This is a genomic window from Streptomyces corchorusii (assembly GCF_001514055.1).
Classification (GTDB): Bacteria; Actinomycetota; Actinomycetes; order Streptomycetales; family Streptomycetaceae; genus Streptomyces; species Streptomyces olivaceoviridis.
The window spans coordinates 57,672-114,177 of record NZ_KQ948351.1 but is presented as its reverse complement, the minus strand read 5'-3'; the positions used below and the strand labels follow the sequence as shown (position 1 = coordinate 114,177).

Annotated in this window: 49 protein-coding genes, 1 tRNA gene and 1 other RNA gene (1 of these 51 running past the window's edge); 12 read left to right on the top strand and 39 right to left on the bottom strand. The window is 72.5% G+C overall.

Annotated elements, in window-relative coordinates; genetic code table 11:
* The first annotated feature begins 83 nt into the window (after window positions 1-83).
* A complete protein-coding gene (locus tag AQJ11_RS00440; RefSeq protein ID WP_014672996.1) occupies window positions 84-677 on the top strand; it encodes an isochorismatase family protein in 594 nt (197 codons plus the stop codon).
* 15 nt (window positions 678-692) lie between these two features.
* Here AQJ11_RS00440 and AQJ11_RS00435 read toward each other — a convergent pair whose 3' ends face one another.
* Both AQJ11_RS00435 and AQJ11_RS00430 read right to left on the bottom strand, forming a co-directional pair.
* Complete coding sequence (locus AQJ11_RS00435; protein WP_014672998.1) at window positions 693-1,013, bottom strand: hypothetical protein; 321 nt, start codon at window positions 1,011-1,013, stop codon at window positions 693-695.
* Between the two features lie 121 nt (window positions 1,014-1,134).
* Window positions 1,135-3,492 carry an immune inhibitor A domain-containing protein gene (locus AQJ11_RS00430; RefSeq protein WP_059261445.1) on the bottom strand — a complete coding sequence of 786 codons (2,358 nt, stop codon included), beginning with the start codon at window positions 3,490-3,492 and terminating at the stop codon, window positions 1,135-1,137.
* 361 nt (window positions 3,493-3,853) lie between these two features.
* Between AQJ11_RS00430 and AQJ11_RS00425 the strand changes: the two genes are divergently transcribed.
* Window positions 3,854-4,090, top strand: coding sequence for a hypothetical protein (locus AQJ11_RS00425; RefSeq protein ID WP_059261444.1), 237 nt, complete (start codon window positions 3,854-3,856; stop codon window positions 4,088-4,090).
* Window positions 4,091-4,184: 94 nt separating this feature from the next.
* On the opposite strand, the gene AQJ11_RS00420 is transcribed toward AQJ11_RS00425, so the two are convergent.
* Both AQJ11_RS00420 and AQJ11_RS00415 read right to left on the bottom strand, forming a co-directional pair.
* Complete coding sequence (locus AQJ11_RS00420) at window positions 4,185-4,892, bottom strand: RDD family protein (RefSeq protein WP_041665220.1); 708 nt, start codon at window positions 4,890-4,892, stop codon at window positions 4,185-4,187.
* Window positions 4,893-4,957: 65 nt separating this feature from the next.
* Window positions 4,958-6,442: an RDD family protein gene (locus tag AQJ11_RS00415; protein WP_059261443.1), complete on the bottom strand. Its 1,485-nt coding sequence runs from the start codon at window positions 6,440-6,442 to the stop codon at window positions 4,958-4,960.
* Between the two features lie 233 nt (window positions 6,443-6,675).
* On the opposite strand from AQJ11_RS00415, the gene AQJ11_RS00410 reads away from it, so the two are divergent.
* Entirely contained in the window at window positions 6,676-7,089 is a 414-nt protein-coding gene (locus AQJ11_RS00410) for an SsgA family sporulation/cell division regulator (protein ID WP_059261442.1), read from the top strand.
* Window positions 7,090-7,105: 16 nt separating this feature from the next.
* On the opposite strand, the gene AQJ11_RS00405 is transcribed toward AQJ11_RS00410, so the two are convergent.
* On the bottom strand, window positions 7,106-8,512 hold the full coding sequence (locus AQJ11_RS00405) for an FAD-binding oxidoreductase (protein ID WP_014673004.1): 1,407 nt from the start codon (window positions 8,510-8,512) through the stop codon (window positions 7,106-7,108).
* A gap of 92 nt (window positions 8,513-8,604) precedes the next feature.
* Here AQJ11_RS00405 and AQJ11_RS00400 point away from each other — a divergent pair, with 92 nt between their 5' ends.
* Window positions 8,605-10,071, top strand: coding sequence for a tetratricopeptide repeat protein (locus AQJ11_RS00400; protein ID WP_244218062.1), 1,467 nt, complete (start codon window positions 8,605-8,607; stop codon window positions 10,069-10,071).
* Window positions 10,072-10,080: 9 nt separating this feature from the next.
* Here the strand turns inward: AQJ11_RS00400 and hppD are convergent, their stop codons facing one another.
* Complete coding sequence (gene hppD / locus AQJ11_RS00395; RefSeq protein WP_059261441.1) at window positions 10,081-11,229, bottom strand: 4-hydroxyphenylpyruvate dioxygenase; 1,149 nt, start codon at window positions 11,227-11,229, stop codon at window positions 10,081-10,083.
* 122 nt (window positions 11,230-11,351) lie between these two features.
* Between hppD and AQJ11_RS00390 the strand changes: the two genes are divergently transcribed.
* The gene (locus AQJ11_RS00390; protein ID WP_059261440.1) at window positions 11,352-11,831 is read left to right on the top strand and encodes an Lrp/AsnC family transcriptional regulator; all 480 of its coding nucleotides are present in this window, start codon (window positions 11,352-11,354) and stop codon (window positions 11,829-11,831) included.
* Between the two features lie 39 nt (window positions 11,832-11,870).
* On the opposite strand, the gene AQJ11_RS00385 is transcribed toward AQJ11_RS00390, so the two are convergent.
* The 4 genes from AQJ11_RS00385 to AQJ11_RS00370 all read right to left on the bottom strand — a co-directional run bounded on the left by AQJ11_RS00385 (window position 11,871) and on the right by AQJ11_RS00370 (window position 17,140).
* Window positions 11,871-12,662 carry a S16 family serine protease gene (locus tag AQJ11_RS00385; protein ID WP_058080719.1) on the bottom strand — a complete coding sequence of 264 codons (792 nt, stop codon included), beginning with the start codon at window positions 12,660-12,662 and terminating at the stop codon, window positions 11,871-11,873.
* Window positions 12,663-12,750: 88 nt separating this feature from the next.
* Window positions 12,751-13,392, bottom strand: coding sequence for an IclR family transcriptional regulator (locus AQJ11_RS00380; protein WP_014673009.1), 642 nt, complete (start codon window positions 13,390-13,392; stop codon window positions 12,751-12,753).
* Between the two features lie 363 nt (window positions 13,393-13,755).
* The gene (locus AQJ11_RS00375) at window positions 13,756-15,555 is read right to left on the bottom strand and encodes a DEAD/DEAH box helicase (RefSeq protein WP_041665222.1); all 1,800 of its coding nucleotides are present in this window, start codon (window positions 15,553-15,555) and stop codon (window positions 13,756-13,758) included.
* A gap of 139 nt (window positions 15,556-15,694) precedes the next feature.
* Entirely contained in the window at window positions 15,695-17,140 is a 1,446-nt protein-coding gene (locus AQJ11_RS00370; protein ID WP_014673011.1) for an MFS transporter, read from the bottom strand.
* A 177-nt stretch (window positions 17,141-17,317) separates the two neighbouring features.
* On the opposite strand from AQJ11_RS00370, the gene AQJ11_RS00365 reads away from it, so the two are divergent.
* Window positions 17,318-17,389: transfer RNA gene (locus AQJ11_RS00365), tRNA-Cys, on the top strand.
* Between the two features lie 68 nt (window positions 17,390-17,457).
* On the opposite strand, the gene AQJ11_RS00360 is transcribed toward AQJ11_RS00365, so the two are convergent.
* From AQJ11_RS00360 to AQJ11_RS00315, 11 genes are all read right to left on the bottom strand, one after another.
* Window positions 17,458-17,667 carry a DUF397 domain-containing protein gene (locus tag AQJ11_RS00360; RefSeq protein ID WP_059261439.1) on the bottom strand — a complete coding sequence of 70 codons (210 nt, stop codon included), beginning with the start codon at window positions 17,665-17,667 and terminating at the stop codon, window positions 17,458-17,460.
* Window positions 17,664-18,539 carry a helix-turn-helix domain-containing protein gene (locus AQJ11_RS00355; RefSeq protein ID WP_059261438.1) on the bottom strand — a complete coding sequence of 292 codons (876 nt, stop codon included), beginning with the start codon at window positions 18,537-18,539 and terminating at the stop codon, window positions 17,664-17,666. Before AQJ11_RS00355 ends, AQJ11_RS00360 begins: the two co-directional genes overlap by 4 nt.
* 103 nt (window positions 18,540-18,642) lie before the next feature.
* On the bottom strand, window positions 18,643-19,800 hold the full coding sequence (locus tag AQJ11_RS00350) for an SUKH-4 family immunity protein (RefSeq protein ID WP_014673014.1): 1,158 nt from the start codon (window positions 19,798-19,800) through the stop codon (window positions 18,643-18,645).
* A gap of 128 nt (window positions 19,801-19,928) precedes the next feature.
* Window positions 19,929-20,459, bottom strand: a complete 531-nt coding sequence (locus AQJ11_RS00345; protein WP_059261437.1) for an AAA family ATPase — start codon at window positions 20,457-20,459, stop codon at window positions 19,929-19,931.
* A gap of 14 nt (window positions 20,460-20,473) precedes the next feature.
* Entirely contained in the window at window positions 20,474-20,602 is a 129-nt protein-coding gene (locus AQJ11_RS52065; RefSeq protein WP_014673016.1) for a hypothetical protein, read from the bottom strand.
* Window positions 20,599-22,908: a xanthine dehydrogenase family protein molybdopterin-binding subunit gene (locus AQJ11_RS00340; RefSeq protein ID WP_014673017.1), complete on the bottom strand. Its 2,310-nt coding sequence runs from the start codon at window positions 22,906-22,908 to the stop codon at window positions 20,599-20,601. The genes AQJ11_RS52065 and AQJ11_RS00340 overlap by 4 nt, the downstream gene beginning before the upstream one ends.
* Window positions 22,905-24,959: a 2Fe-2S iron-sulfur cluster-binding protein gene (locus tag AQJ11_RS00335; protein WP_059261436.1), complete on the bottom strand. Its 2,055-nt coding sequence runs from the start codon at window positions 24,957-24,959 to the stop codon at window positions 22,905-22,907. The genes AQJ11_RS00340 and AQJ11_RS00335 overlap by 4 nt, the downstream gene beginning before the upstream one ends.
* Window positions 24,956-25,849, bottom strand: a complete 894-nt coding sequence (locus AQJ11_RS00330) for an FAD binding domain-containing protein (RefSeq protein WP_014673019.1) — start codon at window positions 25,847-25,849, stop codon at window positions 24,956-24,958. Before AQJ11_RS00330 ends, AQJ11_RS00335 begins: the two co-directional genes overlap by 4 nt.
* A gap of 251 nt (window positions 25,850-26,100) precedes the next feature.
* Window positions 26,101-27,738, bottom strand: a complete 1,638-nt coding sequence (locus AQJ11_RS00325) for a beta-N-acetylhexosaminidase (RefSeq protein ID WP_058080733.1) — start codon at window positions 27,736-27,738, stop codon at window positions 26,101-26,103.
* Window positions 27,739-27,943: 205 nt separating this feature from the next.
* Entirely contained in the window at window positions 27,944-28,225 is a 282-nt protein-coding gene (locus tag AQJ11_RS00320; protein WP_030651613.1) for a DUF3039 domain-containing protein, read from the bottom strand.
* Window positions 28,226-28,254: 29 nt separating this feature from the next.
* Window positions 28,255-28,827: a YqgE/AlgH family protein gene (locus AQJ11_RS00315; RefSeq protein ID WP_041665224.1), complete on the bottom strand. Its 573-nt coding sequence runs from the start codon at window positions 28,825-28,827 to the stop codon at window positions 28,255-28,257.
* 280 nt (window positions 28,828-29,107) lie between these two features.
* On the opposite strand from AQJ11_RS00315, the gene murA reads away from it, so the two are divergent.
* A complete protein-coding gene (gene murA / locus AQJ11_RS00310; protein WP_014673023.1) occupies window positions 29,108-30,448 on the top strand; it encodes a UDP-N-acetylglucosamine 1-carboxyvinyltransferase in 1,341 nt (446 codons plus the stop codon).
* Window positions 30,449-30,636: 188 nt separating this feature from the next.
* Here murA and AQJ11_RS00305 read toward each other — a convergent pair whose 3' ends face one another.
* From AQJ11_RS00305 to AQJ11_RS00280, 6 genes are all read right to left on the bottom strand, one after another.
* Window positions 30,637-30,918 carry an HU family DNA-binding protein gene (locus tag AQJ11_RS00305; protein WP_014673024.1) on the bottom strand — a complete coding sequence of 94 codons (282 nt, stop codon included), beginning with the start codon at window positions 30,916-30,918 and terminating at the stop codon, window positions 30,637-30,639.
* Between the two features lie 322 nt (window positions 30,919-31,240).
* Window positions 31,241-32,656, bottom strand: a complete 1,416-nt coding sequence (locus AQJ11_RS00300; protein ID WP_014673025.1) for an NAD-dependent malic enzyme — start codon at window positions 32,654-32,656, stop codon at window positions 31,241-31,243.
* 376 nt (window positions 32,657-33,032) lie between these two features.
* Window positions 33,033-35,378: a HelD family protein gene (locus AQJ11_RS00295; RefSeq protein WP_059261435.1), complete on the bottom strand. Its 2,346-nt coding sequence runs from the start codon at window positions 35,376-35,378 to the stop codon at window positions 33,033-33,035.
* A gap of 69 nt (window positions 35,379-35,447) precedes the next feature.
* The gene (locus tag AQJ11_RS00290; RefSeq protein ID WP_269465635.1) at window positions 35,448-36,227 is read right to left on the bottom strand and encodes an anti-sigma factor family protein; all 780 of its coding nucleotides are present in this window, start codon (window positions 36,225-36,227) and stop codon (window positions 35,448-35,450) included.
* Window positions 36,228-36,277: 50 nt separating this feature from the next.
* Complete coding sequence (locus tag AQJ11_RS00285; protein WP_009188888.1) at window positions 36,278-36,862, bottom strand: sigma-70 family RNA polymerase sigma factor; 585 nt, start codon at window positions 36,860-36,862, stop codon at window positions 36,278-36,280.
* A gap of 228 nt (window positions 36,863-37,090) precedes the next feature.
* Window positions 37,091-37,684, bottom strand: a complete 594-nt coding sequence (locus AQJ11_RS00280; RefSeq protein WP_059261434.1) for a CGNR zinc finger domain-containing protein — start codon at window positions 37,682-37,684, stop codon at window positions 37,091-37,093.
* Between the two features lie 259 nt (window positions 37,685-37,943).
* Between AQJ11_RS00280 and AQJ11_RS00275 the strand changes: the two genes are divergently transcribed.
* From AQJ11_RS00275 to AQJ11_RS00265, 3 genes are all read left to right on the top strand, one after another.
* Window positions 37,944-39,317: a nitrate/nitrite transporter gene (locus tag AQJ11_RS00275; protein ID WP_059261433.1), complete on the top strand. Its 1,374-nt coding sequence runs from the start codon at window positions 37,944-37,946 to the stop codon at window positions 39,315-39,317.
* Between the two features lie 86 nt (window positions 39,318-39,403).
* Entirely contained in the window at window positions 39,404-40,555 is a 1,152-nt protein-coding gene (locus AQJ11_RS00270) for a uroporphyrinogen-III synthase (RefSeq protein WP_014673030.1), read from the top strand.
* Window positions 40,556-40,727: 172 nt separating this feature from the next.
* On the top strand, window positions 40,728-41,063 hold the full coding sequence (locus AQJ11_RS00265) for a hypothetical protein (RefSeq protein ID WP_014673031.1): 336 nt from the start codon (window positions 40,728-40,730) through the stop codon (window positions 41,061-41,063).
* A gap of 4 nt (window positions 41,064-41,067) precedes the next feature.
* On the opposite strand, the gene AQJ11_RS00260 is transcribed toward AQJ11_RS00265, so the two are convergent.
* From AQJ11_RS00260 to AQJ11_RS00250, 3 genes are all read right to left on the bottom strand, one after another.
* Window positions 41,068-43,218, bottom strand: coding sequence for a bifunctional polysaccharide deacetylase/glycosyltransferase family 2 protein (locus AQJ11_RS00260; RefSeq protein WP_059261432.1), 2,151 nt, complete (start codon window positions 43,216-43,218; stop codon window positions 41,068-41,070).
* Between the two features lie 22 nt (window positions 43,219-43,240).
* Window positions 43,241-44,008, bottom strand: coding sequence for a hypothetical protein (locus AQJ11_RS00255; protein ID WP_244218061.1), 768 nt, complete (start codon window positions 44,006-44,008; stop codon window positions 43,241-43,243).
* Between the two features lie 573 nt (window positions 44,009-44,581).
* On the bottom strand, window positions 44,582-45,559 hold the full coding sequence (locus AQJ11_RS00250) for a LysR family transcriptional regulator (RefSeq protein WP_059261430.1): 978 nt from the start codon (window positions 45,557-45,559) through the stop codon (window positions 44,582-44,584).
* 84 nt (window positions 45,560-45,643) lie between these two features.
* Between AQJ11_RS00250 and AQJ11_RS00245 the strand changes: the two genes are divergently transcribed.
* Window positions 45,644-46,876, top strand: coding sequence for an MFS transporter (locus AQJ11_RS00245; protein ID WP_398779972.1), 1,233 nt, complete (start codon window positions 45,644-45,646; stop codon window positions 46,874-46,876).
* Window positions 46,877-46,942: 66 nt separating this feature from the next.
* Here AQJ11_RS00245 and ssrA read toward each other — a convergent pair.
* The 5 genes from ssrA to ftsE all read right to left on the bottom strand — a co-directional run bounded on the left by ssrA (window position 46,943) and on the right by ftsE (window position 50,951).
* Window positions 46,943-47,312, bottom strand: a transfer-messenger RNA (tmRNA) gene (ssrA, locus tag AQJ11_RS00240).
* A 122-nt stretch (window positions 47,313-47,434) separates the two neighbouring features.
* Window positions 47,435-47,977, bottom strand: coding sequence for an SsrA-binding protein SmpB (gene smpB / locus AQJ11_RS00235; protein ID WP_014673036.1), 543 nt, complete (start codon window positions 47,975-47,977; stop codon window positions 47,435-47,437).
* Between the two features lie 68 nt (window positions 47,978-48,045).
* On the bottom strand, window positions 48,046-49,233 hold the full coding sequence (locus tag AQJ11_RS00230; RefSeq protein WP_175252161.1) for a S41 family peptidase: 1,188 nt from the start codon (window positions 49,231-49,233) through the stop codon (window positions 48,046-48,048).
* 68 nt (window positions 49,234-49,301) lie between these two features.
* Window positions 49,302-50,219 carry a permease-like cell division protein FtsX gene (ftsX, locus tag AQJ11_RS00225; RefSeq protein ID WP_014673038.1) on the bottom strand — a complete coding sequence of 306 codons (918 nt, stop codon included), beginning with the start codon at window positions 50,217-50,219 and terminating at the stop codon, window positions 49,302-49,304.
* A gap of 42 nt (window positions 50,220-50,261) precedes the next feature.
* Window positions 50,262-50,951, bottom strand: coding sequence for a cell division ATP-binding protein FtsE (gene ftsE / locus AQJ11_RS00220; protein ID WP_014673039.1), 690 nt, complete (start codon window positions 50,949-50,951; stop codon window positions 50,262-50,264).
* 262 nt (window positions 50,952-51,213) lie between these two features.
* On the opposite strand from ftsE, the gene AQJ11_RS00215 reads away from it, so the two are divergent.
* Window positions 51,214-51,414 (top strand): hypothetical protein, encoded by a 201-nt coding sequence (locus AQJ11_RS00215; RefSeq protein WP_014673040.1) that lies wholly within the window; start codon window positions 51,214-51,216, stop codon window positions 51,412-51,414.
* 76 nt (window positions 51,415-51,490) lie between these two features.
* Here the strand turns inward: AQJ11_RS00215 and AQJ11_RS00210 are convergent, their stop codons facing one another.
* The 4 genes from AQJ11_RS00210 to AQJ11_RS00195 form a co-directional block, all read right to left on the bottom strand.
* Entirely contained in the window at window positions 51,491-52,489 is a 999-nt protein-coding gene (locus AQJ11_RS00210; RefSeq protein ID WP_059261428.1) for a hypothetical protein, read from the bottom strand.
* 295 nt (window positions 52,490-52,784) lie between these two features.
* Complete coding sequence (gene prfB / locus AQJ11_RS00205) at window positions 52,785-53,891, bottom strand: peptide chain release factor 2 (protein ID WP_059261427.1); 1,107 nt, start codon at window positions 53,889-53,891, stop codon at window positions 52,785-52,787.
* Between the two features lie 84 nt (window positions 53,892-53,975).
* Window positions 53,976-55,202: a serine/threonine-protein kinase gene (locus AQJ11_RS00200; protein ID WP_059261426.1), complete on the bottom strand. Its 1,227-nt coding sequence runs from the start codon at window positions 55,200-55,202 to the stop codon at window positions 53,976-53,978.
* A 111-nt stretch (window positions 55,203-55,313) separates the two neighbouring features.
* Window positions 55,314-56,506: the 3' portion of a serine/threonine-protein kinase gene (locus AQJ11_RS00195; RefSeq protein ID WP_059261425.1), read on the bottom strand. Its footprint extends 571 nt past the window's final position; the window shows 1,193 of its 1,764 coding nt (coding positions 572-1,764); its start codon lies off the right edge, out of view; the stop codon is at window positions 55,314-55,316.

The following is a 56,506-nucleotide window of genomic DNA, read 5'->3' as shown; positions in this document are numbered from 1 at the left end:
GTCCGCCCCTCGACGCCCCCTCCCGCAGGAGCCCGGAATTCTCTAGGCTCAGTTACTTCACTCTCAGTCGAAGGACACCCACCATGCGCCGCGCCTTGATCGTCGTAGACGTGCAGAACGACTTCTGCGAGGGGGGCAGCCTCGCGGTGGCCGGCGGTGCCGACGTGGCCGCCGCCATCACCGAGCTGATCGGCCAGGCGGCGGGCACCGGATACCGGCATGTGGTGGCCACCCGCGACCACCACATCGCGCCCGGCGGCCACTTCGCGGACAACCCCGACTACGTCCGCTCCTGGCCCGCGCACTGCGTCGCGGGCACGGAGGGGGTGGGCTTCCACCCGAACTTCGCCCCGGCCGTCGCCTCCGGCGCGGTGGACGCCGTCTTCGACAAGGGTGCCTACGCGGCCGCGTACAGCGGCTTCGAGGGCACGGACGAGAACGGCGTCCCCCTGGCCGACTGGCTCCGCGCGCGGGAGATCACGGAGGTGGACGTGGTGGGCATCGCCACGGACCACTGCGTACGGGCCACGGCCCTGGACGCCGCGCGCGAGGGCTTCCGCACGCAGGTCCTGCTGGACCTGACGGCCGGGGTGGCGGGCGAGACCACCGAGCGGGCCCTGGAGGAGCTGCGGGAAGCGGGCGTGGAACTCACCGGCAAGCCCGTGGTGAGCGGCTAGGAGAGCGCCCGAGGCTCACCGCACCACCGCCGGCCCGCGCAGCAGCGCCCGGATCGGATGCCACAGCTCCGTGACCATGACACCGTTGTCGGCCGGGGCCGTGCGCCATATCAGGCCGTCGGGGTGGTGCAGGACCGCCGTGATCTCGTCCGGTGTGGGAGGCTCGGCGTTCCCCCGGAGGTAGATCGCCCGCAGGCCCAGGTTGCGCAGCCTGGTCAGGGCCCGCGCACGGTTCTGGGCGTGCACGAGCACCCGCACCCCGGCGGGGCCGTACGGCAGGTTCAGCGCCACCACCACCGTGCCGTTCGGCAGCTTGCAGAAGCCTCCAGCGGCCATGCGGTCACATCCCCGTTCCGGTCGGTGTCAATAAGCGGTCCACAGGACGCACCTAAACACGACCGGCGGCAACCCGCCAAGGGGTTGCCGCCGATACGCCTCTGACCTGCGGTGATGCGGACTACTTCACCGCGGGACCGACCTTGAGCTGGATCGTGGAGCCGTCCTTGGCCTCCTTGACGATCGTGATCTTGGTGTTGGTGTCAGTGACCTTCACCCCGCCCGTCGGGTTCGACGGGTCGTAGTAGGTGCTGGTGTGGTCGTTGAAGACCCGGACACCCTTCGAGCCCTTGATCTTCAGCGCGACGTCGGCCTTGTGCAGCGTGATGCCGTCCGTGCCGTAGATGCTGAACGGCGAGTCGTAGGCCTGGATGCGGTTGCGCAGCAGCGTGCCGTCGGTCCACTTCAGCGCCTTCGGGTGCGAGTCGACCGGCAGGATCAGACCGGAGCCCGGGTGGCCGTTGGCGGCGTTCGTGTTGTTGTCCGCCTGGGAGGTGTCCCACTTCCAGATCAGCAGGCCGTTCTGGTACGGGTAGTGCTCCACCCAGTCCGGGCGCGACGCGAAGCCGAAGTTGTACGGGCCCGTCTTCAGCGTCTTGTCGTACGACACGTACTGCCGGTTCTCGGCGATGTAGTACTGCTTGTAGTCCTTGGTGAAGGACGCGCCGATGCGGGAGAAGCCGTCCGCGGTCCAACCGGCGTCCGCGGTCTCGGCGTTGTCCGAGAACAGCGGGGTGCCGTCGGCGGTCACCGTGATCTCGTCGGCCGTGAAGCCGTTCTCCGCGACACCGCCGTCGGTGGCGTAGCGGAAGCGCAGGTCGACCTTCTTGCCCGCGTAGGCGTCGAGGGAGAACGCCAGCTTCTTGTGCGTCTGCGAGAAGCCGCTCAGCGCCGGCTTGCCGCTGGCGTCGCGCGGCAGGGCCTGGCCGTCGGCCGTGCCGTCCAGGGCGGTCCAGTTGGCGCCGCCGTCGGTGGAGACCTCGGTGTAGACGTAGTCGTAGCCGGCCTCGGTGGCCCACCAGCCGTCCAGGGTGAGGCTCGCCGAGGACTTGCCGGTCAGGTCCACGGAACGGGTCAGCGTGTTCTTCAGGTTGTTTCCGCTGCCGCTCCACCACTGGGTGGCGCCCTGCGCCGGCTCGGTGATGGTGGTGCTGACCGCCTTGTCCGGCAGGGTCACCACGAGGGCCTGCTTGTCCCAGGTGTTGTACTCGGCGACGCCCAGCTTGTGCGTGGACTGCGTGCCGGCCTTGGCGGTGTCGTAGTTCAGCCAGCCCAGCTGGAGCTTGTCCCAGGCGTTCATGTCGCCCGGCAGGTCGCCGATGGACTCCTTGCCGGTGCCGAGCCAGGAACCGGAGGACATCAGCGTCCAGAAACCGGTGGAGTTGTCGCCGCCGGCGGTGTCGTACTCGTCCGGCAGGCCGAGGTCGTGGCCGTACTCGTGGGCGTAGACGCCGAGGCCGCCGTTCTCCGGCTGGATGGTGTAGTCGCCGACCCAGATGCCGGTGTCGCCGACCTGCGTGCCGCCGAGCTTGTTGTCCTCGGGGCCGGTGGCGCCGGCGTCGGTGCCGAAGGCGTACCAGCGGTGGGCCCAGATCGCGTCCGTGCCCTGGGCGCCGCCGCCGGCGGACTCGTCCTCACCGGCGTGCACGATCTGGAAGTGGTCGACGTAGCCGTCCGGCTCGTTGAAGTTGCCGTCGCCGTCGTAGTCGTAGCGGTCCCACTGGTCGTACTGGGCGAGGTCCTTCTTGATGTCGGCGTCGGTGCGGCCGGCCTTCTTCTGCTGGGCGACCCAGGCGTTCAGGCCGTCGCTGACGACGTTCCACACGCTCGGGCAGTTGGTGGCACCGCAGGCGTTGTTGCCGTAACGGGCCTCGTTGTAGGGGACCTTGACCCAGTCGGTGACCTCACCGGAGACCGAGTAGCGGCCCGAGGACTGCTTCTCGTAGTACTTCTTCAGCGACTCGGTCTTCTTGCCGGTGCCGAAGTAGAGGTCCTGGAAGTGCTTCTGGTCGTAGTCCTTCTGCCAGGCCGTCGAGTTGTCCTTCTTGCGGTCCGGCGCGGCGATCTTGTTGTGCAGCGGGCCGGGGGTGCCGCCGAACTTGGGGTCGGTCTGGTCGCCGAACTCCACCAGGATCGTGAAGATCTTGTCGGTCTTCTCTCGGCTGAGTTCGACGTACTTGCTCCGGCCCTTGCGGCTCTTGAGCTCGACGACCTTGGAGCCGTTGCGCTCCTTCGCGGTGGTCTTGCCCGATATGAGCTGGTTCAGGGCCTCTTTGCGCTGAGCCTCCTGGGTCTTGCTCAGGGGGCCGTCCAGGTCGTGCGCGCGCTGCTTCACCGGAGCCGGGTCGTGCCGGTTGGCCGCGGCGCTCTGGGCCTGGGTGCCCGCCTCCGCGACGGCGAAGGTGGCGAACGTGGCGGAGGCCGCCGCGAGCGTCACGCCGATGGCGGCCGCTCTGAACGTCCAGGATCTGCTGGTCACTTGAGTTCCTCCCCCGCGCCGCGCACACGGACAGATGGTTCCGGGTCTTGGAGGAATCCGTGCGCGCACGATCAACGCGTGTAGTCAAGTGACGACATTTGACTAGAGGTTTAGCCGAAAAAACAGATCTTGACTTGAGCAGGACAAGTGCACTATGCGGAGGTGACGTTCGCTTTACGAACGCGTGCCGCCCCGCCGACCGGCGCAGGGGAACGCCCGTTTGGCCGGGACGGTGACTCCATGCGCCCCCTGTGCACCGGTACCGTGGGTTAGGCCACGCTTACCGGGCGTCCCGCTCGGGCATGCAGGCCAACAGAGTGGCACCCCCCGACTTCCGAAGACTGCCGAGGACACGATTGCCATGCCTCGTCCGACCGCCGCACAGCTCGCCTACGGTTCCTGCACCGTGATCTTCTCGACGCTCGCCATGCTGCTGCTGTCCCAGACGAGTTCGGGCCTCGGGGTCGCCGTCATCGCCCTCGCGGCACTCGCGCTGGGCCTGCTGGTCGCCCTGACGGTCCCCGTCCCCGGGGCACGCGCGGAGCGGGCGCCGGCCGAGCCCGTCGCGGGGGAGGAACGCGTCCCCACGACCCTGTGAGCGGAACCGGGACTCGGCGCCGCGGAGCTTGCGGCAGTGGCGGTTGTGGACGTCCCGGAACCGCCACTGCCGTGCGAGCACCCCGGCGGCCGGCTCAGCCGGTGCTGACGACCACCGTCTTGGCCGCCTTGTCGTGCAGGCCCTGCTTGTACGGCTTGTCGAAGAAGCTCCAACCTCCCGAGATCGCCGTCCAGATGCAGGCGCAGCAGAAGGCGAACGGCACCCACAGCACCAGGGAGCGGATCAGCATGGTCTGCACGGAGGGCGTGGCGCCGTTCTCCAGGTTGGCCACCCGCAGGCCGAGCCACTTCTTGCCGAGGGTCTGCCCCGACCTGGTCATCAGGACGGTGTCGTACGCGATGTAGAGCACGGCCGCGATGACGGACTGGGCGAGGGACCTGCCGACCTCCGTGCGTTCACTGTCGAACGTGTACGCGCTCACCCCGATCGCCCAGGTGAGCAGCAGCACGACGATGCCGACCAGGATCATGTCGATGATGCGCGCGAGCGTCCGCTTGCCGCTGTCGGCGAGCGGGGGCATCCCGGCCAGCGGGTCGGCGGGGTAGCCGCCGGGGCCGTGGGGGCCGCCGCCCGGACCGCCGCCGTAGGGGCCACCGCCGTAAGGGCCGCCTGGACCACCGCCGTAAGGCCCCCCCGCGCCGCCGCCGGGGGGAGGGGGCTGGGCGCCGCCGTACGGGGCGTCGTACGGCGAGCCCGAGCCCTGGTCCGACGGGGGCCGCTTCCTGAAGGGGTCGTCCTCGGGGGGCTGCTCTCCGGAGCCGGGGGGCGGTTCGCTGCTCATGGCCCGAGTGGAACCCGAAGATCCCGGCTCCGCATCCGGCAGACGGCCGGACGGAGTACGCGCGCTCAGCCGGCCACGAAGGTGTGGGCCGCCTTGTCGTGCCAGCACTGGTGCCAGGGCCGGTCGAACAGGCACCACAGCACGCCCACGATCCCCACGACCAGCAGGCCCGGCACGCTGAGGACCAGCCAGCGGCGCAGCGCCGCGCCGAACGCCGGGGGCTCGTGCGCCTCGATGTCCCGGACCTCAAGACCGCACAGCCTCTTGCCGAGGGTGCGGCCCCACTTGGCCGTGGGGAGCACCTCGTACACGACGCCGGCCAGCAGCAGGACGGCGAGGACGATGCCGAGGCTGGTGCCGGTCGTGCCGTCGAGCAGCCAGACCGTGACCTCGTGGCCGGAGAGCCGGGCCGCGTCGATCTTCTGCTGGACGTGGTCCACGGCCCGGATGCCGAGCGGGACCGCCGCGGCGGCCGTCACGGCGCCGATGGCCAGCAGGTCGATCAGCCGCGCGGCGAGCCGCTTGCCGAGTCCGGCGGGGCGGGCGGCGGCCTGTCGGCGCGCCGCGGCCTGGAAGAGGTCCTCCACCGGCGGCTTCCACGGCGCCACGGGCTGCTCGTCCCCGCCCCCGGCGAGCTGGTGCACCTGCTGCGCCCAGGAGGCCTGCCCGCCACCGGGTCCGCTGGTCAGCGGGGTGACGGGGGCACCGGCCTGGCCGGGACCCGCCTGGTGCGGCACCGACGGGGCCACGGGGGCGGGAGCGGGAGCGGCCGGGGAAGGCTGGGGCACGGGGGAGGGCTGCGGGATCGACGGGGACTGCGGTCCCTGGGCCGCCGGGGGTGTCTGTGCGGCGGCGGCGCGGGCCGCGGCGGCCTTTCCGGCGCCGAAGCCCGAGTTCGCGGGCGCGCCGACCGGGCCCTGCGCGCCGAAGCCGGCCGGGCCGCTGTCGGTGCCGGACGGGGACGGCGGGGCGGACGGGGACGGCGGGGCGGACGGGACCGGGCGGAAGGTCATCGTGCCGTCGTCGGTGCGGTCGGCCGCCGCCGGGCCGGGGATCGGGCGGCGGAAGATGAAGGTGCCGGGGTCGTGGGGGTCGTCCTCCGTCGGCGGGACCGTCGCGGTGCCGTCGGTCCGGCCGTCGGGGGCACTGGAGGCATCGGCCGGCACCCGGGGGTCGGCGCCCCAGGGCTGACCGGGTGACCCGGGCTGAGCGGGCTGACCGGGCCGGCCCGACGGCTCACCCCACTGCGCACCCTGTGCGGGCTGCGCGGGCTGCCCGCCCTGCGGGTCCCGCTGACCCGCGCCGCCCGGCTGCTCCCCGTCCGGCGGGTCCTCGTCGAAGAAGTGAGGACCCGTTTCCTCCACGGAAGGGGACGCCGCGCGGGCGCCGGGGGGCGGGGTGAGCGGTTCGCCGTTCTTCGGCGCCGGGCGGCTCGTGCCGGGCACCCAGGAGGCGCCGTTCCAGTACCGGACGTAGCCGGGGATGGACGGGTCCGGGTAGTAGCCCTCGCGGGGCCGGTCGTCGCCTGGGGCCGGGGTTGGGGCGCTCATGTCCGTCGTCCCGTATCTGCTCGGGGGTGGGATGGGGGCCTCCACATCTATCAGACCCGGGCATCCCCCACCGCCAGTCCCGCCGGACCCACCCCTTTCCGGGCAACGCCGCACGGGACTCCCCGGGGCTGCCGAAAAGAAGTTCCCCGAACCGGCGTAATGGTCCGGCCCCTGCCCCCTCTCCCCCGGTGCGGGCCCGTCCGGCGGCCCCGACGCGAGAGGAGACGCAGGTCATGCGGCACACCGTGGTGGAGCGCGAACTGGAGCTGAGGCTCGTCCTGTCACCGGAGCGGAGCGTCCCGGTGCCGGCCCGGCTCGCCTACCGCTCCGACGACCCCTACGCCGTCCACATCACCTTCCACATCGACTCGGCGCACCCCGTCGACTGGACGTTCGCCCGCGACCTGCTGGTGGAGGGGGTGTTCCGGCCGTGCGGGGACGGGGACGTGCGGATGTGGCCGGCGAAGGCGGACGGGCGCGCCGTCGTGCTGATGGCGCTGAGTTCGCCGGACGGCGACGCGCTGCTCCAGGCGCCGGTCCCGCAGGTGTCGGCCTGGCTGGAGCGGACGCTGCGGGTGGTGCCGCCGGGCACGGAGGGCGCGCGGCTGGGCATCGACGACGCGCTCGACCACCTGCTCGCCCGGTGAGCCCGCTGAGCCCGCGTCAGAAGAGCTTGCCCGGGTTGAGGATGCCCAGCGGGTCGAAGACCTGCTTCACCGCCCGCTGCATCTCCACCCCGACCGGGCCGATCTCCCGGGCCAGCCACTCCTTCTTCAGCACGCCGACGCCGTGTTCGCCGGTGATGGTGCCGCCCAGCTCCAGGCCGAGGGCCATGATCTCGTCGAAGGACTCGCGGGCCCGGCGGGACTCCTCGGGGTCGCGGGCGTCGAAGCAGACCGTGGGGTGCGTGTTGCCGTCGCCGGCGTGCGCGCAGACCCCGATCGTGAGGCCGTACGCGGCGGCGATCCGCTCCACGCCCTCCAGCATGGCGCCGAGCCGCGAGCGGGGCACGCACACGTCGTCGATCATCGTCGTGCCCTTCACCGCCTCCAGCGCGGTCAGCGAGAGCCGCCGGGCCTGCAACAGCATCTCGGACTCGGCCGCGTCCTCGGCCGGGACGACCTGGGTCGCGCCGGCGGCCTCGCACAGGGCGCCGACCGCGGCCAGGTCGGCGGCCGGGTCCGGGGTGTCGAACGCGGCCAGCAGCAGCGCCTCGGTGGTCTCGGGCAGCCCCATGTGGGCGAGGTCGTTGACCGCCTTGACCGTCGTACGGTCCATGAGTTCGAGGAGGGACGGCACGTGACCGCCCTCCATGATCCGGCAGATGGCGTCGCAGGCCGCCGCCGCGGAGGCGAACTCGGCGGCCAGCACCAACTGCCGGGGCGGCTTGGGCTTCAGCGCGAGGACCGCCCGGACGACGATGCCGAGGGAGCCCTCGGAGCCGACGAAGAGCCGGGTCAGGTCGTAGCCCGCGACGCCCTTCGCGGTGCGGCGGCCGGTGGACATCAGACGGCCGTCGGCGAGGACGACGTCCAGGCCGAGGACGTATTCGGCGGTCACGCCGTACTTGACGCAGCACAGGCCGCCGGAGGCCGTGCCGATGTTGCCGCCGATGGTGCACATCTCCCAGCTGGACGGGTCCGGCGGGTAGTACAGGCCGTGTTCCTCGACCGCGCGGGACAGGGTCGCGTTGACCACGCCCGGTTCCACCACGGCGATCCGGTCGACGGGGCTGATCTCCAGGATGCGGTCCATCTTGGTGAGGGACAGCACGACACAGCCCTCGGTGGCGTTGGCGCCGCCGGACAGGCCGGTGCGGGCGCCCTGCGGGACGACGGGCACGCGCAGCTCGGTGGCCGTGCGCATGACGTGCTGGACCTGCTCGACGGTGCGCGGGAGGACGACGACGGCGGGGCTGCCCGCCGGGCAGAAGCTCGCCATGTCGTGGGCGTAGGAGGCCGTGACGTCGGGGTCGGTCAGGACGGCCTCGGGCGGCAGGCCGGCCAGGAGCCGGTCGGTGAGGTTACCGGTGTGCTCGTCGCGCGGTGCTTCGATACGGCTCATGATCACAGCGTGTCACTCACGGCCATCGGTGTGAACCCCGCCCGCGCCGCTCCGGGGCCACGCGGATGTGCTCGTCGTATTGACGCACAGTGAGCGCCATGGACAACCGACAGTGCGTGGGTACGTCACTGGTCCCGGAGCCGCCGGCGCCGCGCCGGCGGGTGCTGCGGCGGGTGCTGGTGGCCTCGCTGGCGGGCGGTGTCGTGGCGGGCACCGTGCTGATGCTGCTGCCGCACGAGCGGCGGCACGGGCCGGCCGCACCGCCCGCCGCCGGTCCCGAGGCGCGGCCACGGGCGCAGGTGCCGGTGCTGACGACGGTGACCTACGGGGTGCCGGCCGCGCTGCCCGGGCTGACGGCGCTCATCGGGCGGCAGGAGCGGTTGGTGCGGGCGCAGCCGCGGGACGCCCGGGCCTGGGCGGTGCTGGGGTCGGCGTACGTGGAGCGGGGACGCCGGGCGGGTGACGCGGCGGACTATCCGAAGGCCGAGCGGGCGCTGCGGGAGTCGCTGAAGGTGCGGGGCGGCCGGAACACCGAGGCGCTGGACGGCCTGGCCGCGCTGGCGCTCGCGCGCCGGGACTTCCCGGCGGCGAAGAGCTACGGCGAGCAGGCGCTGAAGGCGGCGCCGAAGCGGTGGCAGGCGTATCCGCCGCTGATCGACGCGTACACCGGGCTCGGCGACTACGAGAAGGCCCGCTCCACCCTGGACAAGCTGCTGGCGCTGCGCACCGACGCGGCGGCCCGGCCGGCCGTGATGGCGCGGGCCTCGGCGGTGTACCGGGACCGGGGCTGGCGCGAGGACGCGGTGGCCCAGCTGACCGACGCGGCGGCTGCCGCCCGCACCCCGGCGGAGCAGGCGGCGTGGCTGGCCGGACTGGGACAGCTCGCCTGGGAGCGCGGGGACCTCGCGGACGCGCTGCGGCACTTCGAGGCGGCGCTGCGGCTCGATCCCGACCAGCGGCCGGCGGCGACCGGGCGGGCGCGGACGCTGGCCGCGCTGGGGCACACCCCGCAGGCGCTGGCCGCGTACCGGGCCGTCGTCGCGAAGCAGCCGAACCCCGCGGACCTGCTGGAACTGGGCGAGCTGTACGAGTCGCTGGGGCAGCCCGGGGTCGCCGAGGAGCAGTACACGCGGATGAAGGAGGCGGTACGGCGGGCGGTGTCCGGCGGGGTGGACGAGGAGGTGCTGATCGGGCGGTACGAGGCCGACCACGGGGACCCGTGGGACGGCGTGGAGCGGCTGCGGGAGGAGTGGCGGCGGCAGCCGGGGATCGAGGTGGCCGACGCGCTGGGCTGGGCGCTGCACCGGGCCGGTGAGGACCAGGAGGCGCTGACCTTCGCGACCACCGCGACGGACAAGGCGAAGGGGGGCGGGGTGCGCAGCGCGCTGTACGCGTACCACCGGGGCGTGATCGAGGCGGAACTGGAGCGGTACGCCCCCGCGCGGCGGCACCTGGAGGAGGCGCTGCGCATCAACCCGTACTTCTCGCCGCTGAAGGCGCCGCTGGCGCGGGAGGCGCTGCGGGAACTGGGCGACGTGCCCGACGAGCCGCCGCCCAGCGAGTAGGGCCCGCCGTTACAGGTTGCCCCGCTTGGCCTGCTCGCGTTCGATCGCCTCGAACAGCGCCTTGAAGTTGCCCTTGCCGAAGCCCATGGAGCCGTGCCGCTCGATGAGCTCGAAGAACACGGTCGGGCGGTCCTGGACCGGCTTGGTGAAGATCTGCAACAGGTAGCCGTCCTCGTCGCGGTCGGCCAGGATCTTCAGCTCGCGCAGGGTCTCGACCGGCACGCGGGTGTCGCCGACCCACTCGCCGAGGGTGTCGTAGTAGGAGTCGGGGGTGTCGAGGAACTCGACGCCGGCCGCCCGCATGGTGCGGACCGTCTGCACGATGTCGTTGGTGTTGAGCGCGATGTGCTGGACGCCCGCGCCGCCGTAGAACTCCAGGTACTCGTCGATCTGGGACTTCTTCTTGGCGATGGCGGGCTCGTTGATCGGGAACTTCACCTTGAGGGTGCCGTCGGCGACCACCTTCGACATCAGCGCGCTGTACTCGGTGGCGATGTCGTCGCCCACGAACTCCTTCATGTTCGTGAAGCCCATGACCTTGTTGTAGAAGGCCACCCACTCGTTCATCCGGCCGAGTTCGACGTTGCCGACGCAGTGGTCGACGGCCTGGAAGACGCGCTGGGCGGGCGGCTCGACGATCGGCCGGGCGGCGGTGTAGCCGGGCAGGTAGGGGCCGTCGTAGCCGGTGCGCTCGACCAGGGTGTGCCGGGTCTCGCCGTAGGTGGCGATGGCGGCGAGGACGACCGTGCCGTGCTCGTCCTTCAGCTCGTACGGCTCGGCGACGCTCTTCGCGCCCTGTTCGACGGCGTACGCGTACGCGGCGCGCGCGTCCGGGACCTCGATGGCCAGGTCGACGACGCCGTCGCCGTGCGCGGCCACGTGCTGGGCGAGGAAGTGGCCCCAGGTGCTGCTCGGCTTGATCACGGAGGTGAAGACGAAGCGGGCGGAGCCGCTCTCCAGCACGTAACTGGCGGTCTCGCGGCTGCCGTTCTCCGGTCCGGAGTAGGCGACCAGCCGCATGCCGAAGGCGGTGGAGTAGTAGTGCGCCGCCTGCTTGGCGTTGCCCACGGCGAAGACGACCGCGTCCATTCCCTTGACCGGGAAGGGGTCGTCCTGCCGGGCGGTCGTGTCGGGAGTGAGGTCTGTGGTCTGCGTCATAGCGGAAGGGTGGCTCTGCTCTGCAAGGTGCGCAATAGTTCGCGCAATTGCTGGGCAATCTGACCAGTGGTATGACCGCCCCGGCGGTGTTTCTGTACAGGATGACCATCTCAGGGGGTCCCGTGGCGATCGATCATCTGGACGGGCGCATCATCGTGCTGCTGGCCCGGGAGCCGCGCATCGGGGTGCTGGAGATGTCCCGGCGGCTGGGCGTGGCGCGCGGGACCGTGCAGGCGCGGCTGGACCGCCTCCAGTCGAACGGGGTCATCCGGGGTTTCGGTCCCCAGGTGGATCCGGCGGCCCTCGGCTACCCGGTCACCGCGTTCGCCACCCTCCAGATCCGGCAGGGCCAGGGTGCCGACGTACGGGCGCACCTGACGACCGTGCCGGAGGTGCTGGAACTGCTGACCACCACCGGCAGCGGGGACATGCTGTGCCGGCTGGTGGCCCGCTCCAACGCCGATCTCCAGCGGGTGATCGACCTGGTCGTCGGCTTCGACGGCATCGTCCGGGCCTCCACGGCGATCGTCATGGAGAACCCCGTTCCGCTGCGGATCATCCCGCTGGTGGAACAGGCGGCGGCGGACGCCGAGCGGCTGTAGGCGAATCCGGGGCCGGGGAATCGAACCCGGGGCCGGGAATCAGCAGCTCGGGACGGAGCCCTTGCCCTTCTCCAGCGCCACCAGGGAGTCGACCGCGCCCTTGAGCGTGGTCACCGGGACCAGCCGCAGCCCCTTCGGCAGCTCCGCCTCGGCGTCGGCGCACTCCGCCTTGGGCACCAGGAAGACGGTGGCCCCGTCCCGGCGCGCGGCCTGGGTCTTCAGGGCCACCCCGCCGACCGCGCCGACCTTGCCGGCCGCGTCGATCGTGCCCGTACCGGCGATGACGCGGCCCCCCGTGAGGTCGCCGCCGCTGCCGTCGCCGTCCAGCTTGTCGACGATCCCCAGGGAGAACAGCAGCCCCGCGCTGGGCCCGCCCACGTCGGCGAGCTTCAGCGTGACCTTCACCTGGCCGGCGCCGAGCCCGAGGTACTTCAGCGCGGCCTGGGTCGCCGCGTCCTGGGACTGCCGCATCTGTGCCTCGTTGTGCTGCTCGATCTCCTTGACGGTGTCGCCGCTCGGGTAGACCGAGTCGCGCGGCAGCACCGCGCGGTCGGTGCGGAACCAGCTGTCGACCACGTCACCGAGCCGCACCTCGGCGTCCGGACCGGTCGCCTCGATCGTGGTCATCCGCAGCTGCCCGCTGGTCCTGCGGGTCTCCGCCCCCGAGACCGTGATCACCGGGGTGCCCTGGTTCCGCCCGAGCACGTTCGCCGTCATGCCGGGCTGCGCCACCGAGAACGGCAGTGGCGCGAACGCCGCCGTGGCGAGCAGGGCCACGACGGGCAGCGCGCAGACGGCGAGGGCCTGGGGGCGTGAGAGACGTGAGAGCACGAGCTCAATCTAACGTGACGACCAGGCGCGCCTTCTGCCGCGTACGGTCCCGTCATGGCGTGTGCCGGTGCCGCCGGCCGCGAGGGGCTCAGCGCAACGCTTCCGCGACCTCCCTCGCCGCCTCCACCACGCGCGCACCCACCCGTTCCGGTACGGCGTCCGCGAGCATCACCACGCCCACACTGCCCTCGACCCCCGTCACCCCGACCAAGGGCGCCGCGGCTCCGCTCGCCCCCGCCTCCAGCTCCCCGTGCGTGAGCGTGTACCCGGGATCGGAGGACGGCGACTGCCGCGCGGAGAGGATCGCCTTGCCGGCCGCACCCCGCTCCAGCGGATGCCGGAACCCGGCCCGGTAGGCCACGTGGTAGTCCGTCCAGGTGGGCTCCACCACCGCGACGGCCAGCGCCTCGGACCCGTCCACGAGCGTGAGGTGCGCCGTCGCCCCGATGTCCTCGGCGAGCGAGCGCAACGCGGGCAGCGCGGCCTCCCGTACCAGCGGATGCACCTGCCGGCCCAGGCGCAGCACGCCGAGTCCGACCCGGGCTCGCCCGCCCAGGTCACGCCGTACGAGCGCGTGCTGCTCCAGGGTCGCGAGCAACCGGTACACCACGGTCCGGTTCACGCCCAGTCTGGTGGACAGCTCGGTGACGGTCAGCCCGTGGTCGGTGTCGGCCAGCAGCTTGAGGACGCGCAGTCCCCGGTCGAGCGTCTGAGAGGTCTCCGCGGTCACGACGCCCACTCCTTTGGCGGTGAGGCGGCGGCCCCTGTTCGGCGGATGCGTCACCGAGTCCCGTCGGCGACGCGCTTCAGAGGCCGCCGATCGGCAGGACGGCCCGGCGGCTCCCGGGCCGAGTCGCTTCACGGCTGCGCTCCGCGGCGGCGCTGCCACGGGGCGTGTGCGTAGCGGGACAGTAGCGAAGCCGGTTCGCTGAGCGGAAGTCTTCGTCCAGAATCCGGGCAAGCCCAGATCCGGCCTGCCTGCATTCGTCCGGATACGCACACACGAAGATCCAGGACCAGGTCTCCGTACGGCGCCCTCTCACCCACGCGAGCCCCGCGGGGGGCAGGGCAGCCGCCCAAGCCCAGCGCAGCGTCACCGCATGCGCGTGGCCCACTCCCGGACCTTCTCGATCCGCTGCCGCAACTGCCCCGCCGTGGCCTCCGCGCTCGGCGGCCCCCCGCACACCCGCCGCAGCTCGGTGTGGATCACCCCGTGCGGCTTGCCGCTCTGGTGCACGTACGCGCCGACCAGCGTGTTCAGCTGCTTCCGCAGCTCCATCATCTCCTTGTGCGTGACCACCGGCCGCCGCTCGGCCGGCAGCTCCAGCAGGTCGGCCTCGGTGTCCGGCTTCTTCCGGCTGTGCGCGATCTGCCGGGCCTGCCGCTTCTGCAACAGCAACTGCACCTGCTCGGGCTCCAGCAGCCCCGGAATCCCCAGGTAGTCCTGCTCCTCCTCACTCCCGGGGTGCGCCTGCATGCCGAACTCGGCGCCGTCGTACAGCACCCGGTCGAACACGGCGTCGGACTCCAGCGCCTCGAACGGCAGCATGTCCTGCTCGCCGGTGTCCTCGTCCTCCTGCTTGTTCGCCTCCTCCATCTCCTTCTCGGATTCGGCGTACGGGTCCTCCTCGCCCTCCTTCTTCGGCTTGTCGAGGGCGTGGTCCCGCTCCTTCTCCATCTCGTTGGCGAAGGTCAGCAGGTCGGGCACGGTCGGCAGGAACACGGACGCGGTCTCGCCGCGCCGCCGGGAGCGCACGAACCGCCCCACGGCCTGCGCGAAGAACAGGGGCGTCGAGATGGTCGTCGCGTACACGCCCACCGCGAGCCGGGGCACGTCGACCCCTTCGGACACCATCCGCACGGCGACCATCCACCGGTCGTCGCTCGCGCTGAACTCGTCGATCCGCTTCGACGCCCCGGCGTCGTCGGACAGCACGAGCGTCGCCTTCGTCCCGGTGATCTCCCGGATGAGCTTGGCGTACGCGCGCGCGGAGTCCTGGTCGGAGGCGATGACGAGTGCGCCCGCGTCCGGGATGGCCTTGCGGACCTCGGTCAGCCGCTGGTCGGCGGCGCGCAGCACGCTCGGCATCCAGTCGCCGCGCGGGTCGAGGGCCGTACGCCAGGCCTGGCTGACCGCGTCCTTGGTCATCGGCTCGCCGAGCCGCGCGGCGACCTCGTCGCCCGCCTTGGTCCGCCAGCGCATGTTGCCGCTGTAGGAGAGGAAGATCACCGGCCGGACGACCCCGTCCGACAGCGCCGACCCGTAGCCGTACGTGTAGTCGGCGGCGGACCGCCGGATCCCGTCGGCCCCCTCCTCGTAGGTGACGAAGGGGATGGGGTTGGTGTCGGACCGGAACGGCGTACCGGTCAGCGCGAGGCGCCGCGTCGCCGGCTCGAAGGCCTCCAGACACGCCTCGCCCCAGGACTTGGAGTCGCCGGCGTGGTGGATCTCGTCCAGGATCACCAGCGTCTTGCGCTGCTCGACCCGGTTGCGGTGCAGCATCGGACGCACCCCGACACCGGCGTACGTCACGGCCACGCCGTCGTACTCCCTGCCGAGCGGGCCCGCGCTGTACTCGGGGTCGAGCTTGATCCCTATCCGGCCCGCGGCCTCGGCCCACTGCTTCTTCAGGTGCTCGGTGGGCGCGACCACGGTCACCTGCTGTACGACGTGGTGGTGCAGGAGCCAGGAGGCGAGCGTCAGCGCGAAGGTCGTCTTGCCGGCGCCGGGCGTGGCGACGGCGAGGAAGTCACGCGGCTGCTCCTGGATGTACTTCTCCATCGCCCCCTGCTGCCAGGCACGCAGCTTGCTGGCGGTACCCCAGGGGGCCCGGCCCGGGAAGGCGGGCGAGAGGTGGTGGGAGGAAGCGGACGAGGCGGCGGTGGTAGTCACGGTCTCCGAGCGGGGTAGGGCGGCTACGTATGACAACCGGGCCACCCTACCGGCGCCGCCCTCCGCTCAACGCGCGGACGACCCCGGGTCGCCCGCGGGTGGGAGCGACGTCACAACAGCCCCGCCGGCCTCACCGCGCTCACCCCGTCGGCGCCGGCCGCTCCCGCAGCCGCGTGGTCACCCAGGCACCCGCCACCGCCACCGCCGCCATCGGCAGGAAGACGGCGGCGAAGGCGGCGGGATGCCCGCCACCGGCCCCCGTGGTGGCCGCGGTGCTGCCGCCGCCCAGGGCCGCGAAGGCCGCGCCGGTGGCCGCCAGGAGCACGACGTTGGAGAGGGCGTCGGAGATCTGGAGCGCGGCGGAGTTGGCGCCGGCCTCCTCCGGGGCGGACAGCTGGAGCAGCAGCACGCTGGTCGAGGAGATCACCAGGCCCATCCCGAAGCAGCCGACGCCCCAGGCGACGGCCACGGTCCACACGGGCACGGAGTGCAGGAGCACGCTCGGCGCGGTGACGATCGCGAGGGCGACCAGCACCATCCCCGCGGTCATCAGCCGCTCCCGGTACGGCGCCAGGCGCGGCCGGGACTGCACGAACGAGCCCAGCGCCCACGTCCCGCCGCCGGCCGCCAGCGAGAACCCGGCGAGCGTCGGGGACAGCCCGCGCTGCGTGACCAGCATCAGCGGCACGAAGGACTCGGCGGCGACGAAGGACCCCGCGGACAGCCCGCGCAGCAGCACGACGCAGGGCAGGCCGCGGGCGGCCCGGTAGGTGCCGTGGGGCAGCAGCCCGAGCACGGCGGGCACCAGCAGGGCCGCCCCGGCCAGTCCCGGCAGCAGGGCGAGGGGCCGTAGGTCCTGGGCGGCGTACTGGAGGAGCCCGGCGCCCAGGGAGATCCCGAACGCGAGCCGGATGCGCCGCCGGTCGAAGGAGCCGGTGCCGGCCTCCGCGTCCACCGGGCCGGCCGCCCGCCGCCGTATCTGGGGCAGGGCCAGGGCGAGCGGGAACACGACGAGGACCGGGATGCCGAGGAAGACCCAGCGCCAGCCGAGGTGCTCGGTGACGGCGCCGGAGGCGAGGGGGCCGACGATCGAGGGGACCACCCAGCCGGCGGCGAAGGAGGCCATGATCGCGGGCCGCAGCCGCTCCGGATAGGCGCGGCCCACGACGACGTACAACGCCACGATGACCAGCCCGCCGCCGAGCCCCTGCACGGCCCGCCCCAGGATGAACATCCACATGACCTGCGCGGTCCCGGCGACGACGAGCCCCACCGCGAAGGCCGCGATGCCGGTCGTCAGCGCCCCGAGCGGGCCGCGCCGGTCGGACCACTGCCCGGCGAGCACCATCCCGAAGAGGCTGGTGGTGAAGTACCCGGAGAAGGCGAACGCGTACAGCGCCAGTCCGTCCAGCTCCCGCGCGGCGACCGGCATGGCGGTCCCCACGGCCGTCGCCTCGAACGCGATGAGGACCACGACGGAGACGATCCCGACACTGAGCGCCCGGTACGCCCTGCTCAGCACACCGCCGTCCTGCTCGGCGGACGGATCGAGGACGGCGGGCTCACGGGATCCAAGGGCACTCATGTGCGACAGAGTAAGGCCCACAGCCACCTTTGGCCCCTGTCAGGAGACCGACCCCCGCTAGGCCCTTGGTCGTACGTCCCGCCCCGCTTCATGAACGGCACATGGCAGTCCCATTGCACCCCACCCCATCCCCTTGAGCCCCCGCCCCGGCCCCCGTACGTTCTTGAACACGAGCACGGCCGTGTGCCCGAGTGGTTCAGGGACTCGCCTGCAAAGCGAGTTACGCGGGTTCGATTCCCGCCACGGCCTCCGGCGCCTCACCAGGCAAAGAAACAGGGCGGCACCCCGTGCGGGTTGCCGCCCTTTTCTCTGTCGCCTCAGCCGCGGGACGCGTACGAGACGAAGTCCGTCCAGGTGTCCGGCGCGACGGCGAGTTGCGGGCCACCGAGGGATTTCGAGTCCCGGACGTGCACCTGGTCCGGGGTGGTGGCCACCTCGACGCAGGACTCGCCGTTGGTGCCGCTGCTGTAACTGCTCTTGAACCACGCCAGTTCGGAGGGGTGCTCGGCGGAGGCCTCGCGCATCATGTCTCTCCCAGCAGTTTCTGGATGAAGGCAAGCGACTCCCGAGGCGGGAGGGCCTGCGCCCGGATGGTGCCGTACTGCAACTCCAGGATGCGGAGCTGCTTCGGGTCGGAGACGGGCCGGCCGTTGAACAGGCCGTCGGAGCGGCCCACCGCCTTGCCGTCGGAGAACTTCAGCAGCTCGATCTTTCCGTCGAGACCGGGATGGGCATCCGTGTCCGTCGGCATGACCTGGAACGAGACGTTGTTCAACTGCCCGACCTCCAACAGGCGTTCGAGCTGCCGTTGCCACACCATTGTGCCTCCGACCCGGCGGCGCACCGCTGCTTCTTCCAGCACGAAATGGACGGACGGGGCCGGTGTGCGTGCGAAGACCGACCGTCGGGCCAGTCGAGCAGCCACCATGCGATCCACGTCATCCGGCGAGTACGGCGGCTGGGCTGCCTCGATCAAGGCTCGGGCATGCTGCGGCGTCTGGAGGAGCCCGTGGACGCTGTTGCACTCGTACACGCCGATCTCGACCGCCTTGGCCTCCATCTCCGCCAGGGCCCGCACCTTCTTCGGGTAGCGGACCTTCTGCACGTCCTCCTTCATCGCCGAGAGCAGGCCGCCGGCCCCCAGGACGTCATCGGCCCTGTCCAGGTACTCGGGCCGGGGGATCCGCTTCCCGCTCTCGATCTTGTAGACCATGTCCTCGCCGTAGCCGACGGCCTTGGCGAAGTCACCGGCCCTCATGCCCACCGCTTCCCGGCGCAGCTTCAACTGCCGTCCGACAGTGGCGATGACGGCGATGCCCCACTCGTCGTCCGGGTCGACCTGCCAGCCCCGCTCACTCATCTCGCCCTTGAGCGTCTCCGCAGCCGCGTCGACCGCCATGCGCACCCCTCCGTCACCGTGCGTGTCTGCACCAACACGGACCACGGTAGGGATTGCAGCCACGCTCAGTGACCGGAATCGGGGAAATCATCGCGATCCGAGGTCAGAACACCCCGCCCGCCTCGTCCTGGAAGAGGTTCGTCCAGTAGTGCCAGGTCGTGTCCGGTGCGGTGCCCGTCGGGTCGATCGAGTGGAGGGTCTGGATCATCAGGGCGACCAGGTGGTCGTAGGCCTGGGTGGACAGTTCGCGGGACAGGTGGGCGTCGATCGTGCGCTCGTGGTGGATGAGCCACAGGGTGAAGGCCAGGGTGGAGACGTCGGTGTTGAGGGGGTAGAGCGTCGCCTCCGGCTCGTTGAAGGTGAGGACCGCGCCCGTTCTGCCGTCGATCACCAGGCTGTTGTCCTCCAGGAGGTGGCCGAGGCGGATCAGATGGTCGCAGTGGGCCGGGAGTTCGGCGAGGGGGTAGTCGGGGCGTTCCTGGGTGACGTACTCGCGGAGCGTGGGGAGCGGGGCGTCCGTGTCGGCGTGGAAGAAGACCGCCTCCTCCGGCAGGCCCGTCTCGCGCAGGAAGCGGCGGGTCGGCTCATGGGTGAGCGTCTTCGGGAAGTCGACCTCCTCGAAGCGGGCCACCCTGCCGTGCCCGAACTGCTGGTCCAGGACGCGCGCGGGGACGTCCAGGGTGAGGCCCGATGCCGTGCCGGGGCCGGCGATGAGGGAGAGCGGGCGGATCAGGGCCGCCGCCTTCCAGTACGGCGGGACCTCGCCGCCCGTGCCCTCCTCGAAGAGGGTGAGGAGGCGACGGGAGGCCTCGGTCACGGTCCTGGGGCCGTACTGGCCCGCCAGGGCGGCGAACCGGCCGCGCAGGCCCGCCAGTTCCTCGGTGACCGCGGCGAAGCGCAGCAGCGTGTTCAGGGACGGCGCGAAGGGGCGCGGGTCGGACGCGTCGAAGAGGTAGGCCGTCGTCAGCTCGCCCGTGGCGCCGTCGAGCAGGATCGACTGGCGCTCCATGCCGGCCGGGGTGAGCAGTTCGCCGATGACCAGGCGGCCCCGCAGCTCCTCCGCCAGGTGGAAGGGGCTGTCGGCGGCGTCGGCGAGCGTGCGCAGGCCGTACGTGCGCAGCGGGGAGAAGGTCAGCAGGGCGGTCTCCGCGGGCAGTCCGGCGCCCGCGAGCAGGCCGCGCGTCGGCGCGTGCGTGACGTAGCGGTCCAGTTCCGCCTCGGTCAGCGTGATCGCCGGAACTTCGGCGTCCGTCGTGCTCATCGCTCCCCCGCGATCTCCCGGTGCGTGGCGGGCCCGCGTACCCCGTCGTACGCCGGCTCCGGGCAGGTGCCCCCACTGCTCAGCACACTACGCCGCCCCACTGACAACGACCCTCAGGAGAAGAGACGTCAGGCGACCCGGGCCCGTTGCGCGTCCGTGAGAATCGCCTCCACCGTCTCCTTTGGCGTCCAGCCGGACGTGTCCAGCCAGAGGCCGATGCGCGGGGTGCGCAGGCGCAGTTCCTCGTCCAGGGCGGCCACGGTCCACCCGCCGCCGTATCCGGTCTTCGCCCGGCCCGCCTCGCGGGCCGCGACCTCCGCCGCGCCGGGCGCGAGGACCACCACGTGCAGGGGGCGGGTGCGGACCAGGCCGACGTACGCCCGCAGATGATCGCCCAGGACGACGTCCTGCACCACCGCCGTGAAGCCCGCCGCCGCATACCCGTCCGCCGTCGCCGCCGACAGCCGGTACCGCAGCCGCAGTTGGGCCACGGCCTCCCCGCCGTCCCCGGGACCGTACTCCGCCCGTCCCGACACGATCATCCGGCGGAACGCGTCGCCCCGGACGTGCGCGGCGCGCGGCAGCGCCTGCGCCAGGCGCTGGGCCACGGTCGACTTGCCCGCCGCCATCACCCCGGTGACCAGGACCACACCGTCCATCGGGCCAGGTCCCCTCAGGTGAAGTAGATCCCGCCCAGGACCACGGCCAGCGCCGCCGCGGCGAACAGCAGGATCCACAGGAACAACTTGCCGACGCCGGGCGCGGGTTCGTAGCGCGGCTCCTCGGGCGGCGGCGTGCTCACCGGTCCGTCACCACCGCGGCCTGCGGGCGGATCGGGAGGCGGTTGACCGGGCGGCCGGTGGCGGCGCGGACGGCGGAGGCGATGGCCGCCGGGGCCGTCACCACCGGGACCGCGCTGACGGACTTGGCGCCGAAGGGGGCCACCACGTCCCGTTCCTCCACCAGTTTCACGATCCGGATGTCGGGGGCGTCCAGGGCGGTCGGCAGGGCGTAGCCGGTCAGGTCGGGATGGCGGACGAGGCCGCGGGGCGTGCGCAGGTTCTCGGTGAGGGCGATGCCCACGCCCTGGGTGACGCCCGCCTCGATGCGCGCGGCGAGCTGCGCCGGGTTGAGCACCCGGCCCACGTCCTGGGCGACCGCCAGCTCCACGACCCGGACCGAGCCCAGCTCGACGTCGACGTCCACCACCGCGCGGATCGCGCAGAAGGCGAGGCCCACGAAGGCGTCGCCCTGGCCGGAGGCGTCCAGGGGCTCGGTCGGGTGCGGGCGGCACTGGGCGGTGGCCCACAGCTCCTTGCCCTCCATCGCCTCCGCGACGGTGGTCGACAGCACGCCGTCGTACGAGGTGATCTTGCCGTCCGTGATCTGGAGCAGCTCGGTGGACATGCCGAACTTGTGCGCCAGGGGCTGGAGGAGTTGCGTGCGGACCATCTTGGCCGCCCGCTCCACCGCGCCGCCCGACACCCAGGTGTGCCGGCCCCGGCAGCCCGCGCCTGCCGGCGGCTGGTCGGTGTCGACGGGGGCGACGTGGACCTCCTCGACGCCGAGGGTCTCCTGGACGATCTGCCGGGCCAGGGTGGTGAAGCCCTGGCCGGTCTCCACGGCCGCGCACAGCACGGTCGCGATGCCGTCGTGGACCTTGACCGTCGCCGTCGAGACCTCGTCGGCGCCCTCCGCGCCGAGCATGTGCACCATGCCCAGGCCGTAGCCGACGCCCCGGCGCACCGCGCCCGGCTCGCCCGCGCCCTCGGGGCCGCCGGGTAGCAGCCACTCCTCCTCCGGGCTGTCCTTGGGCAGGGCCGGGAGCGGGAAGTCCCGGACGGCCTGGAGGAGTTCGGCGACCGGCGCCGGGCAGGTCACGGTCTGGCCGATGGGCAGGACGTCACCGGTGGCGAGGACGTTGCGCAGGCGCAGTTCGGCCGGGTCCAGGCCCAGCTTCTTCGCCAGCTTGTCCATCTGCGCCTCGTAGGCGGCGCAGACCTGCATGGCGCCCTCGCCGCGGACATGGCCGGAGGGCGGGTTGTTGGTGCGGACGGCCCAGCCCTCGATGAAGGCGTTGGGGACGACGTACGGGCCGCACGCGAAGGAGACGGCGGCGGCGAGGGCGTCGGAGGACGTGTCGGCGTACGCGCCCGCGTCCAGCAGGATCTGCGCCTCGACCTTCACCAGCCTGCCCTCGGCGTCGGCGTGGTGGCGGTAGCGCAGCAGCGTCGGGTGCCGGTGGGCGTGGCCGAGGAAGGACTCCTCGCGGGTCGCCGTCAGCTTCACCGGGCAGCCGGTCTTCAGGGCGAGCAGGCCGAGCGGGAGCTGGAAGCCCTGGTCCTCGCGGTCGGCCGTGGCGCCGGGCACCCCGGTGACGACGATCTTCACTCGGTCGGGGGACAGGCCGTAGCAGGCGGCGGCCGTGTTGCGGTCGGTGTGCGGGTCGGTGGAGGCCAGGTAGAGCTCCACCCCGCCGTCCGGGCGCGGTACGGCGAGACCGGCCTCGGCTCCGATGGGCGCCGGGTCCGCGCGGCCGATGCGGTACTGGCCCTCGACGACGATCTCGCCCACGGCGCCCGGGTCGCCGTGGTGCAGCGGGATGTGCCGGATCAGGTTGCCGTCGGGGTGCAGCGGCTCGGCCTCGAAGGCCTGTTCCGGGTCGGTGACGGGGTCGAGCACCTCGTACTCGACGATGACGGCGGCGGCGGCCATCCGCGCGGTGTCCGGGTGGTCGGCGGCCACGGCCGCGATGGGCTCGCCGTGGTGGCGTACGACCTCGGAGGCGAACACCGGCCGGTCGGGCGTGCCCCGGCCGTGGCGCGGGGTGCCGGGCACGTCCTCGTGGGTGACGACCGCGCGGACGCCGGGCATCTCGCGCGCGTGGGTGGTGTCGATGGAGACGATGCGCGCGTGCGCGTGCGGGGAGCGCAGGACGGCCGCCCACAGCAGGCCCTCGGCCCACAGGTCGGCCGCGTAGGGGAAGGTGCCCTCGGTCTTGGCGCGGGCGTCGGCGTGCGGCAGGGAGGCGCCGAGGCCGTGCGGCAACTCCTCGGCCGCGGGGGCGGGTTCCGCGGCGGTGGTCGCGGTGCCGGCTTCGTTGCTCACGCCTGGCCTCCGTCCTGGCCGTAGTGCTGGTCGTGCGGTCCCGGCGGCGTGCCGTACGGGTCCGGTGTGTCGTACCGGTCCGGTCCGCCGTACGCGTCGGGCGTGTCGTACGTGTCCGGCGACTCGTACGCGTCCGGCGCGTCGTACGTCTCCTGTCGCCGCGGGGTGTCGAACGCGCCGGGCGCCTCGAACGCCGACGGGTGGACGCCGCCGGAGCCGGGGCCCGCCTGGTGCGGGATGCGCGCCTCGTCCGTGTCCGTCCCGGGGCCGGCGTGGGACGCCTCGCGCTCGGCGACGACCTCCTTGACGGCCTCCAGGACGCCCCGGTAGCCCGAGCACCGGCACAGGTTGCCGCACAGGGCCTGCCGGGTCTCCAGTTCGGTCGGCGCGGGGTTGCCCTCCAGCAGGTCGTGCACGGTCATCGCCATGCCGGGCACGCAGAAACCGCACTGCACGGCTCCGCAGCGGGCGAGCGCGCGCTGCACGTCGGAGGGCCGGCCGTCCTCGACCAGGCCCTCGACCGTGCGCACCTCGCTGCCGGCCGCGGTGACCGCCGGGACCAGGCAGGAGGCCACCAGACGGCCGTCGACCTGCACGTTGCAGGCGCCGCACTCGCCCTGCGAGCAGCCGTCCTTGGCGCCCGCGAGGCCGAGCCGCTCGCGCAGCACGTACAGCAGGGACTCGCCGATCCAGGCGTCGGTGACCGGGCGGTCGGTGCCGTTGACGCGCAGGACGTAGGAGGCGAGCGGGTGGTCGTCGTTCGGCGGGAGGGGTACGGCGGCCTCCTCGGCCGCCCCCTCTGTGTCCTCCTCGCCCGCCCCCTCGGCTCCGGTGCCTTCGGAGGGGGTGTCCGGCGCGGACGCGTCGACGGCGCCCTCGCCCTCGGGTCCGGCTGCCTCGGTCCCGGGCGGGGAGTCGGGCGTGCCGTGCGTGTCGGGGGCCGTGGAGTCGGCTGGGGCCGCCGGTGCCTCCGCGTCGCCCGTGTCCGGCGCTGTGGCGGGCTGGGACGCGGTCGCCGGGTCTGCGGGCCGCTCGTGGTCCGCCGGGGCGTCAGCGGGGCGTTCAGGGGCTTCGGCGGGGCCGTGGGCGTCGCCTTCCGGCGCCGTACCGGGTTCCTCCGACTCCCGCGCCGGCGGCGCCGGTTCGGCGGGCGCGGTGGGAGCCGTCGTACCGCCGGGCGTGTCGGCGTCGGGGGCACCGGTGTGACCGGCGTCCGGACGGCCGGCTCCGTCGGGGCCGCCCTCGTCAGGTCCGGCGTGCACGTGACCGGCGTCCCGGTGCCCGCCCTCCGCGTGGCCGGCGTGACCGTCCTCCGCGTGGCCGGCCGGACCGTGCCCGTACCCGCCCTCCGGAACGTACGCCTCCGCGGCGCCGTACCCGTCCTGCGAGCCGTACGCCCCTTCGGTGCCGTACGCCTCCTCCGGCCCGTACCCGTCCTCCACGCCGTACGCGTCCGGCGCGCCACCCGCCGGGGCATCCGCGGCCTCGCTCCCCGAGGGGTACGCGTGGCCCGTGCCGTCCGTCGCCCAGGGGGCCGGCGCGCCGCCGGGCAGGGTGGCGGGCGGTGCGGCGCCCCACTGCTCGACCAGCGAGGACGTGGTGAACTCGCCCGACTCGTCCGGAAGGTCGCCGCCGGCGACGGGGATGGACCACTGCCCGGTGACGTCGTGCCCCGGGGCGGCCGGCGCCGCGGGCTCCTCGAAGGTCCAGTGCTGGGTGGCGGCGGGCTGGTAGGTGAACCGGTCGTCCGCGGCGTGCGGCGGGGCCGGCGTGTGGTTCGGGTCGGGCCACCGGCCGCCGCCGTCGGGCGCGGGCCACGTGCCCGTGGTGCCGTCGGTGTGCGTGCCGTCCGCGTGCGTGGCCGTGATCCGCGGCGGCACGTAGCCGTGTCCGGGCGCGGCCAGCGGGCTGTCGCCGGACAGCAGGGCGTCGATGCCGCCCTCGGGGAGTTCGACGAAGGCGGTGGCGCCGTCGTCGTAGTCGCCCTGGGGCAGCGGGTCCCAGCGTCCGCCGCCCTGGGGCGTGCCCTCTCCGTGCTGGTCGTCGGTCACGACAGCGCCCTCCCCAGTGCTCGTCGGGCCAGCGCGGCGACAGTGCGCCGCAGGTGCAGTACGGCGGGCGGAAGCGGGACCACCGAACCGTCGGGCTCGGGGGCCGGGTCGGGGATGCAGGCCGCGGCGACGTACTCGCCGAAGGCGTGCAGGGCCTCCGGGACGAGGGCGCGGTCGTTGTCCCAGTCGATCAGCTGGGCGACCCACTGCTCGGCCTCCAGCGGCCGGAGCGGCATCGGCGCTATGGCTCCGACGGCGCAGCGCACACCGCGCCGGGCCGGGTCGAGGACGAGCGCCACGGAGGCGAGCGCGCGGCCGGGGCCGGTGCGTCCGGTCGCCTTCAGGAAGACCTGCGGGGCGTGCAGCAGCGGTACGCGCACGTAGCCGATGAGTTCGCCGCCGCGCAGCATCTCCACGCCGGCCAGCAGGTGCGACACCGGGATCTCCCGGCGGGCTCCGCCCGGGCCCGCGATGATCAGGGTCGCTTCCAGGGCGGCCAGCACCGGCAGCGCGTCCCCGGTGGGGGCGGCGGAGGCGATGTTGCCGCCCAGGGTGCCCGCGTTGCGGATGTGCGGCGGGCCCGCGGCGCGCGCGGCGGCGGCGAGCGCCGGGATCAGGGCCGCGAAGTCGGGACGGCCCATGCGCGCGTGCGTGAGGCCGGCGCCGAGCAGCGCGTGGCCGTCCTGGTACTGCCAGCCGCGGATCTCGCTGATCCGGCCGAGGCCCACCAGCGCGGCGGGCCTGAGCTGGCCGGAGTTGACGGCGGCCATCAGGTCGGTGCCGCCCGCGACGGGGACGGCGGTGGGCATGGCGGCGAGGGCCGCCACGGCCTCGTCCAGCGTCGTGGGCAAGGTGACGGCCTGCGCCGCCTGCGGTGCGTGCGTGGTCAAACCGGCTGCCCCTTCCCGCTGCCCCACCTGGTCCCGCCTGTGTTGCCGTACGGTACGTGCTGACAGGGCGGACGACGCAACTCTGGCACATCTTCGCGACGCCCGGACGCAGGGGTCCGTCAGGAGGCATTCGCCCACTCCACCAGGGAAGTGGCCGTTTTCGCACGGCATCGCCGGTGTGCACGGATTGCCACTCTTCGGTGATGCTGCCGGGGTTTTTCCGTTGCCCGTTCGGGGCGGGCCCCGCGCCGTCACCTGTTCGGGGGCGGCCCCTCGATCGGGCGGCCGGGCACGCCGGGGCGCTTCTGCCACGGGCGGGGCCCGGCCGGCGGCCGGTAGGCGACGCCGAGGGCGTCAAGTCGCCGGTAGTGGGCGGCCATCCGGCGTTCGAAGCCGGCGTAGTCCCGGTCCGCGGGGGCCGGCAGCGGGCTCCAGGCGACCTCGGCGAAGGCGGCGAGCCGGGGGAAGGTCTGGTAGTCCACGCGCGCGGTGTCCTCCAGCACCTCGGTCCACACGTTGGCCTGGGTGCCCAGCACGTGCCGGGCCTCCTCGTCGGTGAGCCCGTCCGGCACGGGCTCGAACCGGTAGACGTCCTCCAGGGTGCGCACGAAGCCGATCGGCACGGGCTCGTCCTCGCCCGGGGCCTGACGGTGGTCCAGGTACACGTACTGCTCGGGGCACATGACCACGTCGTGGCCGGCCCGCGCGGCGGCGACGCCGCCCCCGTAGCCGCGCCAGGAGGAGACGGCGGCGCCGGGCGCCAGGCCGCCCTCCAGGATCTCGTCCCAGCCGATGAGCCGGCGCCCGCGCGCGGCGAGCCAGGCGTCGAAGTGCCCGATGAACCAGGACTGCAACTCGTCCTCGTCGGCGAGGCCGAGGTCCGCGATCCGCGTCTTGGCGGTGACGGACTCGGTCCACTGCTCCTTGCGGCACTCGTCGCCGCCGATGTGGACGAACTCCGAGAACGCGGCGGCGTCCGCGGGGAACAGCTCCAGGACCTCCTCGAACACCCCCTCGTAGAACCGCAGGACGGCGTCGGTGGGGGCCAGGACGTTGGAGGAGATGCCCCAGTTGTCCCAGACCGTCAGGGCGGTGGTGTCGACGACGTCGGTGTTGCCGAGTTCGGGGTACGCGGCGATGGCGGCCTGCGAGTGGCCCGGTACGTCGATCTCGGGGACGACGGCGATGTGCCGCTCGGCGGCGTAGGCGACGATCTCGCGGATGTCGTCCTGGGTGTAGTAGCCGCCGTGGGGTTTCTCCTCCCACAGCGGTGAGGCCCGGTGGCCGAATTTCGACCGCGTGCGCCAGGAGGCGATCTCGGTCAGCCGCGGATAGCGCTTGATCTCGATGCGCCAGCCCTGGTCGTCCGTCAGGTGCAGGTGCAGGACGTTGAGTTTGTGCGCGGCCATCAGGTCCAGGTAGCGCAGCACGCCCTCCTTGGGCATGAAGTGCCGGGCGACGTCGAGGAGCAGCCCGCGCCAGCGGAACCGGGGGGCGTCCTCGATGACCTGGTGCGGGACGCCGAGGGCGGTGTCCGGGCGTACGGGGGCGCGCCGGAAGGCGTCGGGGCCGAGGAGCTGGCGCAGGGTCTGCGCGCCCCAGAACACACCGGCGGGGCCGCCGCCGCGGATCTCCACACCCCGGTCGGCGGCGGCGCTGAGCCGGTACGCCTCCGGCTGAAGCGTGTCGTCCAGCAGCAGCCGTACGCCGTCGCGGGCGTCCGGCGGTCCGGGGCGCAGCGGCAGGCCGAGCGCCGCGCCGAGGGTGGCGCGCAGCCAGCGTTCGGTGCGCTCGGTGCCCGGGGCGGCCCACAGCGTGGTGCCGGGACCGAAGGGCACGGCCGACTCCTTCGGGCCCTCGATCGCGCGCGGCGCCGGAATCAGTTCCATGACATCGCCCCTCCCGCGTTGCGCCGGACGCAACGCTGCTGCCGCCCTGCACCGGGCATGCCCCGTCGCCTCGAAGGCTAGGGACTGCGCGAGGACCCCACAAGAGGTCTGGACCAGTTGCCGGCCGGAAAACACGAAGATCCCCGGGACGCGCCTCACGCGCGTCCCGGGGACCTCGCCGTCCGCGGGCGGACAGGGGCGCGACCTACTTGTCGCCGCCCTTGCCCTCGTCGCCGCCGCTGCCCATGGACTCGTAGATCTCCTTGCACATGGGGCAGACGGGGTACTTCTTCGGGTCGCGGCCCGGCACCCAGACCTTGCCGCACAGCGCCACGACGGGGGTGCCGTCGAGGGCGCTCGCCATGATCTTGTCCTTCTGGACGTAGTGGGCGAAGCGCTCGTGGTCGCCGTCGCCGTGGGACACCTGTGGCGTCGGCTCTACGAGGGTCCCCGTACCAGTCCCGCGCTCGGGCTCAAGAGTGCTCATACCAGCAAGGGTACTGAAGCTCGCCGGCATCAGTTGAGCGACGGGTCGTCCGGGTACGTGGCCACCATCGCGAGCTCGTTGCGCTGGCGGCGCAGCACCTCGCGCCAGAGTCTCTCGGGGGCCGGGGAGGACACGTCGCCCGGCTCGGACTCGACGACGTACCAGGCGCCCTCCACCAGTTCGTCCTCCAGCTGGCCCGGGCCCCAGCCGGCGTACCCGGCGAAGATCCTCAGGGAGCCGACGGCGGAGGCGAGCAGTTCCGGAGGGGCCTCCAGGTCGACCAGTCCGATCGCGCCGTGCACCCGCCGCCAGCCGAGCGGCGCGCCGTCCCCGTCCGCGCCGCCGGGGATCACGGCGACGCCGAGCGCCGAGTCCAGCGAGACGGGGCCGCCCTGGAAGACGACGCCGGGCTCACCGGCGAGGTCGGCCCAGTCCTCCAGGATGTCGCCGACGACGACCGGGGTGGGCCGGTTGAGGACGACACCGAGGGAGCCCTCCTCGTCGTGGTCGAGAAGGAGCACCACCGCACGGTCGAAGTTCGGGTCCGCCAGGGCGGGCGTGGCCACGAGCAGCCGCCCTGTGAGCGAGGACACCTCGGTCATGCCAGACATGATCCCGCATCTTCCCCCGGAGTGGGGAGCCAATCGGGGGCACGGGAGTGAAGGCAGCTCAGGGCGTACGGGAGCGACCCCGGCGCACGTCCGGGCGCCGGTGACCCCATGTGCCCGGCAGGGAACGGTTCGTGTTGTGACACAGCTATGACGCGGCTGGGCGGTACGTGGACTTACGGGCGGGGGGTGATCGGCGATTACCCTGTCTTCCCGGCCCGTGCGCACAGTGATCGGCCGCCCCCCCTGACCAACTCATCGGAACGCGAGATTCATGACCGTCAACGACGATGTCCTGCTTGTCCACGGCGGAACCCCGCTGGAGGGCGAGATCCGTGTCCGCGGTGCGAAGAACCTCGTGCCGAAGGCCATGGTCGCCGCCCTGCTGGGCAGCGAACCGAGCCGACTGCGCAATGTTCCGGACATCCGTGACGTGCGGGTCGTCCGCGGCCTGCTCCAGCTGCACGGGGTGACGGTCCGTCCGGGCGAGGAGCCCGGCGAGCTGGTGCTCGACCCGACGCGGGTCGAGAGCGCCAACGTGGCTGACATCGATGCCCACGCGGGTTCCAGCCGCATCCCGATCCTCTTCTGCGGTCCGCTGCTGCACCGCCTCGGCCACGCCTTCATCCCGGGCCTCGGCGGCTGCGACATCGGCGGCCGGCCCATCGACTTCCACTTCGACGTGCTGCGGCAGTTCGGCGCGACCATCGAGAAGCGGGCCGACGGGCAGTACCTGGAGGCCCCGCAGCGGCTGCGCGGCACCAAGATCCGGCTGCCGTACCCGTCCGTGGGCGCCACCGAGCAGGTGCTGCTGACGGCCGTACTGGCCGAAGGCGTCACGGAGTTGTCCAACGCGGCCGTCGAGCCGGAGATCGAGGACCTCATCTGCGTGTTGCAGAAGATGGGCGCGATCATCGCGATGGACACCGACCGCACGATCCGCATCACGGGTGTGGAGAAGCTCGGCGGGTACACCCACCGCGCCCTTCCCGACCGCCTGGAGGCCGCCTCCTGGGCCTCCGCGGCGCTCGCGACCAACGGCAACATCTACGTCCGCGGCGCCCAGCAGCGCTCGATGATGACGTTCCTGAACACCTACCGGAAGGTGGGCGGTGCCTTCGAGATCGACGACGAGGGCATCCGGTTCTGGCACCCGGGCGGCCAGTTGAAGTCCATCGCGCTGGAGACGGACGTGCACCCCGGTTTCCAGACCGACTGGCAGCAGCCGCTGGTGGTGGCCCTGACCCAGGCCACGGGCCTGTCCATCATCCACGAGACGGTCTACGAGTCCCGCCTCGGCTTCACCTCGGCGCTGAACCAGATGGGCGCCCACATCCAGCTCTACCGCGAGTGCCTGGGCGGCTCCGCCTGCCGCTTCGGCGCGCGCAACTTCCTGCACTCCGCGGTCGTCTCGGGGCCCACCAAGCTCCAGGGCGCCGACCTGGTCATCCCCGACCTGCGCGGCGGCTTCTCGTACCTCATCGCGGCCCTGGCGGCCGAGGGCACGTCCCGCGTCCACGGCATCGAGCTGATCAACCGCGGCTACGAGAACTTCATGGAGAAGCTCGTGGAACTGGGCGCGAAGGTCGAGCTGCCGGGCAAGGCCCTCGGCTAGGCGTCACCGACGCGCGTCACGACGCCAAAAGGGCGGCCCCCCTCTGCGGGGGCCGCCCTTTCGACGTCTTCGGCCGTTCGCGCCCGAAGGGCGCGGGGAACTGCGCGGCCGGCCACGACCGGCCCGCAGTCACCCACGGCGCTCCATGCCACGGCGCTCCAGTGGGAGGGCGCCTCGAAGCGGAGCGTTTACTTGCCCTTGGCGGCTTCCTTGAGCTTGGAGCCCGCGGTGACCTTCACGCTGAAGCCGGCCGGGATGTTGATGGGCTCGCCGGTCTGCGGGTTGCGCGCGGTGCGAGCGGCACGGTGGGTGCGCTCGAAGGTCAGGAAGCCGGGGATGGTGACCTTCTCGTCGCCCTTGGCGACGATCTCGCCGACGGTCTCGGCGAACGCGGCCAGCACGGCGTCGGCGTCCTTGCGGGTCACCTCGGCGCGGTCGGCCAGCGCGGCCACCAGCTCACTGCGGTTCATGTTGTTACTCCCGTATTTTTCTTGCCGTTGGGGTGTGCCACGCGGCGAAGCCGCCCGAGGCACTGCGATGCCGATGCGCTCGCGCCCTTGGGGGTGCCCCCGGGGACGAAGGTCCCTGGGGGAGCATCCTGCCCCTACCTGCGGCGGGAAAGCCAATCCGGCACCCGTAGGAGTCGTGAGAACACCCTGGGGAGTCACACGAAAAGCGCCTGCTCGGCCGTCACCCTAGAGTGCGCCCGGCATCGCGGGGTTCCACGACGCGCCGGTGCGGGGGCCGCCGTGGTGATGCTCACAGCCCCCTGCACATTACGGCACGCCCTGATCAGACGGTCGCCCCGGCCGCCTTGGCGGCCTCGCGGACCGCCCCGGCCACGGCGCCCGCGACCTTGTCGTTGAAGACGCTGGGGATGATGTAGTTCGGGTTCAGCTCGTCCTCGGTCACCACGTCGGCGAGGGCCTTCGCGGCGGCGAGCATCATCTCGGTGTTGACCGTGCGGGACTGCGCGTCCAGCAGGCCGCGGAAGACGCCCGGGAAGACCAGCACGTTGTTGATCTGGTTCGGGAAGTCGGAGCGGCCGGTGGCCACGACGGCCGCGGTCTGCCGGGCGATCGCCGGGTCGACCTCGGGGTCCGGGTTCGCGAGCGCGAACACGATGGCGCCCTCGGCCATGGCGGCCACGTCGGCGCCGTCCAGGACGTTCGGGGCGGAGACGCCGATGAAGACGTCGGCGCCGCGCACGGCCTCCTTCAGGGTGCCGGTGAGGCCCTCGGGGTTGGTGTTGTCGGCGATCCAGCGCAGCGGCGAGTCGGCCGGGGCGTTCACGAGGTCCTCGCGGTCGGCGTGCACGACCCCGTGGATGTCGGCGACGACGGCGTTCTTCACGCCGGCGGCGATCAGCAGCTTGAGGATGGCCGTGCCGGCGGCGCCGGCGCCGGACATGACGACCCGGATGTTCTGGATCGCCTTGTTCGTGACCCGCAGGGCGTTGGTCAGCGCGGCGAGCACGACGATGGCGGTGCCGTGCTGGTCGTCGTGGAAGACGGGGATGTCGAGGGCCTCGCGCAGCCGGGCCTCGATCTCGAAGCAGCGCGGCGCGGAGATGTCCTCCAGGTTGATGCCGGCGAAGCCGGGGGCGATCGCCTTGACGATCTCCACGATCGCGTCGGTGTCCTGGGTGTCCAGGCAGATCGGCCAGGCGTCGATGCCGGCGAAGCGCTTGAAGAGGGCGGCCTTGCCCTCCATGACGGGCAGCGCGGCCTTGGGGCCGATGTTGCCGAGGCCGAGCACGGCGGAGCCGTCCGTCACGACCGCAACGGAGTTGCGCTTGATGGTGAGGCGGCGGGCGTCCTCGGGGTTCTCGGCGATGGCCATGCAGACCCGGGCCACACCGGGGGTGTAGACCATGGAGAGGTCGTCACGGTTGCGGATGGGGTGCTTGGACGCCATCTCGATCTTGCCGCCGAGGTGCATGAGGAAGGTGCGGTCCGAGACCTTGCCCAGGGTGACGCCCTCGATGCCGCGCAGCTTCTCGACGATCTCCTCGGCGTGGGCCGTGGAGGTGGCCGCGATGGTCACGTCGATGCGGAGCTTCTCGTGGCCGGACGCGGTGACGTCGAGGCCGGTCACCGAGCCTCCGGAGGACTCCACGGCGTTGGTGAGCTGCGAGACGGCGGTTCCGCTCGCGGGCACCTCCAGCCGGATCGTCATCGAGTAGGAGACGCTGGGCGCCGTTGCCATGGCCGACTTCCTCTGCTTTCACCGTGTCGCGGGTTGTGCCGTCCGATCGTCGCACCTACCGCTCAGTACGTGGTAGTCGCCCTGGGTTACGGACGTTGTGTTCACGCGGGGTTTCCCGGCAGGTGCTGATTTCGGAAAACCACTTCCACCATACGAGAAACGATCAGTCGGGGGAAGAGGAGCGCGGGGCAAAGAAAGAGACCCACGTCACTGTCGTGACGTGGGTCTCCTGCGTTCATGACACCGACCCGCCATGCTCGCCTCGCGGCAAGTGGTCCCTCTGAGGGACGAAGGTTGGGCCCGGGGGCTTGGATCGGGCCGGTGCCACACCAAGGCTAACAAACGGATCCCGTAAGACCATTCCCGTGCGGGAGGTTCAGTCCCTGAGGAGGTCCGGGACCCCCGCCGCGTCCGGCTCGTCCCGCTCCCCCGACACCACCGTGAGCTGCTGGGTGGCCCGGGTCAGCGCCACGTACAGCACGCGCAGGCCGGCCGGCGACTCGTCGGCGATCTCCGCGGGCGAGACGACGACCGTCGCGTCGTACTCCAGGCCCTTGGCCTCCAGGCTGCCGAGAGCCACCACCCGGTCGCCGAGCCCGGCCAGCCAGCGCCGGGCCTCCTCGCGCCGGTTCATCGCGACGACCACGCCGACCGTGCCGTCCACCAGCCCGAGCAGGCGCTCGGCCTCCGCGCGCACGGTCTTCTCCAGTCCGTCCCGTACGACGGTGAAGCGCGGCTCCACGCCGGTGGAGCGCACCGCCGACGGGGCCTCGGAGCCGGGCATGGCGAGCGCCAGCACCTTGGCGGCCAGCTCGGCGATCTCGGCCGGGTTGCGGTAGTTCACGGTGAGCTGGAAACGGCGCCGGGGCCGGGTGCCGAGGGCCTCGTCGCGGGCCTCGGCGGCCTCGTCCGGGTCGGACCAGGAGGACTGCGCCGGGTCGCCGACCACCGTCCAGGTGGCGTGCCGGCCGCGGCGGCCGACCATGCGCCACTGCATCGGCGTGAGGTCCTGCGCCTCGTCCACGATGACGTGCGCGTACTCGGTGCGTTCCTGCGCCAGCCGCTCGGCCCGCTCCCGCTGCGACTCCTCCCGCACCGGCATCAGCTCCTCCAGGCCGGTGAGCTGGTCCAGCGGGTCCAGCTCCCGCTTCCTGCGCGGCCGGGCCGGGGCGCCGAGGATCGCCTGGAGCTCGTCGAGCATGGCGATGTCGTGCACGGAGTACCCGTCCCGCCTGAGCGAGCGGGCGACCTTGCGGACCTCGCCGGGGTTGAGGATCCGCCGGGCCCAGCGGCCGAGCCGCTTCTCGTCGGCCATGGCGGCGAGCACGGCCTTCGGGGTCAGCTCGGGCCACCAGGCGTCGAGGAACGCGATGAAGGAGTCCTCGCCGGCGATGTCCTCGTCGAAGGAGGAGCGCAGCTCGGCGGCCAGTTCGGGGTCGGTGTGCCGGGCGGCGGCGCCGGAGCGGTCCCACAGGGCGTCCAGGAGCAGCTTGCGGGCGCGCGGACGGAGCAGGTTGACGGGCGCGGTGCCGCCGAGGGCGGTCCGGCGGACGCGTTCCAGCTCGTCGGCCTCCAGTTCCAGGCGGCGTCCGAAGGCGACGACGCGCAGGCGGCCGGGCGGACCGGCGACCGGGTCCTGCTCCGCGGCGTCCGCCGGAGCGGCCGGCCCCAGCTCCAGGGCGCCCCGGGCGGCCTTCCGCAGCACCTTCAGCATCCGGTACGAGCCCTTGGCGCGGGCCACGGCCGGGGAGTCGTACAGCGTGGCCTGCGCGCCGTCGACCAGCGAGCCGATCGCGCGGATCGCGACCTGGCCCTCCTCGCCGAGCGAGGGCAGCACGCCCTCGGTGTAGGCGACGAGCAGCGGGGTCGGGGAGACGATGAGGATGCCGCCCGCGTAGCGTCTGCGGTCCTGGTAGAGCAGGTAGGCCGCGCGGTGCAGGGCGACGGCGGTCTTGCCGGTGCCCGGGCCGCCCTCCACGTAGGTGATGGAGGCCGCGGGGGCCCGGATGACCAGGTCCTGCTCGGCCTGGATGGACGAGACGATGTCCCGCATGGTGTGGCCGCGGGCCTGGCCGAGGGCGGCCATCAGGGCGCCGTCGCCGATGACGGGCAGTTCGCCGCCGTCGAGGAAGGCCGTCAGCTCGGGCCGCATCAGGTCGTCCTCCACGCCGAGGACCCGGCGTCCCTTGGAGCGGATGACCCGGCGCCGCACCACCCGTCCCGGCTCCACGGGCGTGGCCCGGTAGAAGGGGGCGGCGGCGGGGGCGCGCCAGTCGATGACCAGCGGGGAGTAGTCCTCGTCCAGGACGCCGATGCGGCCGATGTGCAGCGTCTCGGCGATGTCGGCGGTGTTGTCCGGCCGCACGGCGCCCTCGGCCGGCTCCACGGCCGTGTAGGCCCCGTCGGGCCCCTTCTTGCCGTCCTTGCCGAGCAGCAGGTCGATCCGCCCGAAGAGGAAGTCCTCGAACTCGTTGTTGAGCCGGTTGAGGTGGATACCGGCCCGGAAGACCTGCGCGTCCCGTTCGGCGAGCGCGCCCGGGGTGCCCACCTGGCCGCGCTTGGCCGCGTCGTGCATCAGGAACTCCGCCTCGTGGATCTTCTCCTCCAGGCGCTGGTACACCCGGTCCAGGTGTTCCTGCTCGACGCTGATCTCTCGGTCGCGGACGGAATCCTGTGCGTCGTGTACCGAGCCGACCGCGGACTGCTGAACCTGAGCGGCCACCGGGCCCCCTTCTGACGTGCTGGGCAGCCGTCAACCGTACGCGAAGGGGGCCCGTCGAAGCTACGTCGGCTAGGCGTCCACCTGGACCAGCTTCTTGCCCTCGAAGGTGACCACCTCGAAGTGGTCGATCTCATTGGGCTGGAAGGCCGCGGCCCCGCCGATGTAGAGCGGCTGCTTCGACTGCTCGGTCTTGGCGTCCGGGATGCCGTACCCCCAGTCGGGCACGGACCACGACGACATGGTCACGCGCTGCCCGTTCTTGGCGACGAGCACCAGGGAGCACTTCAGCGGACCCTTGACGTTCTTCAGCTCCAGGACCGCCTGGGTGCCCCAGTCCTTGCGCGCCACGGCGACGGTCGCGCTGACGTGGGTCGACGCGTCCGTGGCGGACTTCTTGTCGGACATGGTCCGGAAGGTCGCCTGGGCCGGCGTCGCGGTGACCTGCCCGCCCCCGTCCGAGCCGCCGTTCACCGCCACCGCGGCCAGCGGCCCGGCGATGATCAGCGCGGCCGCCGCCGCGATCATGTAGAAGCTGCGCCGGCGCTTCTGGGCGCGCTTCTCGGCGACCTCGTCCACCAGCTTCTCCACCAGCCGCGGGCTGGGTTTGGCGGACAGCGACTCGCCGATCGCGGGTGTGCTGCCGGAGCCCGGCAGGTCCGCGAGCGCGGCCAGCATCGGCTCCATCCCGGCCAGTTCGTCCAGTTGCTGGGCGCACCACTCGCAGCCGGCGAGATGGGCCTCGAAAGCGGTCGCCTCGGCGTCGTCGAGGATCCCGAGGGCGTAGGCGCCGACGGTCTCGTGCTCACTCGGCACCGAAGATCCCTGCCTGGGGCTCATGGGCCCAGACATACCCGGACCACCCGGTCCGAATCCCTGCATCCCCCCGTACCCGCTGCTCATCACGCCGTCACCCCCCGCTCCTCCAGTGCCAGCTTCATCGACCGCAGGGCGTAGAACACCCGGGAACGGACCGTTCCGCTCGGTATGCCCAGTGTTTCGGCCGCCTCATTGACGGTACGCCCCTTGAAGTACGTCTCGACGAGCACCTCCCGGTGGGCCGGGGTCAGGTCGTCGAGCGCGTCCGACAGCGTCATCAGCCACAGCGCCTTGTCGATCTCGTCCTCCGCGGGGATGACCTCCAGCGGCGACGGATCGACCTCCTGCGGCCGGGCCTGCCGGCTGCGGTGGCCGTCGATGACGATGCGGCGCGCGACCGTCACCAGCCAGGGGCGTACCGAACCGGTCGCCCGATTGAGCTGACCGGCGTTCTTCCAGGCACGGATGAGCGTTTCCTGTACGACGTCCTCGGCGCGCTGCCGGTCACCGGCGACCAGCCGCAGGACATACGCGAGCAGGGGTCCGGCGTGCTCCCGGTACAGCGCACGCATCAACTCCTCGTCCGGCTCCGAGGGCTGTGAGGACATGCGATGTCGGGCCCTCGCTCCACGTTCATTGGCCACGGCCGCATCCTTGCGCACGCCCACCTCCGGTGTCCGGGGGTTCCCCCAGTCGGTCGCTCGCCCACCCGTACGGACGGGGGCGGCCCGGTGTTCAAACCCGAGGCACAGATTTCCTGGGGGTGGTGTGACGAGCGGGACATGCGCGCACATTCCCACCGCGCGATCTCCACATCTCCGACACGCGGGCGCGGTCGCCGCCAAATCCCCGTGTACGGGCCATCCAAACCCGGTGTTGCGGAAATCACTCCGCCTTCAGGCCCGCGCCAGCGCCGCCCGCCGCCGGTGCCGGGCGACCCGCTCCCGGTTGCCGCACACCTCGCTGGAGCACCAGCGCCGGCGCCGGCCGCGGGAGGTGTCCAGGTACACGAGGGGGCAGTCGTCCCCCTCGCACTCGCGTACGGCGGCCCGCGCGACGGGGTCGGTGAGCAACTCGACGGCGTCCCGGGCGACGAGGGCGAGCAGCGCGGCGGCGCCGGGCGGCCCGGCCAACTCCCGCACGAGCCCGCCGCCTTCCGCGGGTACGGCCACGGGCGCGGGGGTCGCCGCGAGGGCGAGCGCGTTGACCCGCCCGAGCGCCCGCCCGTACGACGACGCGTCCCCGGGACACGGCCCGCGCACCAACACCCCGACACAGCCGCGCAGTTCCCGGAACCCGGCCAGCCAGGACGCGTCGGCGTGACCGAGCGCCGTACCGTCGGGCACGAGCCCGGCACCCCCGATCCACGCGCACAACGCGCCGACGCCGTCCAGCCGTTCGCCCGGATGCGCGGTGGCGAGGAGGTCCAGGCACACCCGCCCGGCGTCGAACCGCGGCGCGTACGCGGAAGGGGCGCTACCGAGTGCCATGGGCCAGTCACCGCCTGGGCAGGAACCGTGCGGGGTCTTCCCCCCACAGTGCCCGCGCGGAGGAGACACCGGAACCCCTCGCGGCGGGATCCCGGGGGACCCGGGGGCCGGCGTCCCGCCTCACCGGCCCCTCCCCGGCCGAGTGAGAGCAACGTTCCCTCGCGGTCACCCACAGCCACAGGCCGGAAACGCGTCCTCCCTACCTTCGGGCTGAGTCAGTGGTCGGCAGACCGAGCAGCCGGAGCACCGTGGAGGCGTGATGACAGGCCCAGCCCCAACCCGTCGCAGTGGCCGCTGGATCGAGCGCTGGGATCCGGAGGACGAGGCGTTCTGGCAGGCGACCGGGGAGCGGACCGCCCGCCGGAACCTCTGGTTCTCCGTCCTCTCCGAGCACGTCGGCTTCTCCGTCTGGACCCTGTGGTCGGTCCTGGTCCTGTTCATGGGCCCGGAGTACGGCCTCACGCCCGCCGACAAGTTCCTGCTGACGTCGGTGGTCACGCTGGTCGGCGCGGTGGTCCGGGTGCCGTACACCTTCGCCGTGGCCGTCTTCGGCGGCCGTAACTGGACGATCATCTCGGCGAGCCTGCTGCTGATCCCGACCGTCGCCGCGTTCGTGGTGATGGAGCCGGGGACGTCGTACTCCACCTTCCTCCTGGTGGGCCTGCTGGCCGGCATCGGCGGCGGCAACTTCGCCTCCTCCATGACCAACATCAACGCCTTCTTCCCGCTCAGGAAGAAGGGCTGGGCGCTCGGCCTCAACGCGGGCGGCGGCAACATCGGCGTCCCCGTCATCCAGCTCGTCGCCCTCGCCATCATCGGCGCGAGCGGCGGCCCGCGCGTGCTGCTCGGCATCTACATCCCGCTGATCGTCGTGGCCGCCGTGCTCGCCGCGCTGTTCATGGACAACCTGTCCTCGGTGAAGAACGACACCGGCGCGGCCAAGGACGCCGCCCGGGACGCCCACACCTGGATCATGTCCGTGCTCTACATCGGCACTTTCGGCTCCTTCATCGGCTACAGCTTCGCCTTCGGCCAGGTGCTGACGAACGGGTTCGGCCGGACGCCCCTCCAGGCCGCGTACCTCACCTTCATCGGCCCGCTGCTCGGCTCCCTCATCCGCCCCCTCGGCGGCTGGCTCGCCGACCGCTACGGCGGCGCCCGCATCACCCTGTGGAACTACGTCGGCATGGCCGCCGCCACCGCCGTGCTCATCGTCGCCAGCATGCAGAAGTCGCTGCCCCTGTTCGTGTCCGCCTTCGTCGTCCTGTTCGTGCTCAGCGGGCTCGGCAACGGCTCGACGTTCAAGATGATCCCCGGCATCTTCCAGGCCAAGGCGCTGGCCAAGGGCCTGGAGGGCGAGGCGGCGGTCGCCCACGGCCGGCGGCTGTCCGGCGCGTCCATGGGCCTCATCGGCGCGGTCGGCGCCCTCGGCGGCGTCGGCATCAACCTGGCCTTCCGCCAGTCCTTCCTCTCCTACGGCTCCGGCACGGGCGCGTTCGTCGCCTTCCTCGCCTACTACGGTGTCTGCTTCGCGGTCACCTGGGCCGTATACCTTCGTCGTACGGCGGCGCGGGTCCCGGCCACGGCCGCCGCGCCGGAGGCGCAGGCCCAGCTCAGCTATGCCGAGGTGTGACGTAACACCGGTGACATCGAGCCGAACCGAGCCTGTCACGCATCGTTGACAGGCTCGATCGGCGTGCCGGTCAGCTAGGAGAGCCCATGTACGACGAAGAGCAGCACCCCGAGCACGGCCCCCTCGCCGGGTTCACCGTGGGCGTCACCGCCGCGCGCCGGGCCGAGGAACTGGGCGCCCTGCTCCAGCGGCGCGGCGCCACCGTTGTGCACGCCCCCGCCCTGCGGATCGTGCCGCTCGCGGACGACGGCGAACTGCTCGCCGCCACGAAGGAGCTCATCGACCAGGTGCCGGACGTCGTGGTCGCCACCACGGCGATCGGCTTCCGCGGCTGGGTCGAGGCCGCCGACGGCTGGGGCCTGGGCGAACAACTGCTGGGCCGGCTGCGCGGGGTCCGCCTGCTGGCCCGCGGGCCCAAGGTGAAGGGCGCGATCCGCGCGGCGGGGCTCACCGAGGAATGGTCGCCCTCCTCGGAATCCCTGGCCGAGGTGCTCGACCGCCTCCTGGAGGAGGGCGTCGAGGGCGACCGCGTCGCCGTACAGCTCCACGGCGAGCCCCTCCCCGGCTTCGTGGAGTCGCTGCGGGCCGCCGGGGCGGAAGTGGTGCCCGTCCCGGTCTACCGCTGGATGCCCCCCGAGGACCTCAGCCCCCTCGACCGCCTCCTGGACGCGGCCGTCACCCGTGGCGTGGACGCCCTCACCTTCACCAGCGCCCCCGCCGCGGCCTCCCTCCTGTCCCGCGCGGAGGACCGCGGCCTGCTGGACGACCTGCTGGCCGCCCTGGCCCACGACGTCCTCCCGGCCTGTGTCGGCCCGGTCACCGCCATCCCCCTCCAGGCCCGCGGGGTGGACACGGTCCAGCCCGAACGCTTCCGCCTCGGCCCGCTGGTCCAGCTCCTGTGCCAGGAACTCCCGGCCCGCGCCCGCTCCCTGCCGATTGCCGGACACCGGGTGGAGATCCGCGGCCACGCGGTCCTGGTCGACGGCGACCTCAAGCCGGTCCCCCCGGCCGGCATGTCCCTCCTGCGCGCCCTGGCCCGCCGCCCCGGCTGGGTCGTCCCCCGCGCCGACCTCCTGCGCGCGCTGCCGGGCGCGGGCCGCGACGAGCACGCCGTCGAGACGGCGATGGCCCGCCTCCGCACGGCCCTCGGCACCCCGAAGCTGATCCAGACGGTGGTGAAGCGGGGCTACCGCCTGGCCCTGGACCCGGCGGCGGACGCGAAGTACGCGGACGCGTGAGGGGCGGTACCGCTCAGCCGACACCGGCCGCTCCCTGACGGTTCGGCGTACTCCTGCACGACAAGCAACTGATGGCCGCCTCCCCTGCCCCGCGGCGTCGGGAGCGGCGCAAGCCTCTGGAACTCCTCAAGTTGTTTGAAGAGGGCGGCTCGCGGCGGTCACCCTGGTGCGTATGAAGGGATTCGCGGGGTTCGGCAAGAAGCAGGATCTGGTGTTGGTCATCCGGGACTCCGACCTGGTCGCGGCGGCGCTGCGGGAGGCGTTGGACGGGGCCCCGGAGGAGGAGCGGGCGGGGCTGGAGCGGGCGGTCGCGCTCGTCGGGGCGACCGCCGGCGCCAGTGAGGGACGGCTGCGGGCCGACTGGGTCCGCGCCAGGCTGGCCGACGTCGGGTTCACCGGGGACCTCGCCTCCGTCGCCGCCGTGAAGGCACTGCGGCAGGCCGAGCCCGGTCTGAGCCTGCTGGCGGCGGTGCAGTTGCAGAAGGACGCCGTGGCCCAGCGGGAGTAGGCGGTCAGCCGGCCGGGGCCGCCTCCGGGACCGGGGACCGCTCGGTCGGCGGTGCCGCCACCCCGCCCGTGCGGCGGAGCTTCTGCCAGCGCAGTCGGCCGCCGGTGAGGGCGGTGATCCAGGACTGGAGCAGGACGACGTACATCAGCTGGCGGTAGAGCAGCTGTTGGAGAGGGAGCGAGAGGAGCGGGGTGAGGGGTTCGCGGTCCAGGTGGAAGGCGTACGCCGCGCACAGCGCCTGCACGGCCAGGACCGCGCACCAGGCCAGGATCGTCTTGCCCGTCGGGCCGAAGACCAGGCCGTAGACCAGGAAGAGGTCGATCAGGGGGGCCAGGAGCGGGGCCACGACCATGAAGAGCGAGACGAGGGGCAGGCCCACCCGGCCGAAGCGGCCCGAGGGGCCCCGGTCGAACAGCGCGCGGCGGTGCTTCCAGATGGCCTGCATGGTGCCGTACGACCAGCGGTAGCGCTGGGACCACAGCTGCTGGACCGACTCGGGCGCCTCCGTCCAGGCACGGGCCTTCTCGGCGTACACCACGCGCCAGCCGTCGCGGTGCAGGGCCATCGTGACGTCGGTGTCCTCGGCGAGCGTGTCGTCGCTCATGCCGCCGACCCGTCGCAGGGCCGAGCGGCGGAACGCCCCGACCGCGCCCGGGATCGTCGGCATACAGCGCAGGATGTCGTACATACGGCGGTCGAGGTTGAAGCCCATCACGTACTCGATGTGCTGCCACGCGCCGATCAGCCGGTTCTTGTTGCCGACCTTGGCGTTGCCGGCGACGGCGCCGACGCGCGGGTCGGCGAAGGGCTGGACCAGTTCGCGGACGGTGGCCGGTTCGAAGACGGTGTCGCCGTCCATCATCACGACCAGCTCGTGACGGGCGTTCGCCAGGCCCCGGTTGAGCGCGGCCGGCTTGCCCGCGTTGGCCTGGCGGATCACCCGTACGTCCGGCAGGTCCAGCGCCTCGACGATGTCGGCCGTGCCGTCCGCCGAGCCGTCGTCGATGACCAGCACTTCGATGGGGTGCTCGCTGCGCATGAGCGAACGGACCGTGTTCTCGATGCACTTGGCCTCGTTGTACGCGGGCACCAGCACCGACACCGGCTCGGTGACCGGCTCCTCGCCCCAGCGGAAACCGGGGCGCCGGGTGCGGCGGGCGTGCGCGCCGGACAGCAGCAGCATCAGGCCGAAGCGGGCGAAGACGAGGCAGCCGACGACGGCGAGACCGGCGACGAGGACCGTGGTGATGTCGTCGGACGCCTTCACCAGGAAGATCCAGGCCCTCCCCTTCCACAGGTCGAGGCCGGTGACCGGGGTGTCGGCACTGGGGGCCCGCAGCGCTCCGGTGAGGGTCTGGAAGGTGTAGCCCTGCTGCTGGAGCCGGGGCAGGAGCCGGTCGAGCGCCTGGACGGTCTGGTGCCGGTCGCCGCCCGAGTCGTGCATGAGGACGACCGCGCCCCGGCCGCCGTGGGGCGTGGCGTTGCGGATGATCCGCCCGACGCCCGGCTTGCGCCAGTCCTCGCTGTCGGTGTCGTCCACGACCGTGAGGTAGCCCCGGCTGCCGATGTACCGCGTCACCGGCCAGGACCGGTTGTCGATGGCGTCGGCGGAGGAGGAGTACGGCGGCCGGAACAGCGAACTGCGGATACCGGCCGCCCCGGCGAGCGCCAGCTGGTTCTGCGACAGCTCCCAGTCGATGCGCTTCGTGGAGTGGTACGACAGGTCGGGGTGGCCGAAGGTGTGCAGGCCGACCTCGTGGCCCTCGGCGACCATGCGCCGGACCAGCTCCGGATGGCGGGAGGTCATGGTGCCGGTGACGAAGAAGACCGCGTGCGCGTGGTGCTTCTTCAGCACGTCGAGCACCTTCGGGGTCCAGGTCGGGTCGGGGCCGTCGTCGAAGGTCAGGACGATGCGGTGGTCGGGTATGCGCAGGCTGTCGCTGCGGCCGTCGCGCGTGTCGATGACCGGGCCGCCGTCCAGGATGCGCTGCGGAACCCTGTCGTGCGCCGCGGAGGGCCGGATGCGGTGGTCGGCGAGGATCTCGTTGTGCACGTAGCCGCGCAGCATGAGCATCGCCAGGGTCGCCACCAGGATCAGGAGAGGGAGCAGGTAGCGCAGCGGCAGCCGGGTGCGGCGGCGGGGGTGGGAGGCCATCTGGGGGTGTTCCGCCTGGTCGTCAGAGGGAGAGCTTGGGGTGCGGGCGCCGGGTGTGACCGGGCGGGGTGTGGGTACGGCCCGACGGGGTCGGCGTGGGTGCCGGAGCGGTGGCGGTGCCGGTGGCGGACGGTGCCGGGGACACGTCGGTGGCCGGGGCCGACGGGGTCGGGGAACCGGTGGTGCCGGCGTCGGCTGCGGGCGCGGAGGCGGTGGCGCCGTCCGGCTCGGTGGACGCGGAGGCGTCGGCGCCGGCGGGCGCTCCGCTGCCCGCTACGGCCGGGCCGCCCGCCTCGGCGCCGACGACGGGTGCGGTCACCGCGCCGGCTCCCGGCGGGGTCGGGTTCGTGGTCGGGGTCGTGGAGACGCTGGGCAGCGGCGAGGTGTGCACCTTGCCGGCCGGCTTGTCCTCGTGCTGGCCCGGCACCGGCAGCCAGGGGGCGGCGGAGTTGCCGGACAGCAGGGTGGCGACGATGACGGCGGCGTAACCGGCGCACGCGACGGCCACGGCCACGCCGAGCCGGCGGAACCGGCGGCTACGACGGCCCGACTCGTCCACGAAGACCGGCCCGTCCGAGCCACGGGTGTCCCGTACGGCCGACTCCGCGCCCACGGCGCCGAGTTGTACGTCGCCCAGCTCGATGGTCTCGTCCTGCGGGGAGGAAGCGGGAGTGGGGGTGGGGCCGGGGGAAGGTTCCGGGACATCTGCGGCGCCGTCGGAGGTCTCGGGGGGCTCCTTCACGGCGGAGGGCTCGACCTGGTCGGCTGGCTCGCCGGACTTGCCGGGCACGCCGGGTTCCACGGGCTCGGCCGCTTCAGCGGGCCGCTCCGCTCCGGCGGACGCCTCGGCCCCGGCGGGCTGCCCAGGTTCTGCGGAGTCGCCGGGCCCAGCGAGCTCGGCGGACCCAGCCGACTCGGCACCCGTCTCCCCTGCCTCCGAAGCCTCACCGGACTCGACGGCAACGTAAGCAACGTCTGCAACGTCGGCATCAGAGTCCACGACAGCCCCCGGAGCGGCACCATCGGCACCGGCACCATCGGCACCGGCACCAGAATCCGCGGCTCGCGCAGCCCCCGCGTCCGATTCCATCCGCTCGTCGCCCCCGCCCACCGGCTCACCGCGCCCTGCGGACGCCATCTCTCGCGCCTCAGGTTGGGCGTCTTCAGGACACATTTTCACGCGCGTTCATCCCCCCACGGGACAGTTCCGGGCGCGCTCACGATCCGGGCACCCGTCGACCGGACCAGGCCCCCACCCGGCCCGAGCGCCCCCACTACCACCCTGTGCCCGGGCCAAGAATGTAACGCACGCGGAGGGGTGCTGCGCGCCGGGCCGGCACGGGCGGATGCCCGTCACCGCACATCACACGCCGTTCATCACCTCTTCATCCATGGCCGGAATCCATCCATCGGCGGGCCGCCGCAGCCACCTCTCCACCCGCGCGATCTCGGCCACCGCCTTCCGCAGCGCGGTCAATCCGGGATGGACCAGTCCCTTCCGCCAGACCAGGGAGACGGGCGACAGCGGGACGGGGTCGACGAGGGGCCGTCGTACCGTGCCGGGCATGGGCGGGAAGTCCACGACGGCCAGCACCGGATTGCGGGTCTTCGCCATGATGCGGCCGAACTCCTCGTCACCGACGGCCAGGGGGAGCGGCGGGGCGAGCCGGATGGCGCGGTCCTGGAAGAGGCGCCGGGCCAGATCGGTCCACTCCCGGGTGCGCGGGTTGCCGGCGCCGGCGTACACCGTCTCGCCGGCCAGCGCGGACAGCGGCACCCGCGCCGACGCGGCCAGCGGATGGCCCTCGGGCAGCACGACGGCCATCGGCTCGTACCGCACCGGCCGCTGCTCCAGGCCGGAGCGGAGCGCCGGGTCGAGACCGGCGAACCGGCCGAAGGAGACGTCCAGACGGCCGGCGAGCAACTCGGCGGCGGCTCCGGTGAGGCCGCTCTCGTAGCGGGCCATCAGCTCGCAGTCGGGGGCGAGTTCGCGGGCCCGGTGCAGTACGCGGCGGCCGGTGGCCAGGCCCGGTGAGTTGAGGTCGACCAGCAGCGGGCGGGCCTGGCCGGCGGCGAACGCGGCGAGCAGGTCGTCCTGGGCGGCGAGGACCCGGCGCGCGTGCGGCAGCAGGCGCTCGCCGTCCGGGGTCAGCGTGACCTGCCGGGTGGTCCGTACGAACAGCTCGGCGCCCAGCTCCCGTTCCAGCCGCCGTACGTCCCGGCTGAGCGCCTGCTGGGCGACGTACAGCCGGGCCGCCGCCCGGGTGAAGTGCAGTTCCTCGGCGACGGCGACGAAGGCACGCAGCAGGCGGGGGTCTATGTGGGCGGCGGAGGCGGACATGGCGGCGAATTTACAACGGGAGCGCGTGGATCGGGGCGCGGAAGGTGTTGGACCTGCTGATCCACTCCGGGCGACTGTTGAGCCATGCCCCGAGAGACCACCCAAGACGCCCGGAACGGCCGAATAGACGGCCAGGGAGATCAGGCCGGCGGATACCGCCGCTTGTTCCGTCTCCCCGGCGCCCGCGCCTTCACCACCGGCAACCTCCTCGCCCGCCTGCCGATGGGCATGTTCAGCGTGAGCGCGGTCGTGATGATCGCCGGTTCCCGTGGCTCGTACGCCCTCGCCGGTGCCGTCACCGCGACGGGGCTCGCGGCGACCGCGCTGGCCGGCCCCTGGCTCGCCCGGCTGGTCGACCGGCACGGGCAGGCCCGGGTCGCGCTGCCGGCCACGGTCGTGTCCGTGCTGGGCAGCCTCGCGTTGCTGCTGTGCGTGCGCTACGACGCCCCGGACTGGACCCTGTTCGCCGCCTACGCCGGCACCGCCGCCACCCCCAACATCGGCGGCCTGTCCCGCGCCCGCTGGGCCCGTCTGCTGCGGGACGACCCCGGGGCGCTGCACACCGCGAACGCGTTCGAGCAGGCCGCGGACGAGCTGTGCTTCATGCTCGGGCCGGTGCTCGCGTCTTTCCTGACCGGCACGTTCTTCCCGGAGGCGGGCACGCTCACCGGGGCGGTGCTGCTGCTCGCCGGCATGCTGCTGTTCCTCGCCCAGCGGGCGACCGAGCCGCCGCCGACGCCCCGCTCGCAGGGTCCCTCGCCGCTGCGCAGCCCGGGTGTCCCGCCCCTGCTGGCCTGCTTCACCGCGACCGGCGCGGTGTTCGGCTCCATGGAGGTCGTCACGATCGCCTACGCCGACGCGCAGGGGCACCGCGCGGCTGCCGGTGCCGTGCTCGCGCTCCAGGCGGCGGGCTCGTGCGCGGCGGGGCTGGTGTTCGGGGCGCGGAAGCCGGCGGGGGCGCGCTTCTCCTGGTGTCTGGCGGCCATGGCCGGGCTCATGACCCTGCCCTGGCTCGCGGCCGGCACCCGGTCCCTGCCGGCGCTGGCGGGTGCGCTGCTGGTGGCGGGGATGGCGACGGCGCCGACGATGGTGACGGCGATGACGCTGGTGCAGCGGCGCACCCCGGGCGACCGGCTCAACGAGGGGATGAGTCTGATGGTGACGGGACTGCTCACCGGTATCGCGTGCGGTTCGGCGACGGGCGGCTGGGCGGCGGAGCACCTCTCCCCCACCACCGCGTACGCCGTACCGGTGGCCGCCGCCGCCCTCGCCCTCGGCGTGGCCGCGCTCACCCGCGCCGACAGGGCCACCCCATGACGAAGGCCCCGCCGCTCGGAAGCGACGGGGCCTTCGCCCACATGGGGTCGGCCCCCCGAAGGGGCCTCGTGGAGATGGCGGGAATCGAACCCGCGTCCAACGGTGCGGAATCAGGGCTTCTCCGTGTGCAGTCCGCTGCGAGTTTCTCGGCCCCGGAGATCACGCGGACAAGTCTCCGACGGGCTCAGTCACTGTTTGATTTCCCTCTACACCCCGTGACCGGGTCTAGAGGTTTAGTTCCCTAGCTGATGCCAGGATCCGGGTCGGGAACAGCCCCGGGCTGACACTTCGCAAGTCGCTACTTAGGCAGCGAGGGCGAAGGAATCGCGCTTGGTGTTGGCGATTATTTTTTGCGACATATGGTTTACGAGATCATTGCCGCTTCCTCGACACGCTTCCCCTGCTTCGACAGCCGCTGTCGAAACCGATCATCCCCATGTTGATTTTTCAAAACCCCTCCGGAGAGGGTTCGCGCACCCTCTGTGGAGTGCACTGCCATCGTACGTGACCAACGCCCGACGATGCCAGCCTATTCCCGTCGGCCGGTCGGCCGGCCGGCTAGTGGCCGCGCTGCCTGCGCTTCGCCGCCGCGATCGCCCGGTCCGCCTCCCGCCGGTCCTGCTGCTCCCGCAGCGTCTGCCGCTTGTCGTACTCCTTCTTGCCCCGCGCGAGAGCGATCTCGGCCTTCGCCCGGCCGTCCTTGAAGTAGATGGCGAGGGGCACGATCGTGTGTCCCGTCTCCTGGGCCTTCGACTCCAGCTTGGCGATCTCCTCGCGGTGCAGGAGCAGCTTGCGCTTGCGGCGCGCGGAGTGGTTGGTCCAGCTGCCCTGGTGGTACTCGGGGATGTGGGCGTTGTGCAGCCACGCCTCGCCCCGGTCGATGTGGACGAAGCCGTCGGTCAGCGAGGTCCGTCCCTCGCGCAGCGACTTGACCTCCGTGCCCATGAGCACGAGCCCGGCCTCGTAGGTGTCGATGATCGCGTAGTCGTGCCGGGCCTTCTTGTTCTGGGCGACGATCTTGCGCTTGCCGCCCTTCTCGCCGTCCCTGGCCTTGGCCGCCCCGCCGCCCTGCTTGGGCTGGGACTCCTTCGGTACGTACATTCCCTTGCTCATAGTGCCCACCATTTTCGCACCACACAGGGGGTGTGCGTACAGCCGATTACGGCTGGCTACGACGGGTCGCCCAGCCCGGTGAGGACGGTCCGCGCCCGTGACAGGGCCTGCCCCGGCCCCGCCTCCAGGTCGGGGGTGATGCCCCGGCCGTCCACGGTGCGGCCGGAGGGGGTGCGGTAGTGACCGACGGTCAGCTCGGCCACCGAGCCGTCGGGCAGCTCGGTCGGCATCTGGATGGAGCCCTTGCCGAAGGTGCGGGAGCCGATCACCACCGCGCGGCCCCGGTCCTGGAGGGCGCCGGTGAGCAGCTCGGCCGCGCTCATGGTGCCGCCGTCGACGAGGACGACCAGGGGACGGGTGGTGTCGCCGCCGGAGGCGGCGTGCAGGGCGCGCTGGGCGCCGTCGACGTCGTAGGTGGCGACCAGGCCGCCGTCCAGGAAGGCGGAGGCGGTGTCCACGGCCTCGGTGACCAGGCCGCCGGAGTTGCCCCGCAGGTCCAGGACGGTCCGGCCGTCGGCGGGGGCGGCGCGCAGCGCCTCGCGGACCGCGTCGGCCGACCCCTTGGTGAACGCGGCGATCTTGAGCACGGTGACGCCGTCGGACAGCCGGCGCGCGGTCACGGAGTCGGTGGACAGCCGGGCCCGGTGCAGGGTCTCGGTCCACGCGCGCGTGCCGCGCTCCAGACCGAGGGTGACCGTCGTGCCGGCCGGGCCGTCGTCGCCGTCGCCGCGCAGCGCGTCGCCGCGGAGCCGGGCGACCACCTCGGTCACCGGCCACCCGTCGACCTTCTTCCCGTCGACGCTGCGCAACCGGTCGCCCGCCCGGATCCCGGCGTCGGCGGCGGGTGAGCCGGACCGCACCCGGGTGACCGCGATCCCGCCGTCCGCCTCCTGGCGCGCCCACAGGCCGACACCGGTGTACCGGCCGTCGAGCGCGTCCTGGAACTCCTCGTACTCGCCCTCGGAGTAGACCGCGGCCCAGCGGTCCCCGCTGCGGCTGACGGCCCTTTCCGCCGCCTCCATCGGGGACTTGCCGTCGGCCAGCGCCTCCGCGGCGGCCCTCTCGACGGCCTCGTGCCGGGCCGCCGGGCCCACCGGACCGGCGGCGGCCTTCCGCGCGGGAGAGTCGGATTCCGGGAAGGAACCGGTGGCGGCACCGGCGATCAGCACACCGGCGAAGACCAATGCCAGGGTGGCCCCGCGGCGGACGCGGCGGGGCTGACAGAACAGGTCACGGCCTGACATGGCGGCGAGTCTAGGGCAACGCGAAGGGGCCGTACGGCCGGATGCCCGTACGACCCCGTTGGCGTGCGTCACACCTTCAGATACTTGCGCAGCGCGAAGAACGCGGCGAGCGACGGCATCAGGACACTGGTGGCCAGGATCAGCGGCAGCTTGGTCAACACCGCGTCCCAGCCGACGAAGTTGATGAGCGTGAGCTTGTGGGACAGCTCCATGCCGTGGTCGATGGTGAAGTACCGGCCGACGACGAGCGCCACGCAGGCGAGGCCGCCGCCGATGAGTCCGGCGACCGCGGCCTCGGCGATGAACGGCGCCTGGATGTAGAAGCCCGAGGCACCGACCAGGCGCATGATGCCGGTTTCCCGCCGTCGGCTGAACGCCGAGACGCGCACGGTGTTGACGATCAGCAGGAGCGCGACGATCAGCATCATCGCCATCACGCCGAGCGCGCCCCGGTTCATCAGGTTCAGCAGCTGGAAGAGGTTGTCCAGGATGCCCTTCTGGTCCTGCACCGACTGCACGCCGTCCCGCCCGTTGAACGCGGACGCGATCACCTGGTACTTCTGCGGGTCCTTGAGCTTGATCCGGTACGACTCCTGCATCTGGTCCGGCGTCAGCGAGCCGGCCAGCGGGGAGTTGCCGAACTGCTCCTTGTAGTGCTTGTACGCCTCGTCCTGCGACTCGTAGGTCACCTTCTCGACGACCGGCATCTTGTCCAGGTCCCCGAGGATCTGCTTCTTCTGGTCCTCGGTGACCGCGCCCTTGGCGCAGTGGACGTCGTTCTCCGCGTCGTGCTTGTTGCACAGGAAGATCGAGACGTTGACCTTGTCGTACCAGTAGCCCTTCATGGTGCTGACCTGGTCGCTCATCAGCAGCGAGCCGCCGAACAGGGCCAGGGACAGGGCGACGGAGACGATGACGGCGAAGGTCATCGTCAGATTGCGGCGGAGACCGACACCGATCTCCGACAGGACGAACTGGGCGCGCATGGCGGGTTCTTCAGGCCTTTCCGGAACTGGGTGCTGGTGCGGTCAGTGCTGGTAGCCGTAGACGCCGCGGGCCTGGTCGCGGACGAGGCGGCCCTTCTCCAGCTCGATGACGCGCTTGCGCATCTGGTCCACGATGTTCTGGTCGTGCGTCGCCATGATGACGGTGGTGCCCGTCCGGTTGATGCGGTCGAGCAGCTTCATGATGCCGACGGAGGTCTGCGGGTCGAGGTTGCCGGTGGGCTCGTCGGCGATGAGCAGCTTCGGCCGGTTGACGAACGCGCGCGCGATGGCGACGCGCTGCTGCTCACCACCGGACAGCTCACCGGGTCTGCGGTCCTCCTTGCCGCCGAGCCCGACGAGATCGAGCACCTGCGGCACGGACTTGCGGATCTCGCCACGGGACTTGCCGATGACCTCCTGGGCGAAGGCCACGTTCTCGGCGACCGTCTTGTTCGGCAGCAGCCGGAAGTCCTGGAAGACCGTGCCGAGCTGGCGGCGCATCTGCGGCACCTTCCAGTTGGACAGGCGCGCGAGGTCCTTGCCCAGCACGTGCACCTGACCGTGGCTGCACCGCTCCTCGCGGAGGATGAGCCGCAGGAAGGTCGACTTTCCGGAGCCGGAGGACCCCACGAGGAAGACGAACTCGCCCTTCTCCACCTCCAGGGAGACATCCCTGAGTGCGGGCCGGGCCTGCTTGGGGTAGACCTTGGAGACATTGTCGAATCGGATCACGGATGCACCACGGGTCGCCGGGGGTAGATGAGCGTGACCATACGCGAACCGGGTGTGCAAGTGCAGTCGCGGGATGAGGTTGGGCAATACTTGTACGTTTTTGTACCGGCCGCTTCCCGCGCCCCCTTCCCGGAGGCCCCGCGCACGCGCCGCGGGAACCTGGCACAGTGGAAGGGAGACGAAGGACGACGGGAACGCGGGGGAACGTTCTCGTCCCCGTGAGCGTTGTGCATGTGATGGCCGGTGCAAGGAGGGCGAGCGCATGACGTACGACCGGTTGGTGTGCGCGAACTGCGCGGCGCCCGTGAGCGAGGGCCGGTGCCCGGTGTGCCGTGCCAACCGCGAGCGACTGCAGCAGGAGGGCTTCTTCGGAGGCCTCGGCGGTGTGAACCCGATGGCGCTGATCGCGCTGCTGGCGGTACTGATCGCCGCGGTGGCGCTGCTGGCGCACCAGACCGCCTGACCCGAAGCGTCACAAGGGCCCGGAGCCGAGGCTCCGGGCCCTTGCGCGTGTGCCGTGCGTGACCTTGCGGCTACGGTCAGGCGGCGGCGCCGCCGCGACCGCTCACCAGGCGCGGCAGGACGCGGAAGCCGATGCCGCCGGCGATCATCGTCGCGGCGCCGACGAGCAGGAACGCGGTCTGGCCGGCACCGGTCTCGGCGAGCTGCTTGTCGCCGCCCTGGGCCGAGGTGTCGGAGCCGGTGTCGGTCAGCGCCGAGGAGCCCTCGTCCTGCGGGACGTTGTTGTTGCCGCCGTCGGGGCCGGTGTGGTTGCCGCCGGTGGTGGAACCGCCGCCCGTGGAACCGCTGGTGCCGCTGTCGCCGCCGTCGGTGGAACCGCTGGTGCCGCTGTCACCACCGGAGGTGCCGTTGCCACCGCTGGTGCCGTTGCCGCCCGAGTTGCCATTGCCACCCGAGTTGCCGTTGCCACCGTCGGTGCCGTTACCGCCACCGTTGCCGTTGCCACCCGAGTTGCCGTTACCGCCGTCGGTGCTGTTGCCGCCACCGTTGCCGTTGCCACCCGAGTTGCCGTTGCCACCCGAGTTGCCATTGCCGCCGGAGTTGCCGTTGTCGCCGCCGATGGAGGCGTCACCGCCGTTGCCGTTGCCGCCGGAGTTGCTGTCGCCACCGCCGATGGAAGCGTCGCCGCCAATGGAGGCGTCGCCGCCGATGGAGGCGTCACCGCCGATCGAGGCGTCGCCGCCGATGGAAGCGTCACCGCCGATGGAAGCGTCACCGCCGATCGAGGCGTCGCCACCCGTGGAGGCGTCACCGCCGCTGGCAGCCGCGCCGCCCGAGCCGTCGGTGCCGGCCGAGCCGGTGGTGGTGCCGCCGTCGGTGCAGATGCCGACCGGGCAGCCGCCACCGTCCGTGTTGCCGCCGTCGGCGCCCACACCGCTCACGCCGAGGCTGATCGGGCCCGCCTGGACACCGAGGTCCAGGGCGGAAGCCGCGCCGGCCGCCGTCAGCGACGCACCGGCCGCGATCACGGCGCCGGCGGCTATCCGCGCGACCCGGACCCGCGTCTTCTTCGTCATATGGTTGCTACCCCCAGTAGCTGTACGTCAATGAGGCTTCGCGTGGGGCGTGCCGTGATCGACGGAGGCAGCTGGTGACGAAGTGGCGTCAACTCGATCCCCCGGTTCACATGCGCCCCAAGAGTACGCATGCCGCGCCCCACCCTTCCGAGTTTTCACAGCAACGTCAAGGCCGTTGCGGGCGCAATGTCCGATGGGGTGGCGTTTGCGGAGAGTTGAAGCCCGCGAGTGTGACGCAGAACCCAGACAAACGACAACTGCCGCCCCAGGGGCGGCAGTTGTCATGTCGACAAAGTTACTTCTCGTTCTGCTTGCGCCAGCGAATCCCGGCCTCCAGGAACCCGTCGATCTCGCCGTTGAACACGGCCTCCGGGTTGCCCACCTCGAACTCGGTGCGCAGGTCCTTGACCATCTGGTACGGGTGCAGCACGTACGAACGCATCTGGTTGCCCCAGGAGTTGCCGCCGTCGCCCTTGAGGGCGTCCATCTTGGCCTGCTCCTCCTGCCGGCGCCGCTCCAGCAGCTTGGCCTGGAGGACGTTCATCGCGGTGGCCTTGTTCTGGATCTGCGACCGCTCGTTCTGGCAGGAGACCACGATGCCGGTGGGCAGGTGCGTGATGCGGACCGCGGAGTCGGTCGTGTTGACGCCCTGGCCGCCGGGACCGGAGGACCGGTAGACGTCGATGCGCAGCTCGGACTCGTCGATCTCCACGTGGTCGGACTGCTCCACCACGGGCAGCACCTCGACACCGGCGAAGGAGGTCTGCCGGCGCCCCTGGTTGTCGAAGGGCGAGATGCGCACGAGGCGGTGCGTGCCCTGCTCGACGGAGAGGGTGCCGTAGGCGTACGGCGAGTGCACGGCGAAGGTGGTCGACTTGATGCCGGCCTCTTCGGCGTACGACGTCTCGATCAGCTCGGTCTTGTAGCCGTGCTGCTCGGCCCAGCGCAGGTACATGCGCTGGAGCTTCTCGGCGAAGTCGGCGGCGTCGACGCCACCGGCCTCGGCGCGGATGTTGACGAGCGCCTCACGGGAGTCGTACTCGCCGGACAGGAGGGTGCGGACCTCCATCTCGTCCAGCGCCTTCTTCACCGCGGTCAGCTCGGACTCGGCCTCGGCGCGGGTGTCCGGGTCGTTCTCCTCCTCGGCCATCTCGAAGAGGACCGCGAGGTCGTCGATCCGGCCACGCAGCGCCTCCGCCTTCCTGACCTCGGCCTGGAGGTGGGAGAGCTTGCTGGTGATCTTCTGCGCCTCGTCCGGGTTGTCCCACAGGGACGGGGCCGCCGCCTGCTCCTCAAGCACGGCGATATCTGCCCTCAGCTTGTCGAGGTCCAGGACGGCCTCGATCGACTCCATGGTCGAGGAGAGGGACTTCAGCTCTTCGGATACATCGACGACTGCCACGCCTTCCAGCGTAACGGCTGTGGCAAGCGACCTCGGCCCGCCTCCCGGCCGACCGGGTCGGGTGGGAGGCGGGCCGGGCCCGGGTCAGGGGGCCGACGTGCTGTGGGTGCCCGGGGCCGGCTGGTCGTCGTCCCCGCCGGAGGAGGCGAACCAGGCGCCGACGGCCACGACGGCGGCCACCACCACCCCGGCCACCCCGAGGGTCACCCGGCGCCGCCGCACCGCGGCCTTGTGGCGGGCCGAGCCCGGCCGGGGCGCACCCGTGGCCCGAGGGGCCCGAGCGGTCCCGTGCGCGCCCCCCGCCAGCTCGTCCGGCCCCGGCACCCGCATCGAGGTGTGCGTGTCGCGGTTGGAGTCGGGCTTGGCCCCGGGGACCAGGGACACCGCCCCTCGCCGCCGTACCGGCTCACCCTGCGGAGCCGACGGCGCGGACTCCTCGGCGGCCTCCTCGGAGAGGTCGGGCTCGTCCACCTCCAGCGGCGGCATCCCGGCCAGCGTGGGCAGCTGCTCGCGCAGCCGCGCCGCGAGCTCCGAGGCGCGCAGCCGGGAGGCCGGGGCCTTGGCCAGGCACTGCACCAGCAGCTGCCACAGCTCCTCGGGGATGCCGGGCAGCGGGACGACGGTCTCGGTGACGTGCCGTCGCAGGACCGCGCCCGGGTGGCCGCCGCCGAAGGGCGTGAAGCCGGCCAGCAGCTCGTACAGGACCGTGGCGAGCGCGTAGATGTCCACGGCGGCCCGGGGCGGCAGGCCCTCCACGATCTCCGGGGCCAGGTAGTCCGGCGTACCGATGATCTTCGTGGCGCGGGTCCGCCGGGGCGAGTCGATCAGCTTGGCGACGCCGAAGTCGGTGAGCAGGGCGGGGTGGGAGCCGCCCGGCCCGATGGGGCCCCGCATGTCGAGCAGGACGTTCTCGGGCTTGACGTCCCGGTGGACGACCCCGGCCGCGTGGGCCGCCGCCAGCGCGTCGGCGACGTCGGCGACGATCGCCACGGCCGCCTCGGGCGCGAGCCGCCGCTCCCGCTCCAGCCGGGTGCGCAGGTCGGTGCCGCGCACGAGGTCCATGACCAGGGCCAGGTCGTTGCCGTCGACCACCAGGTCGCGCACGGTGACGATGTGCGGGTGCTCCAGGCCGAGCAGCGCGGTGCGCTCCTGCACGAAGCGTCCGACGAGCTCCTGGTCGGAGGCGAGGTCCTCGCGCAGCAGCTTGATGGCGACGGGGCCGTCCGGTCCCTCGCCCAGCCACACCGTGCCTGCGCTCCCCCGCCCCAGGATCTGGTTCGCGGTGTACCGGCTGCCGATCTTCCGTGCCAAGACTGCTCCTACAGACGCGTGTTGCCGCCAAAACTACGCGTCCGACGAGCCAACCTTCACCGCGGAGGCGGAAATCACCCGGCAGATGTCGACAAATCTCCGAACCAGCGATCAGTTTCCGCTGCCGGAACCGCCCAGATCCTTGATCCAGCCGCCCACCGTGCCGATCCAGTCGGTCATCTGGTCCCAGTAGCCCTTGCCGGTGCCGATCCAGTCCTGCAACGGGGTCAGCTCCCAGATCAGCCAGCTCGCCACGACCAGGATGACGATCGTGAACAGGCAGCCCTTCAGACAGCCCAGCCCGGGGATCTTCATCCGGTTGGCGCTGCGCTGCCGCGGCTCCCGGGGCTCCCGCGCGGGCCGCTGCGGCGCGGGCGGGGCGGGAGGCGCGTACCGCTGCGGCTGCTGGGGCTGCTGCGGCGGGGCGTACTGCTGGGGCTGCTGCTGCGGATAGCCGTACCCGGCGCCCTGCTGCCGGCCGCGCGGCTGCGGCTGCTGCGGTCGGCCCTGCGGGGCCGGGCGCGGCTGCGGCTGCTGCGGGCGGCCCTGCGGGGCCGGGCGCGGCTGCTGCTGGGGCCGCGCCACCTGCCGCTGGGGGCGGCGGCGCAACGGGTCCTCGTCCGGGTCCAGGTACTGGATCTGCGTCTGCTCGTTGCGGTCGCGGGCGGCCCGCAGCTGGGTCTGCCAGGGATGCGGCTGCTCGCCCTGCCCCTGCTGCCCCTGCTGCTGGCCGTACTGACCCTGCTGCCCCTGCTGGCCCTGCGGGACGGGCGGCAGGACCGCCGTCGGGTCCGCCGCGCCCGTGTTCGGCAGTACGGCGGTGGGGTCGGCGGCGCCGGCCGGGCCGCCGGTGTGCGGCAGCACGCTGGTCGCGGCGTTCGGGTCGTACGCCCCCTGCGGCGCGTTCGCCGGCAGCACCTGGGTGGGGTCGGCGGCACCGGGCACGCCCGGGACGGCGGCCGGGGCCGGGTCCGGGGCGAGCAGCGCGCCGACGCCCTCGGCGGCGGCGATCTGCGCGGCGTTCGCGTGCACCCCGACGCCCTCGGCGACGACCCGCAGCCCGCGCGCGAGGTTCTCGGCGCTCGGCCGCTCGTCCGGGTTCTTGCGCAGGCAGCGCTCTATGACCGTCCACAGCGGCTCGGGGACGGTGGAGGGGCGGCGCGGCTCGGCGCTCAGGTGCTGGTGCAGGACCTCAAGCGCGGAACCGCCGGAGAACGGCGGACGGCCGGTGACCAGCTCGTACAGCAGGATGCCGGCGCCGTAGACGTCGACGGCGGAGGTCTGCGGGCGGCCCTCCGCGGACT

Excerpts from the sequence above, each read along its gene's own strand:
- AQJ11_RS00440 (WP_014672996.1), top strand. The coding sequence starts at position 84 with ATGCGCCGCGCCTTGATCGTCGTAGACGTGCAGAACGACTTCTGCGAG.
- AQJ11_RS00435 (WP_014672998.1), bottom strand. The coding sequence starts at position 1,013 with ATGGCCGCTGGAGGCTTCTGCAAGCTGCCGAACGGCACGGTGGTGGTG.
- AQJ11_RS00425 (WP_059261444.1), top strand. The coding sequence starts at position 3,854 with ATGCCTCGTCCGACCGCCGCACAGCTCGCCTACGGTTCCTGCACCGTG.
- AQJ11_RS00420 (WP_041665220.1), bottom strand. The coding sequence starts at position 4,892 with ATGAGCAGCGAACCGCCCCCCGGCTCCGGAGAGCAGCCCCCCGAGGAC.
- AQJ11_RS00415 (WP_059261443.1), bottom strand. The coding sequence starts at position 6,442 with ATGAGCGCCCCAACCCCGGCCCCAGGCGACGACCGGCCCCGCGAGGGC.
- AQJ11_RS00410 (WP_059261442.1), top strand. The coding sequence starts at position 6,676 with ATGCGGCACACCGTGGTGGAGCGCGAACTGGAGCTGAGGCTCGTCCTG.
- AQJ11_RS00400 (WP_244218062.1), top strand. The coding sequence starts at position 8,605 with ATGGACAACCGACAGTGCGTGGGTACGTCACTGGTCCCGGAGCCGCCG.
- hppD (WP_059261441.1), bottom strand. The coding sequence starts at position 11,229 with ATGACGCAGACCACAGACCTCACTCCCGACACGACCGCCCGGCAGGAC.
- AQJ11_RS00370 (WP_014673011.1), bottom strand. The coding sequence starts at position 17,140 with ATGAGTGCCCTTGGATCCCGTGAGCCCGCCGTCCTCGATCCGTCCGCC.
- AQJ11_RS00360 (WP_059261439.1), bottom strand. The coding sequence starts at position 17,667 with ATGATGCGCGAGGCCTCCGCCGAGCACCCCTCCGAACTGGCGTGGTTC.
- AQJ11_RS00355 (WP_059261438.1), bottom strand. The coding sequence starts at position 18,539 with ATGGCGGTCGACGCGGCTGCGGAGACGCTCAAGGGCGAGATGAGTGAG.
- AQJ11_RS00350 (WP_014673014.1), bottom strand. The coding sequence starts at position 19,800 with ATGAGCACGACGGACGCCGAAGTTCCGGCGATCACGCTGACCGAGGCG.
- AQJ11_RS00345 (WP_059261437.1), bottom strand. The coding sequence starts at position 20,459 with ATGGACGGTGTGGTCCTGGTCACCGGGGTGATGGCGGCGGGCAAGTCG.
- AQJ11_RS00325 (WP_058080733.1), bottom strand. The coding sequence starts at position 27,738 with ATGGAACTGATTCCGGCGCCGCGCGCGATCGAGGGCCCGAAGGAGTCG.
- AQJ11_RS00320 (WP_030651613.1), bottom strand. The coding sequence starts at position 28,225 with ATGAGCACTCTTGAGCCCGAGCGCGGGACTGGTACGGGGACCCTCGTA.
- AQJ11_RS00315 (WP_041665224.1), bottom strand. The coding sequence starts at position 28,827 with ATGACCGAGGTGTCCTCGCTCACAGGGCGGCTGCTCGTGGCCACGCCC.
- murA (WP_014673023.1), top strand. The coding sequence starts at position 29,108 with ATGACCGTCAACGACGATGTCCTGCTTGTCCACGGCGGAACCCCGCTG.
- AQJ11_RS00305 (WP_014673024.1), bottom strand. The coding sequence starts at position 30,918 with ATGAACCGCAGTGAGCTGGTGGCCGCGCTGGCCGACCGCGCCGAGGTG.
- AQJ11_RS00300 (WP_014673025.1), bottom strand. The coding sequence starts at position 32,656 with ATGGCAACGGCGCCCAGCGTCTCCTACTCGATGACGATCCGGCTGGAG.
- AQJ11_RS00290 (WP_269465635.1), bottom strand. The coding sequence starts at position 36,227 with ATGTCTGGGCCCATGAGCCCCAGGCAGGGATCTTCGGTGCCGAGTGAG.
- AQJ11_RS00280 (WP_059261434.1), bottom strand. The coding sequence starts at position 37,684 with ATGGCACTCGGTAGCGCCCCTTCCGCGTACGCGCCGCGGTTCGACGCC.
- AQJ11_RS00275 (WP_059261433.1), top strand. The coding sequence starts at position 37,944 with ATGACAGGCCCAGCCCCAACCCGTCGCAGTGGCCGCTGGATCGAGCGC.
- AQJ11_RS00270 (WP_014673030.1), top strand. The coding sequence starts at position 39,404 with ATGTACGACGAAGAGCAGCACCCCGAGCACGGCCCCCTCGCCGGGTTC.
- AQJ11_RS00265 (WP_014673031.1), top strand. The coding sequence starts at position 40,728 with ATGAAGGGATTCGCGGGGTTCGGCAAGAAGCAGGATCTGGTGTTGGTC.
- AQJ11_RS00260 (WP_059261432.1), bottom strand. The coding sequence starts at position 43,218 with ATGGCCTCCCACCCCCGCCGCCGCACCCGGCTGCCGCTGCGCTACCTG.
- AQJ11_RS00250 (WP_059261430.1), bottom strand. The coding sequence starts at position 45,559 with ATGTCCGCCTCCGCCGCCCACATAGACCCCCGCCTGCTGCGTGCCTTC.
- AQJ11_RS00245 (WP_398779972.1), top strand. The coding sequence starts at position 45,644 with ATGCCCCGAGAGACCACCCAAGACGCCCGGAACGGCCGAATAGACGGC.
- smpB (WP_014673036.1), bottom strand. The coding sequence starts at position 47,977 with ATGTACGTACCGAAGGAGTCCCAGCCCAAGCAGGGCGGCGGGGCGGCC.
- AQJ11_RS00230 (WP_175252161.1), bottom strand. The coding sequence starts at position 49,233 with ATGTCAGGCCGTGACCTGTTCTGTCAGCCCCGCCGCGTCCGCCGCGGG.
- ftsX (WP_014673038.1), bottom strand. The coding sequence starts at position 50,219 with ATGCGCGCCCAGTTCGTCCTGTCGGAGATCGGTGTCGGTCTCCGCCGC.
- AQJ11_RS00215 (WP_014673040.1), top strand. The coding sequence starts at position 51,214 with ATGACGTACGACCGGTTGGTGTGCGCGAACTGCGCGGCGCCCGTGAGC.
- AQJ11_RS00210 (WP_059261428.1), bottom strand. The coding sequence starts at position 52,489 with ATGACGAAGAAGACGCGGGTCCGGGTCGCGCGGATAGCCGCCGGCGCC.